This window comes from Gorillibacterium terrae (assembly GCF_051594785.1).
In the GTDB taxonomy this organism is placed as follows: domain Bacteria; phylum Bacillota; class Bacilli; order Paenibacillales; family NBRC-103111; genus Gorillibacterium.
This window is the reverse complement of sequence record NZ_JBPPGI010000006.1, coordinates 173,015-230,685: the sequence shown is the minus strand read 5'-3', so window position 1 is coordinate 230,685 and position 57,671 is coordinate 173,015. Positions and strand designations below refer to the sequence as shown.

At 62.1% G+C, this 57,671-nt stretch carries 46 protein-coding genes (2 of these 46 running past the window's edge); 30 read left to right on the top strand and 16 right to left on the bottom strand.

What is annotated here, in order from left to right:
• From hemW to ACSEXS_RS19535, 8 genes are all read left to right on the top strand, one after another.
• Window positions 1-1,250, top strand: partial view of a radical SAM family heme chaperone HemW gene (hemW, locus tag ACSEXS_RS19570; RefSeq protein WP_438434935.1) — the 3' portion only. Its footprint begins 49 nt before the window's first position; 1,250 of the gene's 1,299 nt are visible here — the last part of the coding sequence; the start codon falls outside the window, past its left edge; its stop codon occupies window positions 1,248-1,250.
• A 13-nt stretch (window positions 1,251-1,263) separates the two neighbouring features.
• A complete protein-coding gene (locus tag ACSEXS_RS19565) occupies window positions 1,264-2,067 on the top strand; it encodes a hypothetical protein (RefSeq protein ID WP_438434934.1) in 804 nt (267 codons plus the stop codon).
• A gap of 288 nt (window positions 2,068-2,355) precedes the next feature.
• Complete coding sequence (gene gdhA / locus ACSEXS_RS19560; RefSeq protein WP_438434933.1) at window positions 2,356-3,726, top strand: NADP-specific glutamate dehydrogenase; 1,371 nt, start codon at window positions 2,356-2,358, stop codon at window positions 3,724-3,726.
• 129 nt (window positions 3,727-3,855) lie between these two features.
• Entirely contained in the window at window positions 3,856-4,317 is a 462-nt protein-coding gene (locus ACSEXS_RS19555; protein ID WP_438434932.1) for a DIP1984 family protein, read from the top strand.
• Between the two features lie 457 nt (window positions 4,318-4,774).
• Window positions 4,775-5,425, top strand: coding sequence for a PspA/IM30 family protein (locus tag ACSEXS_RS19550; protein WP_438434931.1), 651 nt, complete (start codon window positions 4,775-4,777; stop codon window positions 5,423-5,425).
• A 113-nt stretch (window positions 5,426-5,538) separates the two neighbouring features.
• On the top strand, window positions 5,539-6,573 hold the full coding sequence (locus ACSEXS_RS19545) for a TFIIB-type zinc ribbon-containing protein (protein WP_438434930.1): 1,035 nt from the start codon (window positions 5,539-5,541) through the stop codon (window positions 6,571-6,573).
• Complete coding sequence (locus ACSEXS_RS19540) at window positions 6,570-7,367, top strand: TPM domain-containing protein (RefSeq protein WP_438434929.1); 798 nt, start codon at window positions 6,570-6,572, stop codon at window positions 7,365-7,367. The genes ACSEXS_RS19545 and ACSEXS_RS19540 overlap by 4 nt, the downstream gene beginning before the upstream one ends.
• A 60-nt stretch (window positions 7,368-7,427) precedes the next feature.
• Window positions 7,428-8,417, top strand: coding sequence for an SPFH domain-containing protein (locus ACSEXS_RS19535; protein WP_438434928.1), 990 nt, complete (start codon window positions 7,428-7,430; stop codon window positions 8,415-8,417).
• Between the two features lie 198 nt (window positions 8,418-8,615).
• Here ACSEXS_RS19535 and ACSEXS_RS19530 read toward each other — a convergent pair whose 3' ends face one another.
• Window positions 8,616-9,242, bottom strand: coding sequence for a sensor domain-containing protein (locus tag ACSEXS_RS19530; protein WP_438434927.1), 627 nt, complete (start codon window positions 9,240-9,242; stop codon window positions 8,616-8,618).
• 296 nt (window positions 9,243-9,538) lie between these two features.
• On the opposite strand from ACSEXS_RS19530, the gene pnuC reads away from it, so the two are divergent.
• The 7 genes from pnuC (at window position 9,539) to ACSEXS_RS19495 (ending at window position 16,927) form a co-directional block, all read left to right on the top strand.
• Window positions 9,539-10,240, top strand: a complete 702-nt coding sequence (gene pnuC / locus ACSEXS_RS19525; RefSeq protein ID WP_438434926.1) for a nicotinamide riboside transporter PnuC — start codon at window positions 9,539-9,541, stop codon at window positions 10,238-10,240.
• Window positions 10,237-11,244, top strand: a complete 1,008-nt coding sequence (locus tag ACSEXS_RS19520) for an AAA family ATPase (RefSeq protein ID WP_438434925.1) — start codon at window positions 10,237-10,239, stop codon at window positions 11,242-11,244. The genes pnuC and ACSEXS_RS19520 overlap by 4 nt, the downstream gene beginning before the upstream one ends.
• Before the next feature lie 126 nt (window positions 11,245-11,370).
• Window positions 11,371-12,264: an NUDIX hydrolase gene (locus ACSEXS_RS19515; protein ID WP_438434924.1), complete on the top strand. Its 894-nt coding sequence runs from the start codon at window positions 11,371-11,373 to the stop codon at window positions 12,262-12,264.
• A 111-nt stretch (window positions 12,265-12,375) separates the two neighbouring features.
• Entirely contained in the window at window positions 12,376-13,371 is a 996-nt protein-coding gene (locus tag ACSEXS_RS19510) for a LacI family DNA-binding transcriptional regulator (RefSeq protein WP_438434923.1), read from the top strand.
• A 166-nt stretch (window positions 13,372-13,537) separates the two neighbouring features.
• On the top strand, window positions 13,538-15,328 hold the full coding sequence (locus ACSEXS_RS19505; protein ID WP_438434922.1) for an L-fucose isomerase: 1,791 nt from the start codon (window positions 13,538-13,540) through the stop codon (window positions 15,326-15,328).
• Between the two features lie 212 nt (window positions 15,329-15,540).
• Window positions 15,541-16,131 carry an RNA polymerase sigma factor gene (locus ACSEXS_RS19500; protein ID WP_438434921.1) on the top strand — a complete coding sequence of 197 codons (591 nt, stop codon included), beginning with the start codon at window positions 15,541-15,543 and terminating at the stop codon, window positions 16,129-16,131.
• A 79-nt stretch (window positions 16,132-16,210) separates the two neighbouring features.
• Window positions 16,211-16,927 carry a DUF4367 domain-containing protein gene (locus ACSEXS_RS19495; protein ID WP_438434920.1) on the top strand — a complete coding sequence of 239 codons (717 nt, stop codon included), beginning with the start codon at window positions 16,211-16,213 and terminating at the stop codon, window positions 16,925-16,927.
• A 71-nt stretch (window positions 16,928-16,998) separates the two neighbouring features.
• Here ACSEXS_RS19495 and ACSEXS_RS19490 read toward each other — a convergent pair whose 3' ends face one another.
• The 5 genes from ACSEXS_RS19490 to ACSEXS_RS19470 form a co-directional block, all read right to left on the bottom strand.
• On the bottom strand, window positions 16,999-17,463 hold the full coding sequence (locus tag ACSEXS_RS19490; protein ID WP_438434919.1) for an early set domain-containing protein: 465 nt from the start codon (window positions 17,461-17,463) through the stop codon (window positions 16,999-17,001).
• Between the two features lie 267 nt (window positions 17,464-17,730).
• On the bottom strand, window positions 17,731-19,527 hold the full coding sequence (locus ACSEXS_RS19485) for a helix-turn-helix transcriptional regulator (RefSeq protein WP_438434918.1): 1,797 nt from the start codon (window positions 19,525-19,527) through the stop codon (window positions 17,731-17,733).
• A 110-nt stretch (window positions 19,528-19,637) separates the two neighbouring features.
• On the bottom strand, window positions 19,638-20,519 hold the full coding sequence (locus tag ACSEXS_RS19480; protein WP_438434917.1) for a class I SAM-dependent methyltransferase: 882 nt from the start codon (window positions 20,517-20,519) through the stop codon (window positions 19,638-19,640).
• 210 nt (window positions 20,520-20,729) lie between these two features.
• Window positions 20,730-22,031 carry a hemolysin family protein gene (locus ACSEXS_RS19475; RefSeq protein ID WP_438434916.1) on the bottom strand — a complete coding sequence of 434 codons (1,302 nt, stop codon included), beginning with the start codon at window positions 22,029-22,031 and terminating at the stop codon, window positions 20,730-20,732.
• Between the two features lie 347 nt (window positions 22,032-22,378).
• The gene (locus tag ACSEXS_RS19470; RefSeq protein ID WP_438434915.1) at window positions 22,379-22,933 is read right to left on the bottom strand and encodes a hypothetical protein; all 555 of its coding nucleotides are present in this window, start codon (window positions 22,931-22,933) and stop codon (window positions 22,379-22,381) included.
• A 322-nt stretch (window positions 22,934-23,255) separates the two neighbouring features.
• Here ACSEXS_RS19470 and ACSEXS_RS19465 point away from each other — a divergent pair, with 322 nt between their 5' ends.
• From ACSEXS_RS19465 to ACSEXS_RS19440, 6 genes are all read left to right on the top strand, one after another.
• Window positions 23,256-25,958 (top strand): DUF4118 domain-containing protein, encoded by a 2,703-nt coding sequence (locus tag ACSEXS_RS19465; protein WP_438434914.1) that lies wholly within the window; start codon window positions 23,256-23,258, stop codon window positions 25,956-25,958.
• On the top strand, window positions 25,955-26,668 hold the full coding sequence (locus ACSEXS_RS19460) for a response regulator (RefSeq protein WP_438434913.1): 714 nt from the start codon (window positions 25,955-25,957) through the stop codon (window positions 26,666-26,668). The genes ACSEXS_RS19465 and ACSEXS_RS19460 overlap by 4 nt, the downstream gene beginning before the upstream one ends.
• A 260-nt stretch (window positions 26,669-26,928) precedes the next feature.
• The gene (locus tag ACSEXS_RS19455; RefSeq protein ID WP_438434912.1) at window positions 26,929-28,326 is read left to right on the top strand and encodes an MATE family efflux transporter; all 1,398 of its coding nucleotides are present in this window, start codon (window positions 26,929-26,931) and stop codon (window positions 28,324-28,326) included.
• A gap of 37 nt (window positions 28,327-28,363) precedes the next feature.
• Complete coding sequence (locus ACSEXS_RS19450) at window positions 28,364-29,308, top strand: pentapeptide repeat-containing protein (protein WP_438434911.1); 945 nt, start codon at window positions 28,364-28,366, stop codon at window positions 29,306-29,308.
• A 94-nt stretch (window positions 29,309-29,402) separates the two neighbouring features.
• Window positions 29,403-29,798, top strand: coding sequence for an 8-oxo-dGTP diphosphatase MutT (gene mutT / locus ACSEXS_RS19445; RefSeq protein WP_438434910.1), 396 nt, complete (start codon window positions 29,403-29,405; stop codon window positions 29,796-29,798).
• A gap of 282 nt (window positions 29,799-30,080) precedes the next feature.
• Window positions 30,081-31,592 (top strand): FAD-dependent oxidoreductase, encoded by a 1,512-nt coding sequence (locus tag ACSEXS_RS19440; RefSeq protein ID WP_438434909.1) that lies wholly within the window; start codon window positions 30,081-30,083, stop codon window positions 31,590-31,592.
• A gap of 89 nt (window positions 31,593-31,681) precedes the next feature.
• Here ACSEXS_RS19440 and ACSEXS_RS19435 read toward each other — a convergent pair whose 3' ends face one another.
• On the bottom strand, window positions 31,682-32,434 hold the full coding sequence (locus tag ACSEXS_RS19435; protein WP_438434908.1) for an SDR family NAD(P)-dependent oxidoreductase: 753 nt from the start codon (window positions 32,432-32,434) through the stop codon (window positions 31,682-31,684).
• 204 nt (window positions 32,435-32,638) lie between these two features.
• A complete protein-coding gene (locus tag ACSEXS_RS19430) occupies window positions 32,639-33,562 on the bottom strand; it encodes an AEC family transporter (RefSeq protein ID WP_438434907.1) in 924 nt (307 codons plus the stop codon).
• A gap of 321 nt (window positions 33,563-33,883) precedes the next feature.
• Here ACSEXS_RS19430 and ACSEXS_RS19425 point away from each other — a divergent pair, with 321 nt between their 5' ends.
• Window positions 33,884-34,699 (top strand): RNA methyltransferase, encoded by an 816-nt coding sequence (locus ACSEXS_RS19425; RefSeq protein ID WP_438434906.1) that lies wholly within the window; start codon window positions 33,884-33,886, stop codon window positions 34,697-34,699.
• A 184-nt stretch (window positions 34,700-34,883) separates the two neighbouring features.
• Here ACSEXS_RS19425 and ACSEXS_RS19420 read toward each other — a convergent pair whose 3' ends face one another.
• The 3 genes from ACSEXS_RS19420 to ACSEXS_RS19410 form a co-directional block, all read right to left on the bottom strand.
• On the bottom strand, window positions 34,884-35,324 hold the full coding sequence (locus ACSEXS_RS19420; RefSeq protein WP_438434905.1) for a hypothetical protein: 441 nt from the start codon (window positions 35,322-35,324) through the stop codon (window positions 34,884-34,886).
• A 131-nt stretch (window positions 35,325-35,455) separates the two neighbouring features.
• Window positions 35,456-36,667, bottom strand: a complete 1,212-nt coding sequence (locus ACSEXS_RS19415; RefSeq protein WP_438434904.1) for an MFS transporter — start codon at window positions 36,665-36,667, stop codon at window positions 35,456-35,458.
• A 35-nt stretch (window positions 36,668-36,702) separates the two neighbouring features.
• Window positions 36,703-37,692, bottom strand: a complete 990-nt coding sequence (locus tag ACSEXS_RS19410; protein WP_438434903.1) for an ROK family transcriptional regulator — start codon at window positions 37,690-37,692, stop codon at window positions 36,703-36,705.
• Window positions 37,693-37,851: 159 nt separating this feature from the next.
• On the opposite strand from ACSEXS_RS19410, the gene ACSEXS_RS19405 reads away from it, so the two are divergent.
• The 3 genes from ACSEXS_RS19405 (at window position 37,852) to ACSEXS_RS19395 (ending at window position 41,305) form a co-directional block, all read left to right on the top strand.
• A complete protein-coding gene (locus ACSEXS_RS19405; RefSeq protein ID WP_438434902.1) occupies window positions 37,852-39,753 on the top strand; it encodes an amino acid permease in 1,902 nt (633 codons plus the stop codon).
• 217 nt (window positions 39,754-39,970) lie between these two features.
• Window positions 39,971-40,474: a hypothetical protein gene (locus ACSEXS_RS19400; RefSeq protein WP_438434901.1), complete on the top strand. Its 504-nt coding sequence runs from the start codon at window positions 39,971-39,973 to the stop codon at window positions 40,472-40,474.
• Between the two features lie 111 nt (window positions 40,475-40,585).
• The gene (locus tag ACSEXS_RS19395) at window positions 40,586-41,305 is read left to right on the top strand and encodes a YebC/PmpR family DNA-binding transcriptional regulator (RefSeq protein WP_438434900.1); all 720 of its coding nucleotides are present in this window, start codon (window positions 40,586-40,588) and stop codon (window positions 41,303-41,305) included.
• A 251-nt stretch (window positions 41,306-41,556) separates the two neighbouring features.
• Here the strand turns inward: ACSEXS_RS19395 and ACSEXS_RS19390 are convergent, their stop codons facing one another.
• The 3 genes from ACSEXS_RS19390 to ACSEXS_RS19380 form a co-directional block, all read right to left on the bottom strand.
• Entirely contained in the window at window positions 41,557-42,153 is a 597-nt protein-coding gene (locus ACSEXS_RS19390; RefSeq protein WP_438434899.1) for a hypothetical protein, read from the bottom strand.
• 280 nt (window positions 42,154-42,433) lie between these two features.
• On the bottom strand, window positions 42,434-43,345 hold the full coding sequence (locus tag ACSEXS_RS19385) for an RMD1 family protein (RefSeq protein ID WP_438434898.1): 912 nt from the start codon (window positions 43,343-43,345) through the stop codon (window positions 42,434-42,436).
• Window positions 43,346-43,357: 12 nt separating this feature from the next.
• Window positions 43,358-44,185: an RMD1 family protein gene (locus ACSEXS_RS19380; protein ID WP_438434897.1), complete on the bottom strand. Its 828-nt coding sequence runs from the start codon at window positions 44,183-44,185 to the stop codon at window positions 43,358-43,360.
• A gap of 162 nt (window positions 44,186-44,347) precedes the next feature.
• Here ACSEXS_RS19380 and ACSEXS_RS19375 point away from each other — a divergent pair, with 162 nt between their 5' ends.
• From ACSEXS_RS19375 to ACSEXS_RS19355, 5 genes are read left to right on the top strand one after another with little or no spacing between them, the layout of a single operon-like run.
• A complete protein-coding gene (locus tag ACSEXS_RS19375) occupies window positions 44,348-45,433 on the top strand; it encodes an alpha/beta hydrolase (protein WP_438434896.1) in 1,086 nt (361 codons plus the stop codon).
• Window positions 45,430-46,302: a 4-hydroxybenzoate octaprenyltransferase gene (locus ACSEXS_RS19370; RefSeq protein WP_438434895.1), complete on the top strand. Its 873-nt coding sequence runs from the start codon at window positions 45,430-45,432 to the stop codon at window positions 46,300-46,302. The genes ACSEXS_RS19375 and ACSEXS_RS19370 overlap by 4 nt, the downstream gene beginning before the upstream one ends.
• Window positions 46,303-46,337: 35 nt before the next feature.
• Window positions 46,338-47,312 (top strand): ABC transporter substrate-binding protein, encoded by a 975-nt coding sequence (locus ACSEXS_RS19365; protein ID WP_438434894.1) that lies wholly within the window; start codon window positions 46,338-46,340, stop codon window positions 47,310-47,312.
• Between the two features lie 57 nt (window positions 47,313-47,369).
• Window positions 47,370-48,224, top strand: a complete 855-nt coding sequence (locus ACSEXS_RS19360; RefSeq protein WP_438434893.1) for an ABC transporter ATP-binding protein — start codon at window positions 47,370-47,372, stop codon at window positions 48,222-48,224.
• Window positions 48,218-49,051 (top strand): ABC transporter permease, encoded by an 834-nt coding sequence (locus tag ACSEXS_RS19355; RefSeq protein WP_438434892.1) that lies wholly within the window; start codon window positions 48,218-48,220, stop codon window positions 49,049-49,051. Before ACSEXS_RS19360 ends, ACSEXS_RS19355 begins: the two co-directional genes overlap by 7 nt.
• Before the next feature lie 157 nt (window positions 49,052-49,208).
• Here the strand turns inward: ACSEXS_RS19355 and ACSEXS_RS19350 are convergent, their stop codons facing one another.
• The gene (locus ACSEXS_RS19350) at window positions 49,209-53,279 is read right to left on the bottom strand and encodes a S8 family serine peptidase (protein ID WP_438434891.1); all 4,071 of its coding nucleotides are present in this window, start codon (window positions 53,277-53,279) and stop codon (window positions 49,209-49,211) included.
• Window positions 53,280-53,552: 273 nt separating this feature from the next.
• Window positions 53,553-57,671 carry the 3' portion of a S8 family serine peptidase gene (locus ACSEXS_RS19345; protein ID WP_438434890.1) on the bottom strand. The gene runs 21 nt beyond the window's last position, so the window shows 4,119 of its 4,140 coding nt (coding positions 22-4,140); its start codon lies off the right edge, out of view; the stop codon is at window positions 53,553-53,555.

The window sequence follows — 57,671 nt, the reverse complement described above, 5'->3', positions numbered from 1 at the left end:
CGATGGGAACCGTCGAGCTGACGGCGTCCGACCGGGCCCGGCTGCCGGAGACCATGGGGCTTCGCGATCCGAAGCCGCTCGGCAAGCTGGTCTACGTGCATATTCCGTTTTGCCAGTCGATCTGCCCGTTCTGCCCCTACCCGAAGGCTTACAACCAGCCGGAGTTGCGCGGCGAGTACCTGAAGAGCCTGTATGCGGAGATGGAGCTGTATGGCAGACAGCCGCATATCGCTGCGAGTCCGGTCGAAGCCGTTTACTTCGGCGGCGGTACGCCGACGGTGCTGAGCGAGGAGGAAATCTCCGGCTTGTTCACGGCTCTGCGCCGGTTCCTGCCCCTTGACCAGGTGGAGGAAATCACCTTCGAGGGCAACCCCGCATCCTTTGACGCGGCGAAGGCGAAGCTGCTTCATTCGCTCGGCGTGAACCGGATCAGCCTCGGCGTGCAGACCTTCGACGATTGCCTGGCAACCGCCATCGGCCTGATTCATAACCGGGAGCAGTCGCTCGCCGCGCTTGCCGCCGTCCGGGACGCGGGAATTCCGAACCTGAGCATCGACCTGATGTACAACCTGCCCGGACAGACGCCGGAGGGCTTCCGGCGCGATCTGGCGGAGGCGGTGGAGCTCGGCGTCGACCACTTGACGCTGTTTCCGCTGAAGGTGATTCCGGGCTTCGGCCTGTTCAAGCGCATCCAGAGCGGCGAGCTGCCTCCCTGCGGCGGCATCGAGGAAGAGCAGGAGTTGTACCGGATCGCGCTGGAGGTGCTGGAGCAAGCGGGATACGGAGTCGAGACCACCTACGATTGGGCCAAGCCCGGCATGCATCACGTGTACAGCCGCAAGCATTTCGGCGAGCGCAAGGAGCTGCTGGCGCTCGGGATGGGCGTGTTCGGCGAGGTCCACGGCTATGCCTACCAAAATGTCAAAAGCATTCCCGAATACAACCGCCTGCTCGCGGAAGGCGTGCTTCCCGTGGAGAAGGGCTATGCCGTTCAGGAGGAGGACCGTCCCAACCAATACCTGGCGATGGGGCTTCGGCAGACGCGGATCGACCGGGGCGACTTCAAGCGGGCGTTCGGCCGGTACCCGGAGGAGCTGTTCTCCGAGCGGTTCGACCGGTATCAGGCGCAGGGACTCGTGACAATTTTGCAAACAGAGATTTCCTTAAAAAGGGATTTAGGCTTGTTTTGGGGAAACAATGTATGCAAAGATTTTTGCGAGGAGAGCTTCAAGGCGGCTTTCCCCAAATAGGAGGGATTCATTCATGGGTCATGAGGAGTGGAGCGCAGCCGACTGGCGCGGGGGGCTCGGCGACCCGGAGCGGGCCGAGAAAGCGAAGAAGCATCTGCTGGAAGGGTCGCAGCTTCCCGGCCCGCGGGCCAATCTGTCGCTCGCGGAGCGGTTTGCCGACGCCTTCGCGAAGGAGCAGCCGGACGACGGGGCGTGGAAGCGGCTGATCGAATGGGCGCAGCTGCCGGAAGCGGAAGCTCCGGTCAACGATCCGCGCGAATATCTGCCCTTCTGCGCCATCCAGGCGCTCGGGGCGTGCTACGCCGGGGCGAAGGAGGAGCGCCGCCGCGAGATCGAACCGCTCCTCAAGGCGGCGATGAACGATCCCCGCTGGCGCATGCGCGAAGGGGTGGCCATGGCCTTTCAGCGCATCGGCGAAAAGGACTTCGGCCAACTGAAGACCTGGTTCAGGGACTGGATCGGCGAGGCGAACAGCCTGGAGCGGCGGGCCTTCGTGGCCGCGCTGGCCCATCCGCCGCTGTTGAAGAACCGTGAGAACGCGCTCTTCTGCCTGAAGCTGACCGAACGGATTCTCGACGATCTGGCGCACGGCTTGCCCGCATCGAACTCCGAGGACGCCCGCGTGCTGTCCAAGGGACTCGAATACGCGGTCAGCGTGTTCGTCGAGAAGGCGCCCGAGGAAGGCTTTGCCCTGCTGCGCAAATTTGCCGTTCTGGACGATAAGCAGCTGAAGAAGATCATCAAATCGAACCTCGGCAAATCGCGGCTGACCAAGAAATACGCCGACGAGGTAGAGGCGGTCGGAGCCCTGCTGTAGCCGGGAGGCAGGGCGAAGGGCCGCTTCGGCGGGCTGCGGGCAAGGCTGGCGGTCGGAGCCCTGCTGTAGAAGGCTCCTCCGGTTCCGCCAAGCTACGTCCATCGCCAAATCGAGAGGGCTTCAACGGCCCGTCGGCCCGGGCCGAATGGACGGACTGATAACCTTGGGGGATACGTCCTCCAAGGTTTTTTGATTTGCTCCGCTAAAGCAAATCAGGTAAAACTATAAGGGATGATAGAATTTTGCCAACGTTTTGTTCCAAAAAATCGGGAAAAGGTGGTTAGGCCCATGGCGCTAGATACCCAGACACTTACACAGGCAACCGAGTATACGGACGCGGTCTTCGAGACCGTGCGGCAGCGCAATCCCCACGAGAGCGAGTTCCAGCAAGCGGTGAAGGAAATCTTGGGCTCGCTTGCCCCGATCCTGGCGAAGGAGCCGAAATACCGGGAGCACGGTATCCTGGAACGGCTGGTGGAGCCGGAGCGGATGGTCGTCTTTCGGGTGCCCTGGATCGACGACGCAGGGCAGGTTCAGGTCAACCGCGGCTTCCGCGTTCAATTCAGCAGCGCCATCGGCCCCTATAAAGGCGGGCTGCGCTTTCACCCGTCGGTGAATGCCAGCATCGTCAAATTCCTCGGCTTCGAGCAGATCTTCAAGAACGCGCTGACCGGCCAGCCCATCGGCGGCGGCAAGGGCGGCTCGGACTTTGATCCGAAGGGCAAATCGGACCGCGAGATCATGCGGTTCTGTCAGAGCTTCATGACCGAGCTTGCCGCCCATATCGGCCCGGACACGGACGTGCCGGCCGGCGACATCGGCGTAGGCGGCCGGGAGATCGGCTATTTGTTCGGGCAGTACAAGCGGATGCGCGGCGGCTTCGAGGCCGGCGTGCTGACGGGCAAGGGCATCGGCTACGGCGGCAGCGAGGGCCGTACCGAGGCGACGGGCTACGGCTGCGTGTACTTCGTCCAGGAGATGCTGGCGGATCGCGGCCTCTCCTTCGAGGGCAGCCGGGTCGTCGTCTCCGGCTCCGGCAACGTGGCGATCTACGCCATCGAGAAGGCGGCGCAGCTCGGGGCGAAGGTCGTGGCCTGCAGCGACTCGAACGGGTATATCTACGACCCCGACGGCATCTGTCTGGAGACGGTGCGCCGCCTGAAGGAGCAGGAGCGCAAGCGGATCAGCGAATACGTGCAGGAGCGGCCGCAAGCGACTTACCACGAAGGCTGCGCCGGCATTTGGACGCTGCCCTGCGACATTGCGCTCCCGTGCGCCACGCAGAACGAAATCGACGAAGCGTCGGCGCGGCTGCTGATCAAGAACGGCGTGAAGGCGGTCGGCGAGGGGGCGAACATGCCGTCTACGCTGCCGGCGATCGACGCCTTCCTGGAAGCGGGCGTTCTGTTCGCCCCGGCCAAGGCGGCGAATGCCGGAGGAGTTGCCGTCTCGGCGCTGGAGATGGCCCAGAACAGCATGCGGCAGGCCTGGACGTTCCAAGAGGTGGACGAGCGGCTCAAAGGCATCATGCGGAATATTTACGTGAGCTCGGTGCAGGCGGCCGAGGAGTACGGACGCCCCGGCAACCTGGTCGTCGGCGCCAACATCGCCGGCTTCCGCAAGGTAGCCGACGCCATGATCGCGCAAGGGCTCGTGTAACACCCGTTTTCCCATTCAAGCACCCGAGAGGGTGCTTTTTTCACAAGATACGGCCGCTCTCTTGCTGTTTCAATCCGGGTTCTTACGTTTATCTGCAAGGAGAACCCTTTTCATAGGAGGAAACGGCGGATGAAAGTAGCGGAAGCGCTCGTTCTGCGGGCAGACCATCAGCGAAAGGTGGCGCAGCTCAAGCAGAGGCTGGAACGGGTTGTCAAGGTTCAGGAAGGCGAAACGCCTGCGGAGGACCCGCAGGTCCTTCTCGCCGAGCTGGAGCAGACCTTAACCGAGTTAACCGGCTTGATCCGGAAAATCAACAAAACGAACACGCGGACTCCCTTTGCAGGAGATCTCACGATCTCGGATGCTTTGGCGGAACGTGACCGCATGATGCAGCACCGCAAGCTGTTAACCGATCTGCTGGAGGAGGCGTCCATTAAACAGGACCGGTTCAGCCGTTCGGAAGTGAAGTATGAGCGAACCATTGATGTCGGGAAGCTGCAAGCGCAGATCGACGAGCTGTCCAAAGCTTATCGGGAGTTGGATTTTCGCATCCAGGAGATGAACTGGACCACCGACTTATTGGAATCCTAGCCGCGAGCGAAGGTAGACCCTATCGGCAGAGGCGAGCACAACCCGCCAACGGGATTGTTGGACCTCCTGATTAGATGCCGGGCCATGTCTAAGTCGATGATAGATTAGCCCCGTACCGTTACAAACGTGCGTCTAGCATGGAAGGAATGCGTACCGTTTACTGTGACAACCGCGTGCTGATCGGCGGATAGGGGCGAGGGCGGGGATGGGGAACTCGCGGGCAGAAAGTGAAGGTTATATAAGCGGAAGCGTCCTTACCATTGCGATGAAAAGAGGATCGTTATCGTATCCGCCTGCAGGTGCGCCCGGTTCCGACGGAACCGGGTTTGGCTTGTATCGGAAGAAAGGCTGTTCCGCGGCGATGCGCCGCGATTTTTGTCCATAATGAATCTTTTCCCCCCGTTTTCAAGTATTATAAGAATATCGGCCCAAGATCACAGCGGAAGAGGTGCGAGGCATGGGAATCCTGGCGAGGTTTCGAACCATCATGGCAAGCAACGTGAATGCCGTCTTAGAGAAGGCCAACGATCCGGAAAAAGAAGTAACCGCTTATCTGCGCGAGCTGGCTTCCGACCTCGGTCAAGTGAAGGCGGAGACCGCTTCGGTGCAGGCGAATGAGCAGCGGGCCCGCCGGGCGCTGGACGACGCCCGTGCGGAGACGGCCAAGCTGAGACGCTATGCGGAGAGATCGGCCGCCGAAGGGCGCGACGGGGAAGCGCAGAGCTTCCGCGAGCGGGAGAGCGCGGCTGCGGCCCGCGAGCGCGACCTCGAGGCGGCATACGATAAGGCGGCCGAAGACGCCGCCGCGATGAAGCAGCTGCACGACAAGCTGTCCGCCGATATCGGCGAGGTGACCGACCGGCTGGAGCGGCTGAAGGGAAAGGCGACCGCCGCCAAGGCCCAGCGGGAGCTGAACGCTCTGGGCTCGCCGGTGGGAGGAGCGGATTCCCGCCTGAAGCGGCTGGAGGAGAAGGTCGGCCTCGACTACGACGAGGCGATGGCGATCGCCGAGCTTCGCGCCGGGCGCAAGGACGACCTGGACGAGGAGCTGGAGCGGCTTACCCGGCAGACGCCGGAGGAGCGGAACGGACGGGACGAGCGGGAATAACCGTTTAACGGGATTAACGAGATGATCCGACCGGGAGACGGCAGCGGGAGAGAACGGGCCCGGGAAGCGCCGGGCTGCCCATGGCAATGGACTTAAAACGACGGGGTGGGGAAATGCCGGTAATTGAATTTAAATGCCCTAACTGCGGCAGCGGCATGCTCTTTGACGGCAAGACGGGCAAGCTGGCTTGTCCGGGCTGCGGACGCATGGATGAGATCGAGGCGATGCCCGATCCGCTGGACGGCCGCGAGCTGACCAAGCCCGAGACGGAGCCGGAGTATCACTGCACGAGCTGCGGCGGGGTGATCGAAGCGGACGGCTTGACCACGGCGACGACCTGCAGCTTTTGCGGCGCGGCGGTGGTGCTGGGCGACCGGCTCGCCGGAGAGCGGAAGCCGGCGCTGGTCATCCCTTTCCGCATCGGCAAGGACGAGGCGGCGGCCGCCTTCAAGAAGTGGTGCCGCAACGGACGGCTGACGCCTGCGGGCTTCATGACGGCCGATCGAATTAAATCGATCACCGGGGTTTATGTGCCCTTTTGGCTGTATGACCTGGACAACCGGATCGAAGTGCAGGCGCATGCCACCAAGGTCCGCAGCTATGTGCGAGGCGATTACCAGATCACGGAGACCGAGCATTACGAGCTCTACCGGAGAATTCGGCTCGACTACGAGCGCGTTCCGGTGGACGCGGCCGAGAAGATGAGCGACCGGCTGATGGACCTGCTGGAGCCCTATCCGTACGAGCAGCTTAAGGGATTTCGCTCGCCTTACCTGGCGGGCTTTCACGCCGATCAGTACAGCTATACCGACCAGGAGCTCGTCCCCCGGGTAAAAGAAAAGATCGCCCCTTACATCGACTCCTACATCAATTCCACGGTCGGCGGCTACACCACCGTGCAGATCACGGGCAAGCAGGTGAACACCGACGTTCAGCATGCCCACTACGCCCTGATCCCGGTGTGGATGGTCCAGTACGACTACGACAAGCTGGAGCATACCTTCGCCATGAACGGCCAGACCGGCAAGGTGGTCGGCAAGCCGCCGATCAGTGCGGCCAAGGTGGCGGCCTGGTTCGGCGGAGTGGCGGCGGCCTCGTTCGTTCTCCTGAAGACGGCGGCCTGGCTGATGGGAGGGGGATTCTGGTGAGAAGACTTCGGCTATGGCTTCCCGCCCTGCTGCTCCTGCTCGCCGTCACGGCGGTGCTTCCTTACGGAACAGCGGCGGCCGCGGCGGAACCGAAACAGCTCGTCTACGACGAGGCGGGGCTGCTCAGCGGCGAAGAGGTTAACGAGATCAACGAGCTGGCCAATCGGCTGGGGGCGAAGCGCAACACCGACATTCTGATCGTGACGTCCGCCAATGCGGAGAACCGGGACGTCGTCAAGCTGACGGAGGACTTCTACGACACCAATGCCCCCGGCTACGACAAGCGCTTCGGCAATACGGTCATGCTGGTGATGGACATGCGGAACCGGGATGTGTACGTGGCGGGATTCGGCAAAGGGGAAACCTACGTGGACGACAACCGGGCCACGCGCATCCGCGAGAAGATCACACCCGATCTGACCGCAGGCAACTATGCGGAGGCTTTTCGAACCTACGTGAAGACCTCCTACAAGTATCTGGGCATTCGTCCGGGCGTGAACCCGGACAATCCGCTGTTTTCCCTCTGGGTGCAGCTGATCGCCTCCCTCGCCATCGGCGGCATCGTCGTCGGCGTCATGGCCTACCGTTCCGGCGGGCGGGTAACCGTCAGCGGCCGGACCTACGAGAACTCCGGCGAATCGGGCGTTCTGGACCACCAGGACCGCTACATCCGGACCACCGTGACCCGGACCAAGATTCAGCGCAACAACGGCGGGGGCGGCGGTTCGGGCGGCGGAGGCGGCGGAGTGAGCGCCGGCGGCCATTCGCACAGCGGCAGCAGAGGCTCGTTCTAAGCGGCGGGAATCGCGCGAACGGACCGGGAACGCAATCTAATCGGGAAAGGACGAATGAACATGGCATTTTTCAAAAACCAGTTCTCCAACGTCGTCGAATGGGAAGAGTTCCGGGAGGACATGATCTTCTGGAAATGGAGCAACCGCGAGATCAAGAAGGGCAGCAAGCTGATCATCCGCCCGGGCCAGGACGCCATCTTCGTGAACAACGGCAAGATCGAGGGGATTTTCCAGGACGATGGCGTCTACAACATCGAATCGGAGATCATTCCGTTTCTCTCGACGCTGAAGGGCTTCAAGTTCGGCTTCAACAGCGGCATGCGGGTGGAGGTGCTGTTCGTCAACACCAAGGAATTCACCGTCCGCTGGGGAACCCAAAGCCCGATTCTGATTCCGTCGCCGGAGCTTCCCGGCGGCATGCCCATCCGCGCCAACGGCACGCTTACCTTCAAGGTGAACGACTACGTGACGCTGATCGACAAGATCGCGGGCATGAAGGACAGCTATCTGGTCGAGGACGTCAAGCTCCGCATCACCTCCGTGCTCGATCAGCTGCTGATGAAGTGGATCAGCAAAGAGGGCAAGGACATGTTCAACCTTCAGGCGAACGCCTATGACATCGCCAAGGGGATTCAGGAAGACCTGGACATGCAGGTGATGAACAACGGCATGACGATCACCGGCTTCCAGGTGATGAGCTTCAACTACCCGCAGGAAATCCAGGACATGATCACGAAGACCGCCTCGCACGGCATGATCGGCAATATGCAAAAGTACCAGCAGGTGTCGCTCACCGACGGCATCGCCTCCGGCAACGTCAAGGGCGGCGGCGCGGCGGCGGACATGGCCGGGATGATGATGGGCATGAACATCGCCAAGGAAATGATGAACAACGTGAACGCCCCGAATCCGGGGCAAACGCCGGGAGCGGGAACGGGAACGGGAGCCGGGGCGAATGCGGGCGGGAAGAAGCCGAACTTCTGTCCCAACTGCGGCGCCAAGACCGAAGGAGCCAATTTCTGCCCGAACTGCGGACAGAAGCTGAACTAAGCCTAGAAGGCAGGCAGATCGGGACATCCCTGCATGAATTGAATAAACCCGGCACCGGACGGACAGCATCCGTCGGCAGCCGAAACAAAAGCGACCGAGGTTCGGTCGCTTTTTTGGGTTGCCGTTCGGAGCCGGGTTGCTGTTCCGAGGGGGGGCTATTCGGAGTTGGGGGTATCCGGTGTGGTCGATACCCGTGGATCAGGCATACGCCCGTGCCGCCCATTGCACCCAAGCGGCATACAGGCGGCCGAGGGCCCGCAAGAGGATGGGCAGCAGAAGCACCAAGACCAAACCGATGCCGCCGGATATCCAGGAGCGTTCATAGGAGGTCAGGTCCGGCAACAGATAATAGAGGAAGGAATTGGTCGAGAACAGATCGAACGAAAAGAACCGGTCGCTCACCCAATACGCGGCGGGAGAGAGCAGAACTCCGAAGGCCGTCGCGGGCAGGACGATCGCAAATGTAAATCCGGCGATGCCGATGGGAAGTTGGGCCAGGCTGAACAGGATTCCGCGATAGGTTTGGCCTTGGCCCAGAAGCGAGAGGAGCGACCGCCATCCGCTCCATTGCAGAGGCGGGATAACGTCGATAGGCCCGGTCGGCGGCTTCTCGCCCCGCATCCAGAGTCCCACGGCAGCAGCTTCCTGCTTCATCATCCACGAGCACGCCGTAAGGGTTGCGGCCAGCAGGGGGATCCCAACTCCCACCAGGATAAGCGGCAAACCCGCGCTGATCCCCACAACGGCAAGCACAAAAGCCAGGATGCCTTTGGGTAAAGCCAGCAAAAGAACAAGCCAAGCTTGCAGGACGTTTTGCTTTTTCATGGTTTTTCCCCTTTGGACGAAGCGTTTCTTTAAGCATATCCGCTAAAGGACCCGAAGGAAAGCCCCCGGGGATGGGGGACGCTTCCCGACTTTGGTCGGGGTTGGAACCGAACGGCGACGGCTCTCCCCGCGAGAAAGGAAGGGGACGAAAACGACCGGTCTGCTTTTTCAGATTTGGGCGGCGGTTTCAGGAGCAAGGGCTTGCAAAGAGGTTGTTGATATGTTAATTTAGATAATATCATATTGTTAATAACATAAATTCTCACCATGACAACAAGAAACCGGAGGGATGCGACATGAAAAAGGCGAGTAACGGATGGAGCCGGTACGAACTGCTGTGGCTTGGGCTGTTTTCCGCTGTGGCGGTGGTGCTGACTCTGCTCATGAAGGACAGCTTCTTCGGCTTTACGGTGTTTCTGACCGGTGTCCTCTGTGTCGTCCTGGCGGCCAAAGGCAAGCTGATGACCTATGCCTTCGGCATGTACAACACGTTCGGGTACGCTTATCTGGCTTATACCAACGGTCTGTACGGAGAGATGCTGCTGAACCTGCTGTTCTTCGTGCCGATGAACGCGGTCGGTTTCTTCCTGTGGAAAAAGCATCAGTCGGACGGCGAGCTGGAAATGCTGAGCATGAGCGCAAGGGGGCTTGCCGCGGTAGCAGCGATCTGCGCGGCGGCCAGCCTCGGGCTCGGCTTCGGGCTGTCGTTCGTTCCGACGCAAAATTCGCCCTACATCGACGCGATTACGACTGTGCTGTCCATCGCCGCGACGCTGCTGATGGTGAAGCGGTTCCGGGAGCAGTGGCTGCTCTACATCGTGCTGAACCTGTTTACCGTGGTGCTGTGGATCATCCGGACGGCGGAGGGAAGCCCCGACGGAATGCTCATGATCGTGATGTGGAGCGCTTATCTGGTCAACGCGATCTACGGGTACCGGATTTGGAGCCGGGGAGCCCGGCAGGCTCAGGCGCAGCAAGCGAAGGGGGTAGCGGGATGAAGAAGCTGGGGCTCACCTTGGGCAAATTTGCACCTCTGCACAAAGGCCATCAGTACATGATCGAGACGGCGCTCGCGGAGGTCGACGAGCTGATCGTCGTGATCTATGAGACCGACGTGACGCCGATTCCGCTGCACATTCGGGCGGGTTGGATAAGGAAGCTGTATCCGGACGTTCGGGTGATCGAGGCCTGGGACGGACCGGACGGTTATTCGGACGACCGCGAGCATGAAATCCGCGAGGAGACGTATATTCTCGGCCTCCTGAACGGAGAGCAAGTGACGCACTTTTACTCCAGCGAGTTCTACGGCGGCCATATGAGCCGCGCCCTCGGCGCCGTGGACCGCCGGGTGGACGAACCGCGCAGCCGGGTGCCTATCTCGGCCACGATGATCCGCTCCGATCCTTTCCGCTATCGGGAGTATGTGAGCGACCTCGTCTACCGCGACTTGATTGTGAAGGTCGTGTTCGTCGGGGCCATGTCGACGGGCAAATCGACGCTGACCGAGGCGCTCGCCCGTCGCTACGGCACGACGTTCGCCAGCGAGTACGGCCGGGATTATTGGACCGAGCATCAGGTGGACCGGCGAATCGGCCTCGCCGCCTTCGATGAGATCGCCGACGGGCATCTGGAGCGGGAAGAGCAGGCGCTGCTCGAAGCGAACCGGTACCTGTTCGTGGATACCAACGCGATCACCACCCGCATGTACGCGCTCGATTACCACGGCCGGTCGCCGGAGCGGCTGACCCGGATCGCGCTGGAGAATGCTCAGCGCTATGATCTGTTCTTCCTGTGCGAGGACGATATTCCTTACGACGACACCTGGGATCGAAGCGGCGACCAGAAGCGGCAGGTCTTCCAGAGGCAGATCGTGGCCGATCTGCTGGAGCGCCGGATTCCCTATATTCCGCTGCGGGGAAGCCTGGAGGAGCGGATGCGCCGGGTGGACGAGGTGCTGGCCGGCTTCGTGCCTTACCGCAATTATTTCGGAGCGCGGGTGTAAGGGCTATAGACGGATTGAAACGCTGACCGATTTCAAGCGGGGAATCGGACGATCAAAGGAAAGGGGACGGCCTCATCCGGGTCGGGAGGCGATGGTCCCCTTCATAAAAAGAAAGGCGGTGCAGCAATGGACCTGCGGGACGAGAACGGCTGGACGGAGCAGGAGTTTCTGGAGCGTTACCGACCGGCGGAGTATGAGCGGCCCTCCGTGGCGGCGGATATGGCGATTTTCACGGTGAGCGCCGCGGCGGAGGATAATTATCGCAAGCTGCCCGAGAAGGAGCTGCGGGTGCTGCTGATTCAGCGGGGCGGTCACCCCGATCTGGGAAAATGGGCGCTGCCCGGCGGCTTCGTCCGCCCCGATGAGACGGTGGAGCAGGCCGCTCTCCGGGAGCTGAAGGAGGAGACCGGGGTGGACCGCGTCTACTTGGAGCAGTTGGGGGTGTTCAGCGAGGTGGGACGCGATCCCCGCACCTGGGTCATGAGCTGCGCCTTCCTGGCGCTCGCCGACAGCAGCCGCCTGCGGCTCCAGGCAGGCGACGATGCCGCCCATGCGGCCTGGTTCCGCGTCGGCTATCGGCTGCGCCGCGAAGGCAAGGAATACACCCCGGGCGGCCTGGTCAAAAAACAACAGTACGAGCTGTCCCTGACCTCGGAGCTCGCGGAGCTGAACGCCACGGTCGAACGGACCGTGACGCTGACGGAAGCCTCCGCGGAGGTCGGCTACGCCATTGTGGCCGACGGCGGTCTCGCCTTCGACCACGCGAAGATTCTCGCCTGCGCCGTGGAATGGCTGCGCAGCCGGGTGAACGACTCGGCGCTGGCCTTCCCGCTGCTGCCGAGCGAGTTTACGCTGACCGAGCTCCAGCAGGTGTACGAGGTGATTCTCGACAAGGAGCTGCTCAAGGCCGCGTTTCGCCGCAAGGTGGCCGACCTCGTGGAAGAGACGGACCGCTATACGGAGAATGCCGGACACCGGCCTTCCCGGCTGTATCGGCGCAAGCTGGAGGCGCTGGGGTAACGGGGAGCCCTGAAGCATTCAAACGATTTACTTGAGAGCGGTAGCGTTTTTCCGGGCTTTCTTTTACAATAGAGCGTGGAACTTGCGTACAGGCAGGAAGGAGCAAGACGGATGCCCGTAACTCTCAAGGATGTGGCCAAGCGGGCCGGCGTCTCGCCGTCCACGGTATCGCTCGTGATGAGCGGCGACGAACGGATCAGCCGGGAAACCCGGGAGAAGGTGCTGGCTTGCGTGGAAGAGCTGGGTTACCGGATCAACAACCTGGCCCGGGGTCTCAAGACCAGCAAAACCTTCACCGTGGGCTTTCTCGCCCCCGATATCACCAATATCTTCTTCATGAACGTGGCCAAGGGCGTGGAGGACGAATTCCGCCGGCTCGGCTACAGCGTCATCATCTGCAATTCGAACGACAGCGCCGACGAGGAGCGGGAGCGGCTGCGGCTGCTCGCCGACCGGGCCGTGGACGGCGTTGTGCTCATCCCGGCATCCCATCGCGGCGAGGAGCTGGCCGAGCTCATCCCGTCCGACCTGCCCGTCGTGCTGGTCGACCGGCTGCTCGAGGGCTACAGCACCGATACGGTGCTGGTCGACAACGTCAACGGCACTTACGCCGCCATGGAGCAGCTGATCCGCCGAGGCTTGACCCGCATCGGGTTCATCGGCGGGGACCAACACGTCACCTCGGCCAAGGAACGGCATGAGGGCTACCTGCGCGCGCTGCGCGACTATGCGCTGCCGGAGGCGCCCGAGCTGATTCTGTTCGGCGATTACCGCGACCAGAGCGGCTACGACCTGACCCGGCAGCTGATGAGCCTGGAGAAGCCGCCGGACGCGATCTTCGTCGCCAACTACTTCATGCACCTGGGAACCATCCGGTACTTCCTGGAGCAGCGGGAAGCGGGCGGCGACGGACCGGCTCCGCTGATCGCGTCGTTCGACGACCTCGATTACAACCGGATCATCGGCGTTGACAGCATTCGCGTCCGCCAGCCGATGGCCGAGATCGGCAGCACGGCGGCGAGGCTGCTGCACCGGCGGATGCAGGGCGACCGGGAACGGTTCCCCGAGGTGTGGCGGCTGAAGACCGAACTGGTCGCCAAGCGGTAACGAGCGCCCCTTCCGGCATGGGAAGGGGCGTTTTTGTGTCGGTTATTCAAACGATTAAATAAAATTTCACCCGGTTTATTGAAAAATTGAATAAAAGGGTTTACCCTAGGGAGGAAGCCTCGCTGCAAGCGTTTACGATTTTGTATCCATAAAGGAGTGTTAGAGAATGAATGCTGCCTACAACCCCTGGAACGGCCGATACCCCAAGATCGGCATCCGCCCCGCCATCGACGGCCGGAGAAGGGGAGTGCGCGAATCCCTCGAAGAGAAGACGATGAATATGGCTCGGGAGGTCGCCCGGTACTTAAGCGCCGAGCTGCGCTACCCGAACGGCGAGCCGGTGGAATGCATCGTGGCCGATACCTGCATCGGCGGGGTAGCGGAAGCCGCCCAGACGGCCGATAAATTCGCCCGCGCGGGCGTCGGCCTCAGCATCACGGTGACACCGTGCTGGTGCTACGGCTCCGAGACGATGGACATGGACCCGCTGATTCCGAAGGCGGTCTGGGGCTTCAACGGCACGGAACGGCCGGGAGCGGTCTACCTGGCGGCGGTGCTGGCCGCCCACGCCCAGAAGGGGCTGCCCGCGTTCGGCATCTACGGCCGCGACGTTCAGGACCTGTCGGATTCGGAGATACCCGAAGACGTGAAGGAAAAGCTGCTGAAGTTCGCCAAAGCCGGGATGGCGGCGGCTCTCATGCGGGGCATGTCTTATCTGTCGATCGGCTCCGTCTCCATGGGGATCGCCGGCTCGATCGTGGACGCCGACTTTTTCCAGGAATACCTAGGCATGCGCAACGAATACGTCGACATGAGCGAGCTGACGCGCCGGATCGAGGAGGGCATCTACGATCCCGAGGAATTCACACGGGCTCTCGCCTGGGTGAAGGAAACCTGCAAGGAAGGCGCCGACAACAACCCGGTGGAGCTTCAGGCGAGCCGCGAGCAAAAGGACCGCGAATGGGAGACGGTCGTCAAGATGACGCTCATCATCCGCGACCTGATGGTCGGCAATCCGCGCCTTGCGGAGCTCGGCTTCGAGGAGGAGGCCCTCGGCCATCACGCCATCGTCTCGGGCTTCCAGGGCCAGCGGCAGTGGACCGACCATTTTCCGAACGGGGACTTCTCGGAGACGATCCTGAACTCGTCCTTCGACTGGAACGGCATCCGCGCTCCGTATCTCGTCGCCACCGAGAACGACTGCCTGAACGGCGTCTCCATGTTGTTCGGGTACCTGCTCACCCAGACGGCGCAGATCTTCTCCGACGTGCGCACCTACTGGAGTCCGGAGGCTGTCAAACGGGTCACCGGCCACGAGCTGACGGGACTCGCCGCGAACGGAATCATTCACCTCATTAACTCCGGGTCGACGACGATGGACGGCACCGGCCAACAATCCCGCGACGGAAAGCCGGCGATGAAGCCGTTCTGGGAAATCTCGTCCGAAGAAGCCGACGCTTGCCTCGCAGCTACCTCCTGGCGTCCGGCGTCCAAGGGATATTTCCGCGGCGGCGGCTTCTCTTCCGACTTCCTGACGAAGGGCGGCATGCCGCTGACGATGACCCGGCTTAACCTGGTGAAGGGCCTCGGCCCGGTGCTGCAAATCGCCGAGGGCTATTCGGTCGATCTGCCGGAAGAGGTGCACGACAAGCTCGACGAGCGGACGGACCCCACCTGGCCGACGACCTGGTTCGTGCCGAACCTGACCGGCGAAGGGGCCTTCACCGACGTCTACTCCGTGATGAATCACTGGGGAGCGAACCACGGAGCGATTTCGTACGGCCATATCGGCGCCGAGCTGCTGACGCTCGCCTCCATCCTGCGGATTCCGGTGCATATGCACAATGTGGCGAAGGAAGACATTTACCGGCCGAAGGTATGGAGCTCCTACGGGACGGAGGACAGCGAAGGCGCCGACTTCCGGGCCTGCGCGGCGTTCGGACCGCTGTACCGTTAATTCACGGCCAACGCACTTCTGCGGGGTCGAACCTGCACAGAACCTTGAGGACCTTCGGGTCTTCAAGGTTTTTTATTTGATCGGTCGAGAAAGTATGGAAAATCGGCCAAATATCACCGTTCGAGGGGGTCTGTTTTTGCTATAATGCTAGAGGGGATGGGCAATTCTGTATCTCCAGTGAATGTTTTTCCAGAGGAGGGCTTTCCCTGCAGATGGACAGCAAGCTGGCGCTCTTGATGCATACCAAGTTCGGCGTGTTATCCTCCGCCGCGCAAAAGGAAATCTACCAGGAATTTTACCGGACGTTCTATCGGACGGTTGTTTATATGGTGAACGATCACGCAGCGGCCGAGGACGTGCTGCAGGATGCCTTCCTGAAGGTGGTCGAACATATTCCCGGGGTGGAGGACGAGGGACGGCTGTGGGCGTGGACCCGCGTAGTGGTGAAGAATATGACTTATAATTATTTGCGGAAAGTGAAAAAACGGCGCAACGAAGTCGATCCGGAAAGTGTTTATATGAGTGACAGCGAAGCGTATGCGACCGAACGGCAATCGACCGAGCGGCAGATTGAAATCAAAGCGATGGCGGAGACCTTGGAGCATTGCCTGTCCCAGCTGAAGCCGGAGTATCAGGCCTTGATCGAGCTGCGCTGGAAGAAGGAGCTCAGCTACAAGGAAATGGCAGCGGAGCTGGACACGACGGAGGAGACGGTGAAATACAAGCTTTACCGCGCGAGGGAAGCGGTGAAGAAACGATTTAAGAGCGAATGGGAGGATAGCGATGAACGAAGATCCATTTGACAAGGAATTCGAGGCGGCGTTTGAAGAAGCGGCCCGGAATCGGGAGTGGATTCCGAATTCGGACGCTTCCTGGGCTCGGGTGGAGGCCAAGCTGAACCGCCGCCGCAAGCGCCGGGCGAGGCTGCAGGTGCTGCCGTATCTGGCCGCGTCCTTCGTCCTGGGCGCACTGATATTCAGCTCTCCCGCGGTATCGAATGCATTACAGCCGCTGTTCCGGACTTTTGTTACCGTACAAGAGGGTGTAACGCATGTCGTATTCGGCACCCAAGCGGAAGATCCATCATTAAAGGGTTCGGGCGCCCCGCCTCCTTCTTGGAACGGTTCGGAGCCGGCGGCAACCCTTGAGCCCGGAGCCGATCTTCCGGTCGATGAGGTGCAAACCACCTTTTCCACCTGGGAAGAGGCAGCCTCCTCTATTCCTTTTCTGCAACCGTTCGAACCAAGAATTCCACCCGGTTTTAAACTCCTCAAAGTCATGGTTGATACCGTGACCGTCACGGAGTCGGTTACGAGTGCCGTTTTGGTATATACCAACGCCGAGGGACAAGGAATCTGCGTAACCTTCCGTCAGATGCGCGAAGGCGAAATGATGTCCTCGGATTATCGAGAGAGAGACGGAAAACTGGAAATGATCCGGGTAGGAGGCTATGACGCTTATTTGTTTTCCACGAAAGATGGCTCCAGCAGCTTAGAGTGGATGATCGGGCAGATCTACATTTCCCTGATCGGACCGGTGGGCAAGGAGGTCATTCTCGGGATGCTGCCAGAGGGTCTTAAAGTCAGCGGACTGGAGTGAAGAAATTTAAAGAGCGGCGTTCCTTAGGGAGCGCCGCCTTTTCGCTAGGGGGAAGAGCTATGTAAGACCGATCAGGTGGCCATCAAGAGGTTGGTATATTCCTGAACTTGCTCCATCATTCCGGCTTGAATGACGTAATGAACGACGCTTGCCCGGTAATAGCTTCCGCTTTGAACACTTTTCACGACGCTCTTTTGAGCAAGAAAATCATTGGTTGCATAAAGGTCAGCTTGTGCATCGACATTCACCCAAGTCGATCCGTTCCACCTTTGCAGCTGGATACGTGCACCGATTTGATTGACAAGGGTCTTGGCTTGCGTCGTGAAGGCTATGCTGAAGGTTTGGTTTTTATTGTCGATCATGGACCGTGTCGCGCTCATGAGGTACGTATAACCGTTGTAGTTGGAATAAGGCTGGATGACCTGCGGCGGAGCTTTGACCAGACCGTCGGCGTGGGCGACCGGAGCATAGCTGGCGGCACCGAGGACGAGAGCGGCGGAGAGCAGCGAATAAGCAATCGGTTTGGTGGGTTTCATGTATAATTCCTCCCAGTATATAGTAGAGACACCTATAATACGAGGGAACACGGCCAAAAGTGGCAAACCTATACAATTCTCGACATGGAAGAGAATAAGCGGATGCGCCGACCTGAGAAAATTCATCCGGGAGCCATTGCATCGGGATTTGTATCATGAAGCGTCCTCCTCCGCAAAACGGAAAGCCGATTCCAACCTGGCGATGGCTCGCCAGGCGGAATCGGCTTGGACCTAACAGTGGCTTAGCATAGAGGAGAGGAGACCGTTTCAGCCCTCCAGCAGGACGGCAATCTCGGCGGCGAGCCGGTCGCCCTCCTGCTCCAGGCGGATCGCCTCCGTCAGCTCCTCCGCTTGGGCCGTCCGGAGCTCCGGGGTCCACAGCGCGTGCGGCGGAACCGAAGCGGCCTTGACGGCTGCTTCGTCGGGCTGGACGGCGAACCGGGCGGCGAGCGTCGCATGCATCCGCTCGTACAAGTCGGCCATCCGGGACAAGAGGTCGGCTGCCGGAGCCGCCTCGCTCCAGGCGGCCGCTTGGCGCAGATAAGCGGCGGCGCAGCGGCGGGCGTCCGTCAGGGCGCGCAGGAGGAAGTGGTTGACGTCGAGCCGTCGGACGAGGTCCGCATCCGCTGCTGTGCGGTACCAGCCTTCGTCGAGGAGGGCATCCCGCCAGCTTTCCAGAGCCAGGTAGCCCATCCGGTAGCCTCGGTTCTCGCTCAGGCCCATCGACTCCCGTTTGATCCGCAGGGAGCGCAGCAGGCTCTGCAGCCGGGAAGGCACCGGTTCCCGTTCATCCCAGCGCACCAAGGCAAACGGCCATTGGTCCACATAAAGGTAACCCTTGGTTAAGTCCATCTCCGCTTGGAAATCCGGATCGTCCTTATGCTCGTCGAACGTCTCCCGGTCGAAGTACGTGCGGCAGAGGAGAGCGTTGCCGCCGTCCAGGAAGCCGGTGATGACCCCCCATTCCGGGGCCACGCGCAGGTTGATGCCGACCGGAAGCTGGCCGGCTCGGAGGCTATCGACCACGAGCGCTTTATCCCGCTTGCGCTCCTCCGGTCCCGGCCGGTCCGACCAGATCGGCCGGATTCCGTAGGCGGCGAAGCCCGGCGCCGCATAATCGTAAGCGACGAGAGCGTCCGCGGCGCTGTAGTCCCAGACGGGAGTAAAGGCTACCCGCCAGCAGGCGCCGGAGACGCCCATCAGCTCCTCGTAGGTGGTCTCAATGCCGCTGTAGGTCAGAGAAGCGAGCAGAGCGCCGCCCCAGGAGCAATCCTGCCCTTGGCCGAATGCCAAGGGGGCGACGCCATGGGCGATAAAGCGATCCGCCGGCGGCTCGCTCCGAAACAGCCGCGTCCGTTCCTCGTTATAACGAATCTCCTCGCCTTCCCGGCAGCTGACGGCATGGAGGCCGTCGGCGTTGCGGTAGAGCAGCAGCAGGTAATCGTTCCCCTCGTTCTCGATGAGGCTCGGGAACAGCTCCTGATTGGCCGGATAGGCGTTCCAGCGGAAGTAAGCCAGATGGCGGAACTTGTTCATCACGTTCCGGCTCGCCCGGGCGTTGCCGTACACGGCGTCCACCAGGGTCAGCTCGGCATCCTCCGGGAGAAGAGAGGCGGCCGGTTCATCCGGACCGAGCCGAAGGGACGTTCCCGGCCAGGCGTAAGCGACCGAACAGCCTGCGGACGTCTGATATTTCACCAGCAGCACCTTGGTCCGGTCGCCCGCCAGGGCAACGGGGAGCGTCTCGTCGCTCACCGGGAAGGTAAGCCGATCTCCGACTGCAAAGGATTGGAGGAAGGCCGTCAGGTCACGGCTGTCCAGACCGTCCGTATAGACGGCCGAGAGAATGACCAGCTCCTGCGGCACGAGGATGCTGTCAATGGTGTGCCCGAGCGAGCGGGCCAAGAGGGGGAGGGTGGCGGTATCCGGCAGGGCCTTGCCGGTTTCCCACTTGGAGACCGCCTGGGCGCTGACTTGAAGCTGCTCCGCCAGTTGCTCCTGGGATAGGTTCTTTTCCTTGCGCAGCATGGCAATGCGTTTGCCGACCGAATGGGCAGCGATCATGGGTATGAACTCCTTTGACGGGAAGATGGGAACGGCGCCGTTGCATTCAGTATAGCGGGTATGCCGGGCCGCGCCCACCTATGAAAGGAGGGAGGAAGTGCACGGTTCCCTCAACCGCGGGTTGATGTTCCGGTAGAATCGGGCTTGCACGCAACGGCGCAGAGGGTGTCGGAGTTCTCGTTCAGGGCCAGCCCCGCGGTATCCCCATAAAAGCGGACATCGGAGAACCCGGAACGGACAAGTTCTGCCGTAAGCTCATCCGGCGTGAACGTCTGGTCCCAATTCAGGTAGGTGGTCAGGCCCTCCTGCTCATCCAACACCCGATAGGAGGTCACATGGGTCCGGGTCTCCGGATACCAGAACTCCGATTCCAGGCAGAGGTAGGGCCGGCTGCGCCAAAAGCCGCTGTCCGCGGCGTGCCAGCCGGAAGAGTCGGGCCGGCCTTCGTAGAATGCCGGCTGAAACACATCCAACAGGAACAGCCCCCCCGGCTTCAGCGCCGCGAACACCCGGGCGAGCAAGGTTTCCCGATTCGCGGGGGAGAGCACTCCGAAATCGCAGTAAATCAGCAGGATCACATCGTAGGGGCCGCCAATCTCGCCGGTCAAATAATCTCCTTGAAGGTAAGTGACGGGGAGGCCGGCCTTCTCCGCATGCGACCGGGCATACTCGATCGAGCGGAGCGAGAAATCGACGCCGGTCACCGGGTGGCCGAGGCGGGCGAGCGATTCGGCATACAGCCCGGGTCCGCAGCCGAGGTCGAGGATGGACCGGCTGGAATCTCCTTCACAGAGCTTGGTGTGAATCCAATCGGCGGTGCAGGCGATCGTATCGGGCCGGCGGCTCGCGGCGTCGGTCCCGGGGTCGAGGTGGGCAGCCAGCATCTGCTCGGACAGATGGGCTTCGGTCCACAAGGCGCCGGTGCCCTGTTCGAACAGAGCGGGTCTTTTGGCAGAAGCGAGCAAGCGGGCAATTAGGGAACTGGACGGCATAAGCGTCTCCTTTCGGGTTTGCATCTGCTTCTAGCTTAGGCGGAAGCGGAGGCGGGAAGAAGGGAAAAGTTGGTTATACGCAAAAAAGGCAGCCCAAAAAGCCGCTCCCGGCAGGCGGAACCTCACCTGCGGGAACGGCTTTCGCTATGGGGCGGACGGATCGAGCCGGATCAAGAAGGAAAAGGCTCCGGCAAGCGGAACGCCGCTTCGTTATTCGGCTCTCGCCGCCTTCACCCGGGAAATGCGGTTGCCGGACACGGCTTCCACGCGGAAGACGTAGCCGTGAACATCGATCACCGGCTGCTCGCCCGGATTCGGAATGCGGCCGAGCTGTCCGATCAGGAAGCCGCTCAACGTCTCGTACTCGTCGTACGGAAGCGGAACGCCGAGCACATCCTTCAACTGACGGAGACTGGCCAGTCCGCTGATGAGGTAAGTCGCCTCGTCGAGCTTCTCGATCTCCGGCTCCTCCTCGTCGTCGTGCTCGTCGAAGATGTTGCCGACGATTTCCTCCAAAAGGTCCTCCATGGTGATGATCCCGGCCGTGCCGCCGTATTCGTCGATGGCGATCGCCATGTGGTTCTTGCTTTTCGTCAGGTCGCGGTACAGGTAGTCGATCTGCCGCGAGGTCGGGACGAAATAAGGAACGCGCATGAGCGACCGGATCGAGAAGCCGCTCTCCGTCATGCCGCTCAGGTACTGGATCAGATCCTTCGTGTGCAGCACGCCGATGACTTGGTCGATCGTCCCCTCATAGACGGGAAAACGCGAATACTTTTCCGCATTGGCGAGCTCCGCCACCTCCGCGAGCGTTAGGTCGGCCGGCAGCCCGACGACGCGGCTGCGGTGCGTCATGATATCGGAGACGGTCTTGTTGTTGAACTCGAAGATGTTGTTGATCATCGTCTTCTCGCTCTCCTGGATCGCTCCGCTTTCCTTGCCGACGTCGACCATCATGCGGATTTCCTCCTCGGTCACCTGCTCCTGGTTGGCGTTCGGATCGACCCCGAAGAGCCGCACGAGCAGATTGGACGAGAGGGTGAGCAGCTTGACGACGGGAGACGCGATCTTCGACAGGAAGGACAGCGGGCCGACCGTCATCATGGCGATGGCCTCCGGCTTTTGCATGCCGAGCTGCTTGGGCACGAGTTCCCCGAACACGAGGGTGAAGTAGGACATGATCAAGGTGATGAGAATCAGCGACAGGGTCTGCAGCACGCTCTGCGAAATCGGCAGGCCAAGCTGGGACAACGCCGACGACAGTCTCGTGGAAAAGGTATCCGCCGCGAACGCGCTGGCGAGGAACCCGGCCAGGGTGATGCCGACCTGGATGGTCGCGAGAAACCGGCTGGGCACGCTGAGCAGCTTCTGCAGGGCGATGGCCTTCTTGTGGCCCCCGTCCGCCATCGCTCGGATTTTGTTGTCGTTGATCGAGATCAGGGCAATTTCCGAAGCGGCAAAATAAGCATTCAACACGAGCAATAAGATCAAAATGACAATTTCCGTAAACACGAGCGTTCATCCTCCGTCGGATTGGATTGGTTTAGCATTCCAAAAGACGGGACGCTCAATTCCGGGGGTAAAACCAAGGCTTCGGGCAAAGCTTCCGGTGCTTGCCGGTTCCATGCCAAATGAGTCGCATGGCCGCACTCTCCGGGTCGTCGTCCACCTCAGCCGCCACCTCCGTTTCTTCTCGCGGGTACCGCGGGTACTGTCTCCAGTATATACGGTTCCGGGCCTGCGGGCAAAAGCCCGGGACGGACGGGGAACCGCTGTGGCCCAATCGACTCGGCTAAACCGGCGGAAGATGTGGACGGGAGAAGGCGAATACGCAGACTGCGCTCCCGGTACAATTCCGGTCAGAGCGGCATGGACAGAGAAGCGGGCGTAAGCTCGCGCAGCCGGTGGGCCTTCTTCGCTTGATCGAGGCAGGCCGCAAGCTCCGCTTCGTTCTCGCAGACGGCGGCATGCTCCAGCCACAGGAACCAGGCGGACTTGCGAACGATCGTCAGGTGCATGGGGAAATTCGGCTGCGAGCGCAGCGCGTACCAGCCTTCGCCTAGCGTTTTCCACGGATTCCGGAAGGGCGTGCGAAGCGGAAACCGCATGCGGGTGGTCCAGTCCTGCTCCTGCTGCCGACGGCGGATGTCCCGGTAAATCTGCTCGACCGCTTGAGGGTCGGGCGAACGCCGGAACGCATGGCCGGCCTGGTTGAGCAGGGAGGCGATCCCCCGGTCGCCGAAGGCGTACCCCGAGACGATCCGTTCTCCGTCTGTTTCGTGCCAGACGGCGGCGAACCGCGTATAAGCGAGGCTGACCGGGTCCAGAGCTTCCTTCAGCTCTCCCCAATAAGCGGAAATCGCCACCCTTCGATCTGTCCCATTCTCTACGATCTCGCTTCCCCGGCTGCTCATGGCCGGCACCTCCCGCGTGCAAATTCTCCCTTCATTCTCCCACGCAGCCGATTAAGATGGTGTTAAAAGAAAGCCCTTTGCCGTTAAGATCGTCACGGTATCATCCCGCCCTATCGCGGCCTTAACGCAATCTTTATCTTCCTGCCCGATTTCTTAACACCGGCTTAATCCCGGTTGCCGCTATGATGGAGCCATCCTCTGCCCATCGAAAGAGTCCCAAAAAGACACCGGCTCCAAGGGCCGCCTAAGCGGTTTATCCGAATGGGGCAAATGGGAGTATAATGAAGACAGTCGTCCATAGACAACAAAAGGAGCGCGGGGCATGGATAGGGGAGAAGAGCAGCGGGCGAACCGCATGCCGGATCGCACTTGGGCGGAGGAGCCGCGCCGGCTCGGCCGGCTGAAGATTTTTTTCGGCTACGCGGCGGGAGTGGGCAAGACCTACGCCATGCTCGATGAAGCGCAGGAGCAGCTCCGGCGCGGCGTGGACGTCGTCGCCGGCTACATCGAGCCGCATACGCGGCCGGAGACGGCTCAGCTCCTGAGCGGCCTGCCCGCCCTTCCGCCGAAGACGGTCCGGCACAAGGGGACCGAGCTGAAGGAGTTCGACCTCGACCTGGCGCTTTCGCGCAAGCCGCAGCTGATCCTCGTCGACGAGCTGGCCCATGCCAACGCCGAGGGCGTGCGCAACCGCAAGCGATATCAAGACATCGAGGAGCTGCTGCAGGCCGGGATCGATGTCTACACGACCGTCAACGTCCAGCACCTGGAAAGCCTGAACGACGTGGTTCAGGGCATCACGCAGGTCTATGTGCGGGAGACGGTTCCCGATTACCTGTTCGACCAGGCCGATAAGGTCAAGCTGATCGACATGGAGCCGGAGGAACTGCTCAAGCGGCTGAACGAGGGCAAGGTGTACCGGCCGGACCGGGCGGCCGCGGCGATCGAGCCCTTCTTCACCGCGCAGAACCTGCGGGTCCTGCGCGAAATTGCCATGCGCAAGGCGGCGGACCGGGTCAGCCACGAGCATCAGCCGGAACGGCGCCACACCGACAAGACGGCGGGTGTGAAGCTGCTCGTCTGCATCAGCGCCTCGCCCTCCTCGGCCAAGAGCATCCGCTGGGCCGCGCGGACGGCCGATGCCTTCCGCGCTCCTTGGACGGTGCTGTACGTAGAGACGAAGGAGAGCGAGCTGGTCGACGAGGAGGCGCGCCGGCAGCTGCGGCTGCACATGGAGCTGGCCGAGCGGCTCGGCGCCGATACCGTCACCCTGAACGGGCATGAGGTTGCGCCGGTGGTCGCCGAATATGCGCTGCATGCGGGCATTACCAACATCGTCATCGGCAAGAGCCGCAACCCGAGAACCCTGCGCGGCCTGTTCGAGAGCGACTTTGCCGATCAGCTGATTGCGCTGCTCGGCAGCATCGAGCTGCATATCATCGCCGATACGGCGGCTCCGGCGGCCAAGGCCAGGCGGCTTCCGGCAGGCATCGGACGCCTGCTGGACTTGTCTTGGCGACATGCGTTCGCCCTGGCCGCCATGCTTGCGGCGGCCACGCTCGTCTCCTTCGGGCTGCGGTCGGCCCAGCTCGGCGAGCGCAACGTCATGATGATCTACATCCTCTCCGTGCTCGTCATCTCCCGCATCACGCCGGGCTACCTGTACGGCATCGCTGGGTCGGTGCTCAGCGTGCTGCTCTACAACTTTTTCTTCACCGAGCCGTACTACACGTTCAACGCGATCCAGTCCGGGTACCCGATCACCTTCATTATCATGCTGATTGTAGCGCTGATCACGAGCGCCCTGACGGTGCGGATCAAGACGCAGGCGCGGCTTGCGGCCGAACGGGAGCGGCGCACGGAGGTGCTTTACGAGATTAACAAGCGGCTGCTCGTTACCCGCGGGCTTGCGCCGATCGTCGAGCTGACCCTGGATTACCTGGTCCGGCTGTTCCGCCGGTCCGCCGTCGTCTATACCCAGGACCCGGTGGACGGCTGGGCCGGAGCTTCCTTCCGCCAGTCCGACGAAGAGCCGGACGCCTCCTACCTGATGACTTCCGAGGAGCGGGCGGTCGCCCATTGGGTGTTCGTCAACCAGAAGCGGGCCGGCGCCGGAACGGACACGCTGCACGGGGCGGGCGGCTTCTACGCTCCGATCATGGCGCAGGGCAAGGTACTCGGCGTGATCGGGCTGTCCTGCCGGGACGGCCGCCTGCTCGATCAGAACAACCGCATCTTCCTGCGGATGATCTCCTCCCAGGTGGCGATGGCGCTGGAGCGGCAAGCCCTGTCCGACGAGCAGCGGAGCATTCTGATCGAGTCGGAGAAGGAGAAGATGCGCAGCAACCTCCTGCGGGCCATCTCCCATGACCTGCGCACGCCGCTCACCGGGATTCTCGGCGCCAGCTCGGCGCTCTTGGAGAACGAGGAACGGCTGCAGGCGGAGATGAGGCGCAAGCTGGTTGCCGACATCCGGGAGGATTCCCAATGGCTCATCCGGCTCGTGGAAAACCTGCTGTCGGTGACCCGGATCGGCGAGAGCGGGGCAAGCGTGGCGAAGACGCCGGAAGCGGCGGAGGAGATCGTCGCCGAGGCGATCAGCCGCATCCGCAAGCGGTTCCCCGAGCGGAAGATCCAGGTCGTCGTTCCCGACGAGCTGCTGCTCGTCCCGATGGACGGCACGCTGATCGAGCAGGTATTGATCAACCTGGTGGAAAATGCCGTCAAGCATTCCGGCACCGATTCGCTGATTCAGGTGACGGTCGGCCGGCAGGACGACACGGCGGTGTTCGAGGTCTGCGACAACGGGGAGGGCATCCCGGCCGACGAGCTGCCGCATCTGTTCGAAAGCTACGTCTCCGCGGCCCGGAAGAGCGCCGATTCTTCCCGGGGAATGGGCATCGGGCTGTCGATCTGCATGTCGATAATCAAAGCGCACGGCGGCCGGATGGAAGCGGCCAACAGACCGGAGGGGGGAGCGGCGCTCCGCTTCACCCTTCCGCTGAAGGAGGAGGAAGCCCTATGAACAACCGGCGTTTGATCCTCATTGTCGAGGACGAGGACGGCATCAGCAATTTCATCTCGGCCATCCTCGGCTCGAACGATTATCAGACCGTTCGGGCCCGGACGGGAAAGGAGGCGATCTCGCTGACCGCTTCCCGCAGCCCCGACCTGGTGCTGCTCGATTTGGGGCTGCCGGACATGGACGGCATCGCCGTGCTGCAGGCGCTCCGGGCCTGGAGCCGGGTGCCGGTGATCGTAGTGTCGGCGCGCGGCCACGAGCGCGAGAAGGTGGAGGCGCTCGATCTCGGCGCGGACGATTATATCACCAAGCCGTTCGGCACCTCCGAGCTGCTCGCCCGCATCCGCACGGCGCTCCGGCACAACCAGCCGGTCGGACCGGAAGAGTCGGGCAAGGCCGGCGGGGTGTTCACCATCGGCGACCTGATCATCGACGATGAACGGCGGCGGGTGAGCCGGGCCGGGGCCGAGGTGCACCTGACGCCGATCGAATACCGCATCGTCCTGCTGCTGGCCCGCCATGCGGGCAAGGTGCTGACGCACGCCTTCATCTGCAAGGAAATCTGGGGCCCTTACACCAACGAGAATCAGGCCCTGCGGGTCAACATGGCCAACATCCGCCGCAAGCTGGAAGAGAACCCGGCGGAGCCGCGCTATATCGTCACGGAGGTCGGCGTCGGCTACCGGATGGTGGACGCGCCGGGTCCCGCCTGAAGCCACCGCTTTCATTGACAGAAGCGGACATCGGTGGTATTCTCGAGCAGACAGCGACCCGGCTTGTCCGGCCTCCGGCCGGCCGTGCGAATCGGCTCCGGCCGCGGTTCGCGCCTGTCCCATACCGAACATTTCAAAGGAAAGCTCTTCGGTAGAAGGGCCTTTTTTTATTTAACGGGTTCGGGGGCTACCGCTTAGGTTTGGCGGGGACAAGGCAGGGGGACGAGCTGTCAGAACTCATAAGAAAAGAATGTGATGACTTGGGACAGCTTCCGTTAAAACTTCGGCAGAAGGGCTGGCTGGAGAAGCTCGCGGGGTATTTTACCGGGGAATCGATGGATTACCGGCAGATGATCGCCCTGTTCCTGCCGATCCTGATCGACCAGGCGTTCATCGTCGGGCTCAATCTGGTCAATACCGCCATGATCAGCTCGTCCGGGATGGCGGCGGTCAGCGCGGTCAATATGGTGGATTCGCTGAATATTTTTCTTATCAACGTATTCGTGGCGGTAGCGACCGGCGGAACGGTCGTCGTCGCCCAGTACAAGGGCAGCGGCAACAATGAGATGGTCGGCAAGGCGGCGGCGGGCTCGGTGACCTCGGTCGCGCTGCTGTCGCTTGCGATCGGCCTGCTGTTCGCCGGCTTCCACAACCCGATCCTGAACGTGCTGTTCGGCTCGGCCGATCCGGAGGTGCTGGGGCATGCCCGGACGTACCTGATCGGCAGCTGCGTTTCCTATGCGGGAATCGGAATCGTGCAGGCGGTGTGCGGAGCGCTGCGCGGCATCGGCAAGACGCGGGCGTCGCTCATGCTGTCGCTGATCACCAACGTGACGTATGTGCTGCTCAACGTGGTCTTCATCACCATGCTGCATAAGGGCGTATACGGCATGACGCTGGCCGTCAACATCGCCCGCTACGCGGGGGCCGTCTGCTCGCTTATTTATCTGTTCAAGTTCGAAACAACGCTGCGGCTGAAGCTGGGGAACCTGCTGCATTTTCCGATCTCGATGCTCAAAAAGATCATGTTCATCGGTCTGCCGTTCGCGGCGGAGCAGATGTTCTTCAACGGCGGCAAGATTCTGACCCAGACCTTCATCGTCAGCCTGGGAACGAACGCCATCGCCGTCAATGCGATCAGCTCGTCGCTCGCGGGGTTCTTCCAGATTCCGGCGAGCGCGCTGTCGCTGACCATTGTCACGATCGTCGGCCAGTGCATCGGCAGCGGCAACGTCGGCGACGCGCGCAAGTTCATCAAGTCGATCCTGTGGCTGGGCTCGTCGCTCTTGCTCGTCACGGCGGTGATCCTGATGCCGTTCTTCCACCCGCTGGTCGGCCTGTTCTCGCCTCCGCAGGAGATTGTCGGCGAAATCTTCAAGATTGTCCTGATCTGCAACCTCTTCTCCATCGTGCTGTGGCCGGTGAGCTTCATCACCCCTTCGGCGCTCCGGGCGGCGGGCGATTCCAAGTTCACCTCGATCACCTCCATGCTCAGCATGTGGCTGTTCCGGGTGGTGCTCGGTTACCTGCTCGGCATCGAGCTCGGCTACGGCATCCTCGGCGTGTGGCTGGCGATGAACTGCGAGTGGGGCGTACGCGGCTTGATCTTCCTGTGGCGCTACCGGGGAACGAAGTGGTATGCGCATAAGCTGATCTGATCGTCGATTTGCTTTAGAAAAAAGGAGGAGCATTCCCATGAATCTATCTCGGGAAGGCGCCGCAGCGGAAAGCGGCCGGCATCCCTACCGCTCCGATTGCGAAGCTTGCTTCGGTTTATGCTGTACGGCGCTCGCGTTCGCCCGGTCGGCGGACTTCGCCTTTGACAAGGAGGCCGGAGCGCCCTGCCGCAACCTGCGCCGGGATTACCGCTGCTCGATTCATGCGGAGCTGCGGGCATCGGGCTGCCCCGGCTGCGTCAGCTACGAATGCTTCGGCGCCGGGCAGAAGGTCTCGCAGCTTGTCTTCGGCGGCCGGGACTGGCGGGAGCATCCCGAGCTGGCTGCCGGGATGTTCGCCGTCTACCCGGTTATGCAGCAGCTGCACGAGATGCTGGCTTACCTCTGGGAAGCCGGGCAGCGGGTCGAAGCGGCTCCGCTGCACGGAAAGCTCGGCGAGCTGCGGCAAGAGACGGAAGCGCTCACCCGGCTTGCGCCGGAGCGGATTGCTGTGCTCGACGTGGCCGCTCACCGGGCCCGGGTGCGCGAGCCGCTGCTGGAGGCCGGCGCCCTGGTGCGGGCAGCGGTTCAGCGGCAGCGGGCGGCCGAAGCGGCAGCCGGCCCGCGAGCCGCTGCGCATCTAGCGGCCCGACCGGGGCTTCGCGGGCCTCGCGCAGCCGCCCAGCCGCCGAAGGCCCATCCCGGCGTCGACTGGGCGGGCGCGAAGCTTCGCGGCGCGGATCTGCGGGGCGCGGAGCTCAGGGGCGCGCTCCTGCTGGCGGCCGACCTGCGGGGAGCCGACCTCGCGGGCGCGGAGCTGCTCGGCGCCGACCTTCGCGCCGCCGAGCTCGGCGGAGCCAACCTGCTCGGCAGCCTCTACCTGACGCAGGCTCAGGTCAATTCGGCCTCAGGCGACGAGACGACCCGGCTCCCGGTCTGGCTGGACCGGCCGGAGCATTGGCGGCGGGGTAGCGGCAAAGGCTAAGGCTAAGACTAAGGCTTAACGTTGGCAATCCGCGTCGGATGCGAAAGACGTATCCGGTACCCGGGATGCGGGGCCAATCCGCGAGAAGGAAGGGATGACGGTGATCGAGGTGGCGGCGGCCATTATCGCGAATGACCGCGGGCAGATTCTGATCGCCCGGCGCAAGGCCGGCAAGGCCCAGGGCGGCCTGTGGGAGTTCCCCGGCGGCAAGCTGGAGCCGGGCGAGTCGGCGGCGGAATGCCTCAAGCGGGAGCTGATGGAGGAGATGGGCATCGGGATTCGGCCGACGGCCCTTTTTGGCGTGAACGAGCACGACTACGGCAGCCACCGCATCCGCTTGACGGCCTACGAGGCCGAGTACGAGGGGGGGCCCATCGTGCTCGTCGACCATGACGAGTATCGCTGGGCTGATCTGGCGGAGCTGGGGCAGTTTGCGTTTGCCCCGGCGGATGTGCCTTTTATCGAGCGGCTGAGGAGATTTGCGAAGTGAGTTGCGGGCGGCGGGATCGACTCGGACGGACACCGGAGCATTCGTCTCGCCGTGCTGCCGATTGCGGGCCTGTTGCTCATGCGGACGATCGGGCTTTTCGCTTGTTGCTCGAGCGAGTCGATGACCGGGCCGGAATTGTCGTCCGGTCGGTTTGCGTATCCGGAACGCCGGGAGCCTGTTTGCAGACTGACTTTGCCGGAAGCGTATCGTTTGTTCATTTTCTGGAAGACTGGTTAAAAGAGGGTAGCGGAAGCACTCCCCATAACGGTCAGGAGGATGAACATGAGCTTGTCGCCATTTCCCGAATCGTACTGGCTTTCGTCCGTGGATATTCCGGAGTTTCCGGCCTTGGAAAACACGATCGAGACGGATATCGCCGTCATCGGCGGCGGGATAACCGGCATCACCACCGCGTATTTGCTGGCCAAGGAAGGCCGCAAGGTCACGCTGGCTACCGCCGGACGGTTGATCGGCGGGACCACGGGCTACACCACCGCCAAGGTGACGGCCCAGCATGACCTGATTTACGACGAATATCTAGCGCATTTTGGCGAAGAGAAGGCCCGGCTGTATTACCGCGCCAATCAAGAAGCGGTCGAATTTATCGCCCGCCTCGTGGAGCGGGAAGGCATCGACTGCGATTTTGTGCGCGAGGACGCCTACGTCTATGGAACCTCCGACTCGTCGGTGGACAAGATCCGCAAGGAATACGAGGCATACGAGCGTCTGGGCATTCCCGGAGCGGTCGTCACGGAGCTGCCGATTCCGGTTCCCGTCCGGGCGGCCATCGGTATGCGCAATCAGGCGCGGTTTCACCCGGTTCCCTACCTCGTTCACCTGATTAAGGAATTTGTCCGGATGGGCGGCGTGGTTTACGAGCACACGACCGTGAAAACGGTGGAGGAAAGTGAACCGATTCGCGCGAATGTGCGCGACGGCGTAAGCATCCTCTGCCGCGATTTGGTGTCGGCGGCGCATTTCCCCGTGTTCGAGAGCGGGCTGTTCTTTGCCCGGCTGCATGCGGGCAGCTCCTATGTGCTCGCTGCGCGGGTACCGGGCGAGCTGCCCGCCGGCATGTACATCAGTGCGGACAGCCCCACGCGGTCGGTGCGTACGGTCGAATACGGCGGCGAGCGCCTGCTGCTCGTCGGCGGCGAATCGCACAAGACGGGCGAGAGCGCCTGCACGATCCGCCATTACGAGGCGCTGGAGCAGTGGGCGCGCGAGGTGTTCGGAGCGGTGGAATTTCCGTACCGCTGGTCGAGCAACGATTTTATCACCACGGACAACCTGCCCTACATCGGCCGGATCAACGAGAAGAAGCCGCACAGCTATGTCGCCACCGGTTACCGCAAGTGGGGCATGACCACCGGGACGGTCGCAGCGCTGCTGTTGACCGACCTCTTGATGGGCCGCGCCAATCCCTATGAGGAGCTCTACAGCCCGAGCCGACTCAAGCTGGACCCCGACGTGAAGACTCTGGTAAAGCAGAACGCCGATGTGGCCGGCCATTTCATCGGCGGCAAGCTGGAATGGCTGAGCCGGAAGACGGAGGAGTTGAAGCCGGACGAGGGGGCGCTCGTACGCATCGACGGCAAAAAAACCGGAGCCTACCGCGATCCGGAGGGCGAGCTGCATCTGGTCGATGCGACCTGCACCCACATGGGCTGCGAGGTGAAGTGGAACAACGCCGACCGCACTTGGGATTGCCCCTGCCACGGCTCCCGGTTCGATTACCGCGGAGAGGTCATAGAGGGCCCGGCCGCAAAGCCGCTGGCCAAGGTGAAAGAGTAACCGCCGTACGGATGTCAAAAGGACGCTTTTCCCGTGTTCGATACGGGGAAAGCGTCCTTTTTAAGGATAGCGGCGCTGGTGCAAACCGGTCAGATGGTGTAGGGAGTGGCTTCCATCCCGGCGGCGGCTTCGACGGCTTCCTCCAGGGTCATGCCGGTAAAGCTCTGGGCGCCCAGGAATCGGCCGCTCTTGCCGTCGTCGACGAACGCGCCGACCGCGATGCCGGGGATCACGCTGTCCACGTCGTTCGGGGCGTGCGGGCCGCCGAGGTCGGTGCGGCACCAGCCCGGGTCGGTCAGGTTGATCAGCACGCCGGTGCCGTCGAGCCGCGAGGCCAGGTCCTTGGTGAACTTGTCCAGCGCGGCCTTGCTTGCCGCATAACCGGCCTGCTCCGGCTCGTTCTTGATGCCGCTCGTCGTGTTGATGACCCGGCCGAAGCCGCGCTCCAGCATCTTCGGAATCAGCCGGTTGCAGATGGTCACGGCGGAGATGAAATTGATGCGGAAGCTCAGGTCGAAGTCCTCGACCGGCGTCTGCCAGTAATCCGTGCGGTAGGCGATCTGCACCGCTGCGTTGTTGAAGACGATGTCGACGGCGGTGCCCCGCGCTTCGATCTCATCCAGCATGGCCGCCACTTCGTCATGGTTGGCCAGCTCGGCTTGAACGCTGTAGGCCTCTACGCCCAGCGCCTTCACTTCCTCCTCCAGTGCGCGGGTATGCTCCAGGCTGCGGCTGTGCAGGATCAGATTGGCGCCCTGCTCGGCCATGAAGCGGGCCGTTTTGAGCCCGACTCCCCGGCTCGCTCCCGTGATCAGCGTCCACTTGCCTCTAACCTCGATCATGTCGTGGAGTTCCTCCTTGATAGCGAACGGCGAAGCATCGCCGTTTTCGCTGCTTTCCTCATCCTTCGAAGATTATACTCGTCCCACCCCTCGAAGGTTTCTCCGAAACGGGCCGCTTGCAGGAAGTTTTCTCCGGCAGAATCGCACGTAACCGAAAATTCCGCGGGGCTGTGGGTACGGACGGCTGCAGAACAACCCGCCGGGTCAGCTCGCCCAGGAAATCAACACGGGCAGCCATACGAACGAGGCCAGCGTCGTCCAGACGATGCACTTGGAGACAAAGTCCGGGCTGGCGCCGAAGCGGTCGGCCAGCACGACGGCGTTGACGGCGACGGGCATGGAGGCGAGGATGAACAGCACCGCGAACAGGGTGCCGTGTATGCCGAGCAAGGCGAGGACGAGCAGGGCGGTGAGCGGAGCGAGCAAGAGCCGTATACCGAGGCCGGTCCAGAACAGGCGCGGAGGAACGCTCCGCGATTCCGGCGAGCCGATGCGGACGATCTGCGCGCCGAGAATAGTCAGCACGACAGGCGAATAAGCGTCGGCTACCATGGCGATGCCGCGGGTCATGTCGGCCGGCAGCGACAGGTCCGTTCCGCGCAGCAGCAGGGCGAAGAGGGAGGCGTAGACCGCCGGCAGCGAGAAGACCGACCGAAGCCCACCGCGTACGGTGAACTGGGAGCGGGCCGCGAAGTAGATGCCGACCGTGTTGACGATGACCATCTGCGAGACGACATAGACGGAGGCCTTGTCGAGCCCCGCCTGGCCGAAGGCGAGCAGGACAAGCGGCAGCCCGTAATTGACGCTGTTGGTAAACGTGCTGACGAGCGTGAGCCCCGCCGTCTCGTCCCTCCCCGCGCGCAGCAGCCGGGCAAGGCCAACGGCCAGAAGCCGCAGAAGGGCCAGATTGGCCAGCGCGAAGCCGATCGAGCGGGCGACATCGGCGGCGGAAATCTCGGCCTCCCGCAACGTGGTAAAGAGGATGGCCGGGCTCAGCACGTAGAGGTAGAGCGTGAGCAGCGGCTTGGTGTCGAGTCCCCGGAAGCGGGCGACCAGCGCTCCGGCGGCGACGGGAATCATCAGCGGCACAATCACGTGCAGCAGGGTGGACAGAACGGTGGGCAGCACGGCGGAAGCTCCTTTCGGCGGCGGTTGCCGGATTCCGCTTTCACTATACCGTCCGGACCGCTGGAGCGTCCAAGACCGGTTAACTATGCGAATGATAGGCAAAGACTATCAAGTTTCGGAGAATGCTTCTCCAGGTCGCTTGAAGGCTGCGGAAACAGTCATCGCTGCGCATACGGATCATCCTACCAATGGCTGTTGCCCCCGGATTTCCTCGATTAGAATCGCCTTCAACGGTCGAAATCCGTGGGCAAAGGCTTGCAGTCCTTCCCTGGTAGGGTAGAATGGAAGATGAACCTTTAAGACAGGAAGCAGGAGACCGCCATGGCCAAACTCATTCCCATTTACTCGGAAAACAACGATTTTCAGAAGTTCGAGGTGCTGAAGCGCAACCGCAACAAGCGGCACAAATACCAGGAGTTCTTTGTCGAGGGCGTCCGCAACATCAACGGCGCGATCCGGCAGCGCTGGACGATCCAGGCGTTCCTGTACGCCAAGGACAAGAAGCTCTCCCAATGGGGAACGGATATCCTCGCTTCTTCGACGGCCAAGTTCCATTACGAGCTGCACGGAGACCTGATGGACAAGCTGAGCGACAAGGAGGAGACCTCCGAACTGATCGCCGTCGTCTCGATGCCCCCCGACGATCCGTCGCGGATTCAGGCGAACGGGCCGTTGCTGGCCGTGGTCTTCGACCGCCCCTCGAACCGGGGCAACCTCGGCACCATCCTCCGGTCCTGCGACGCTTTGGGCGCCCACGGGCTCATCCTGACCGGACATGCGGTCGATCTGTACGATCCGGAGACGATCCGGGCGACGATGGGGTCGTTTTTCCATGTGCCCTCGATCCGCATGGATTCGCCGCAGCAGGTGGAAGCGTGGGTCAACCGAATGCGGGAGGAGCATCCCCGCTTGCAGGTGGTCGGCACCAGCGCGCACGGCAGCGTCAACGTGCAGGAGGCCGATTTGACGCGGCCGACGGTGCTGCTGATCGGCAACGAGACGGAGGGCCTCAGCTTCAAGTACAAGGAGATGTGCGATGTGCTGGTGCAGATCCCCATGACCGGCTCGGCGTCTTCCTTGAATGTCGCGAGCGCGGCGTCGATTTTGCTCTATGAGGTCAGCCGGCAGCGAAGCTAGCTATTGATCTGCGGTTAGCTTGGCATAAAGCTTCGACGCATGGGCGCAAGCGCGAGAACGACTTCCAAAAAAGAGACGGCTCCCCTCACCGGGGAGCCGTTTTTTTGCGTTTTTTACCGGGTGAATCCGACACCTCGGCCGCCGACCGGCACCGGATCGCGGTCGACCTCGGCGCAGGAAGCCATTAATCGGAGTAAGCCGTAACGTTAAAGCTCTCCGGTCCGACCCGTACCGGACCGAGGACCGTGGTGCTGACAAATGCGGAATAAATCAATTCATCACCCGCAGGAGCCGGAACATTGAAGTCAGAGCCTACAATCGTGATGGGGGTAACTTGTTCATCCGTCTCAGAGGGAGTAAGCGTGTTGAGTGCGGAATAAACGATGGGGTCGTTTGTCGTGGTTCCCCGTACGATGATCACGAAGATTCCGGCAAACGGGCTCTCGATAGGCTGGAAGATGGATACGGTAGCAAAAAATTCCACCCGGATCACCCCGCTTGGATTATCCACGTTTAATCCGACCTGGCCGAACAATTGGGGGGTTAAGATCGCGGGGAAAGGGTCGCCAATGGAAAAGGCAAAGCTTGCATTTTGCGATGTGCGCGAGTCCAGCAGTTGAGTCATAAATCTCCTCCACTCCATAAGTTCCTATAGCATATGCCGGACCCGCGCGAATTTTCCACAGTCTTCAAAAGGTCGCTTTCCCGGAACGACAGCATACGGAGATTTAGGAGAGTCAAGCCGGCCGCTCCCGCTCAGCGTCCGGACGGGGCAGGCTTGCCCAGCCGGGCGTTCAGCCGTTCCGCGCAGACGAGCATGGCCGCCGCAGACAGGAGAACGTAGGGCGGGAAGACGGCGATGCCGAACCGCGAGGCGAGCAGGCCCAGGAGCGGCGGCATGAACGTACTGCCGGTGTAGGCGACGGCCATCTGAAAGCCCATGATGGTCTGGGCGTTGCGTTTGCCGAAGCGGACCGGGGTTTCATGCAGCATGCAGGGATAGATCGGCGCAAGCCCCAGGCCGATGGCGAGCAAGCCAACAAGCGAGCAGACCGAGGGCAGCGGCAGGGCGAGCAGGGCCGTTCCGGCCAACGCCAACAACTGGCCGGTGCGAATCAGCGCGCGGTTCGACACCTTGAAGGTGACGAAGCCGGTGATCAATCGGCCGACGGTGATGCCTCCGTAGTAGAGCGATATCCAAGTGGCGGCGTCCGCTGCGCTTAAGCCCCGGACCTGGACCAGGAAGCTGCTGCCCCACAGCCCGACGGTGGACTCGACCCCGCAATAAAATAGAAACGCGGCGAGCGCCGGTTTGACCCCGGGCATCCTGAGCGGCGAGACGGAGGCGCTTGCCCCCTTCTCCGACGGAATGTCTTCTTCCTCGGCGGCCAGGGTCTCCCCGCCGCCCGTGCGGCTGGCGGCTACCTTCTCCCAGAGGGGCAGGCTGAATAACAGGATCACCACCAGAACGAACTGGATGGCGGAAACGGCCAAATAGCCGTGCCGCCAAGAGCCGTCCGCCGCGATGAACCGGGACATGATGACCGGGCCGAGCGTGGCCCCTACGCCCCAGAAGCAGTGCAGCCAGCTCATGTGGCGGGCCTTGTAGTGGGCGGCGACGTAATGGTTCAGCCCGGCGTCGACCGAGCCGGCCCCGAGGCCGAGCGGGATGGCGCAGAGGATCAGCCACAGCAGCGAGGGCGAAGCCGAGAAGCCGAGCAAAGCGGCTGCGGTCATCAGGCAGCTAATGAGTGTCGTCTTGCCGGTGCCGAACCGCTTCAGGACGGTTCCGCTGGCGAGACTCGAGACGATGGTGCCGGCGGCAACCACCATGAACAGCATCCCGGCGGCTCCGAGCGGGGCATGCAGATCGGGCTGCATCACCGGCCAGGCCGAGCCGAGCAGCGAATCGGGCAGGCCCAGGCTGATGAAGGCCAGATAGATGATAACGAGAAAGAATGTAGCCATGAGGGAATCTCCTGTCTCTCGTCCGTTAGGACGTATTAATCGGCGGCTGCCAGCATGCGGGCGAGCGCCAGGTGATGCAAGCCGTGCAGATAGTCGTCCTCCCAGCCGCTGAGCAGGAGCTCGGGCAGGTGGGCGGCCGGAACGTAGCGCGCGGCTGTCTCGGCGAACCCGGCCAGCTCGGCCTCGGTCGTCTCGCCGCGGCAAAAGACGACGGTGCGCGGATTGAACAGCGCCGCAGAGGCGGCGATCAGCCGGGCAACCGCGTCGGTCCGGTCTCCGGCGAGGGCCTCCTGGAAGTTCCGCTTGTCGTACAGCGGAAGGAAAGAGATTTCGCCGGAGAAGAAGCTATGGCCTCGAACGACCTCGCCGCCTACCAACAGCCCCGCTCCCGGACCGTTCTGGCCAAAGTACAGGTAGAGCAGGGAGTCGCCGGTTTGTCCCCGGCGGGCTTGGTAGCCGAGCGCCGCCGCGTTCATGTCGTTCTCCACGGCTGCAGGAAGCGCAAACCGCTCTTCCAGGTATTCCTGGAGATGAAAATCCCGGTAGCCCGCATACCCGGGAATATGGATAATGCGGCCTGCGCGCACCGCGCCGGGGACGCCGACGGCGATGGCGCGGATGCGGGGATGGGAGGCGACGAGCGCCGCAATCTGATCGGCCAGCCCGTTCCGGTCATCCGGGAGGAAGCTTGCGGCCGCTCCCGTTTCGAGCGTTTCCCCCTTGCCGGTACAGACGGCATAGCGGGTCCCGGTCTTCTCCAGAAATAGGGACAAGCTGAGCATCGACTCCGGAAGATAGGCGTACCGGAGCGCCCGCCGGCCTCCGCTCGATTCATCCCTGCCGAGTGCAAGCACCTCGCCTTGCCGCTCCAAACGGGTCAGCACCTTGCTCACGGTCGGAAAGCTGATTCCGAGCCGCTCGCTGAGCTCGGCCTTCGTCGCGCTGCCGAGCTCCAACAAAGCTCCGCGGACGCCGCCGACAATCGCCTGCGTCCGCTCCTTGGGGATAGAAGGCTGCTCTTTCATGACCCTGGCCTCCTTGGACAAACTTTTTAAAGAACTTTAATAAGTTCAACGCCATCATACCCGAATCGGCTTCCTGTGAAAAGGGCGATTTTTTTACGGGGTGGTTACTTTGCGCTTCCCATGCAAATACTGACGGAAAAAACCGGGGTGGGATTTCGGATGCGAAGGTCGCGCAAGGAGAAGGGCCTGTCCGTGTGGCAGCTCGCGATGCTGGCCTTGGGAACGGTGGTGGGCGGCTCGTTTTTTCTCGGGTCGGCGGTGGCGATTCGGGCGGCCGGTCCGTCGGTATTGATCGCTTATATCGTCGGCGGGGTGCTGGTGTACTGGATCTTGTCGGCGCTGTCGGAGATGACCGTCGCCAAGCCGGCCACCGGCTCCTTTCGGACCTATGCCGAGCAGGCGTACGGGAGGGGAGCCGGGTTCACCGTCGGCTGGGTGTATTGGACGGGCCTTGTGCTCTCCATGTCCAGCGAAGCGATCGCCGCCTCGACGCTGCTTCGCGGCTGGCTGCCCGGCCTGTCGGTGGGGCTGTCCGGAGCGGTCATCATCATCGGCGTGACGCTGCTGAACCTGCTCGGAGCGGACCGCATCGGCAAGCTGGAAAGCGGGCTTGCGGCGGTTAAGCTCGTCGCCATCGGCGCTTTCATCCTGCTCGCCGCCGATCTTGCCATCGGCTTATGGGCGAAGAACATGGGCGGGCTCACGGCTCCCGCCCCGATGTGGGAAGGGCTCGGCCAGTTGTCCAGCGGCAACTGGTTTGCCGGCGGAATCCGCGGCATCGCCGGCAGCATGCTGATGGTGATGTTTACCTATGCCGGCTTCGAGGTGTTGGGGCTCGCCGCATCGGAGACGGCGAATCCGCAGCGGACGGTTCCCCGGGCGATCCGCCTGACCATCCTGCTGCTCGTCTTCCTGTACATCGGGGCGATGGCGGGACTGTTCCTGCTGATTCCGTCGTTTCGGGTGACGGAATCGGTCAGTCCGTTCGTCTCGGCCCTCGCCTTGCACGGCTTCGCTTGGGCCGGAACGGTGATGAACCTCGTGCTCGTGACCGCGATCCTCTCGACGATGCTCGCCTCGCTGTTTGGGCTCGGCCGCATGCTCCGCTCCTTGGCGGAGGAGCGGCTTGCCCCCGAATGGATGCAGGAGAAGACCGAGGTGCCGCGCCGGGGCATCCTGTTCTCGGGTGCGGCCATGCTGGCTGCACTCGGTCTGGGTCTCCTGCTGCCACAGAACGTCTATCTGTTCCTCGTCAGCTCGGGCGGGTTCACGCTGCTGTTCTCCTACGCCATGATCATGCTGAGCCACTACCGGCTGCGGCAGAGGAACAGAGGCCCGCTTACGGCGATGTCGGGCCTGAAGGGCTTTCCTTACACCTCGTGGGTCGCCTCCGTCAGCCTGATCGCGATCATGGCCAGCATGCCGCTCATTCCCGGCCAGGGCAGCGGGCTGGCCGCCGGCGTCCTGTTCGTTGCCCTGTATGCGGGCGGCTATGCGCTCGCGTCGCCGCGGCGGGCGGGCTCCCGCGCCGGGGGAGAGGTGCGCGGCGCCGTGGACCGGCCGGTTTACAGCGCTCTCGGCCCGCTGCGCACCTTTGCCGGACGCCCCGGCTACTCGCTCGAGCTGTCCGAGGAGCTGACGGAGGCGAAGCCTCGCCGTGAACCGGCGGCGCTCCGTCCGTCGGCAGCGGCCGCGGCGGGCGAGACCGGGGAAGCGGAAGCGGCGCAGACGTATGCCGCTCCCGGCCCGGCCGTGCTGCCTCCGTTCGCCGCCGAGGATTCCTCCGGCCTCGAGGGAGTGCCGCCCGCGTACCCGGCGGAAATTCCGGCGCTGTTCCCGCCTCCGGTCTACGGAGACGGGGCGCAGCCCGGCCCGGGCCGCAACAGCGGTGAGCGCCTTTCCGTCGGCGAGCGCCTTTCCGTCGGCGCCGACGCTACCGCTTCCGCCGATCCTGCTCCCTCGCCGTCTGAGCCGGAGCCGAACCCTCCCGCCTCCGGGCCGTCCGCTTCCTTTCCCCCGGTTACGGGAGGGAGAAGGCGTCGGCGGGGCAGGCCCTATTGAAAAGCCGCGCGGCAGTTTGCCGCCCGCTATAGAGTCCTTCCAGTCCCGCGCCTCCTCAGACGCGGGGCTGTTTCCGCTTAGGCCGCGGCAAAGGCCGACTCTGCGCGAAACCTTGTGCTGAAATTCACGTAGCATGCTGCAGGGAGACTCCTTGAATACAGTGGCCGGTTTCTTCCAGACAAAGGAGATACCCGTACCTTGAACAGGGGGAACGATAGTGGGAAATAGGGCATGGAGGTGCGCTGCGGCGGCTCTGGTCTTGAGCCTTGCGCTCGGGGGATGCCGAAGCGGGGCGGCGGAGGAGAAGGGGAAGATCTACAGCGATCCGGCTAAGATCGCCGAGGCGGGAGACAGCTTTACGTTTGCCCACAAAGAAGGGAAGCCGGACGACAAGGGAGGAAAGCTGACCTACCGGGGCTTCAACGGCGCGATCACCTTGTGGACCGTCGAGGGTCGCGAGGATTCAGCGGGAGCGGGAGCCAAGCTGAAGCTGGTCAGCAAGCTTCAAACCCCGAAGGGCCACGCCAAGCTGGTTTATATTCATCCGGATGGAACGGTCCAGCTGCTGCTGGAAGATCAGATCGAGTCGGAGGTCACGGTCCCCGCGGAGAAGGGGACGGGCCGGATCAAGCTGGTCGGTCAAGGGGCAAGAGGCAGCGCCGAAGTGACGTTCACGGCAGACGACGGCATCGCGGTCCACGCCGTGGAGGAAATGGAATAGCCGAAGGCGGACTAGTGCACCAAACAAATAGGGACGAGAGTTGGCGAAGCTGCCAGGAAAAGCTATAATAGAAAGCGATTGTGTATCTTGAGGAAAGCGAGCGATTAACCGATGGGTCGTAAGTGGAATAACATCAAGGAAAAGAAAGCGTCCAAAGATGCCAACAACAGCCGGATCTATGCCAAGTTCGGCTTGGAGATTTATGTAGCCGCCAAGCGGGGGGAACCCAACCCGGAATCCAACCAGGCGTTAAAATTTGTGCTTGAACGCGCCAAGACCTACAACGTGCCGAGGGCGATCATCGACCGTGCGATCGACAAAGCCAAGGGCTCCGGCGACGAGACGTACGACGAGCTTCGCTACGAGGGCTTCGGCCCGAACGGGGCGATGGTCATCGTCGACGCGCTGACCAACAACGTCAACCGCACCGCCTCCGAAGTGCGCGCCGCCTTCAACAAGAACGGCGGCAACCTGGGCGTCAGCGGCTCGGTCAGCTACATGTTCGACCAGACCGCCGTCATCGGCCTGGAAGGCAAGACGGCTGAAGAAGTGCTCGAGCTGCTCATGGAAGCGGACGTCGAAGTCCGCGACATCCTCGAGGAAGAGGACGCGGTCATTGTCTACGCCGAGCCGGATCAGTTCAATGCGGTTCAGACCGCTCTGCGGAACGCCGGCGTGAAGGACTTCACGGTGGCGGAGCTCACCATGCTGCCGCAGAATTATGTCACGCTGCCGCCGGAATCGGTGGCGCAGTTCGAGAAGCTGATCGACGTTCTGGAAGACTTGGACGACGTTCAGCAGGTCTACCACAACGTCGAATTCGAAGACTAATTCGCGGAAGGACCGCAGGCGGCCCTTTCCGTTGCAGAAAAATGGAGAGCAGACGGGCGGAAACGGTCATCCCTGGAGGACCGGGACCGGCTGATCGAAGCACCTTCAAGTTACGCAGCCCTTCTTAGCAGGTTGCGTAATTGAAGGTGTCTTTTTTTCTGGGCATACCTTCTTATTTGGCCTGGCAGGGCGGCAGAGGAGAAGCGAGGGCTACGGGGAGAAAGGCCAATCTTTGCTTCGGAGATTTTACCTTATCTCAAATCATACTTTTTCATAAAGTCGGCTTTCAGCTTCTCGCCAATATCCGAGTGGCTCTTATTTGCCATTATTTCCGGTTGATCGAGATCAAATTTTCCGTTATTCATGTTGATCACCCCGTAGATACCTGGGGAACCCGCTTTTAGAAAAAGAAGGTAATGATGATTTTCTTTCATTTCGGAATAATCTTCAAGGGTTAGCTTCGTTTTGCCGGTAAGTCCTTGATCCATGACAATAGGTTCAATGGCTACAAATGTCTTTCCCGCTCGGATGTTTTCCGATGTCGTATTCTTCAGCACCTTCTCGACTTCCAGCTCGGTTAGGGTATAAAAATCTTGCAGAGTTCCATCGGAATAGGCAGTCTCGACTTTTTGCCGGTCTTCTAGTTTTTTTAGGGGACGGCCTACTAGAATGATCTCTGCCGATTTCTCCAAATCAGCGCTGTTCGTGTATCCCATATAGTTAGCCTGGACAGACACCGTCTTCACGGAAGAAAAAACATAGAAATCGTACAACACCCCGGCTGCGAGGAGAATCGCAAAGGCAGACAAACCAACATACGCCGTTCTTTTGTTGATTAATTTAGCCATAGTCCCCTTCCTTTCGTTATTTGCCCCACTGGTTACGAGTATAGCCATATGAAGAAACCGAGCTGCCGTAGTGGGCAGTTACCGCTAATCCGCTGCTTCTACCGCTTGCTCCTTGCTTCTTCTTGTATAAACACCCTTCCCATGCAGAATGTTGAATAAGTCGGATTGATCGATGAATTGAATCGGTTGGTCAAGGAAAAGGACTCTTCTCCGGCATGGGGCGGGAGAAAAGTCCTTTGTTGGCATGGAGTCGAGGGTAGGCGAGGCCGGCCAAGGCAGCCTAATGATGCAGCAGCAGCCGGGCCAAGGCCCCGAGCGGGAAGAGCAGCAGCAGGAAAATCTCCCAGACGTACAGGCGGTTCTCGTTGGATTCAAAGCTGAGCGAGTTGTGCGTCTTCATGGCGGTGCGCAGGCTGCTCATCTTGCTCTCCAGTACCTCATACCGGTCATTGAGCTCATAATGCTCGGCGAGGGTGTCGTGCAGGCTGCGGCTGTTCCAGCTGTCGGTGTCGGCCGTCGTCCGCTCGAAGATGCGGATGGTCAGGATGCTGTCGAACTCGAATTTCAGGAACTTGGCCAGTACGGCCGAGGAGGTGCGCTTATTGAAGCGCAGCCGCCCCCGCTGGAGGTTCACGATCAGCTGCTCGGACTGGTCGAGGTGGGTGTCCACGTCCGCCTCGATCTTGGTCAGAGCAGCGGATTTGGCGAGCAGGCTCGCCACGAGCGGCAGGACCGGCGGTTCGAGCCGGAAACGGGATGCGGAGCCCTCGAAAGGGGCGAATTCCCCCTCCTCGTTCACGTTCAGCACATGGCTCTCCGAGTAGCGGGCGACCATCGCATAATCGATCTCTTCGACGAGGCCGGAGAGAAATTCGAGGAAGATCTGCTGCTCCCCTTCGTCGAGGTTCAGGAAGGCGGCGCAGCCATACTCAAATAGAAAGACCCGCTTGCCGGGACTGGGCTTTTGCAGGATTCGCTCCAGATGCGATTCGTTCAGCTCCAGGTATTCCTTCCAGCTTGCGGTCCGTTCGATGCGAAAAAACGCAGCCGGCTTCTCCAGGTCGATGGCGGGGCCGATGACGCAGCTTTTGAAGCGGAGAAGACGGGCGGAGTGGGCAGGCGCAGAAGCCATATCCGGTCCGGGGGCCGGGAAGGGAGGCCGAGAAAAGCGGACGGGCTCGGTACCGTGCATGGTTGTCCCTCCTTAGCGGATCACTTCGATGATCATTAGCACGACCTCGGCCACGATCAGGAGCACGATGACCCATTCGACGAAGATCCCCCGGGTGGAGTGGCTGATCGTCGAGAAGCCTTCCATGATGTTGGAGAGGATGGCGGTCTTGCTTTTCAGAATCTCGTAGCGGTCGGTGAGCTCGAAGAATTCGGACATCTGGTGGTAAAATTCGCCCGCCTCGCTGTTGGTCCAAGTGATGTCGGGCTTATCGAGAATCATGATGTAGGCGATGGTGTTGTATTCGTGGCGGACGATGCGGGCCGTAGTCTTGGCGAGCTCCTTGTCGCTGATGCGCAGGTTGGCCTTTTCCAGGCGGTCGATCATCGTCTCGGTCCGGTCAAGGATCTTGCCGAGCTGCTCCTCCGTCTTCTCCAGGGCGACCGACTTGGCGAGCACGGTGGAGATCAGCTCTGGGTAAAAGAGTTCAAATTGCGGCACGGTCACGTATTCGTCGGTGAGGTGAAGCGTCTCGGTGCCGCCGATGTGCAGGCGGTAATCGTCGGTGTAGCGTTCGAAGTCGGCAATGTTGATTTCGGGCTCGAACGATTTCATGTATCGCAGGAACCGGGTCACTTCGGAAGGCCCGGCATGATTGATAAAGACCACGCTGCCGAAGGAGAAGACCAGCACCTTTTGCTCGGGCGCGGCGGGGCCCGCAAGGATCGTCTCGAGAATTTCATCCTGAAGCACGAGCGGCTCTTCCCAGGTGTATTTCTTGGGAATCCCGCAGTCGAGCGCGAGCTTATTCAGGTCGATCTCATGGGTGATGGCGTAAGCCTTGAAGGTCATCGTATTCATCGGGGTCAGCCTCCTATCCCCAAGAGTATACCAAGCCCGGGCACCGTGGCAAATGCGCATTGCCGCAAGCGCTTGCGCGAATTTTCGTTTGATATCCGGGCGGTCAGTACCTATACTGGTTTTATGCATGTGTGAGAAGATTCACAGAAAAGAGATGAGAGTGTGCCTAGCGCGGAAAGCATAGCGATCAAAGAACAACTGACAAAAGAAGGCTTCTGCGACAAGTGGCGGAGCAAGGAAGCGATCCGGGCGTACGTGGCGGAGCTGCCGCCGTACCCGGCCCTGCCCCCTCGCCGGGAAGGCTGGCAAGCCGCTGCCTTTACCGATGAAGACGGGGAGCGGATGGACTATTTTGCGAGCGCCGCCCTGAAGCCCGGGGACCCGGCGGTCGTCTATTTTCACGGCGGCGCGTATATCGAGGAGATCCTGCCGCCGCATTTTGCCTTCGGCCGGGCGCTTGCCGCGGGAACCGGACTGAACGTCGTCCTGCCCAACTACCCGGTGATCCGCTTCAAGGGCAGCCCTGAGGATGCGAATGCGATCACGGTGGGAGCCGAAGCGCTGAACCGGCTCGCCGCGGGCTTCTGCCGATTCGTGCAGGACGCGGCTTGCGGAGGACCGCTGCACCTGATCGGCGATTCGGCGGGAGCGGCGCTCGCCCTGAACGCCGCGCGGGCACTCGCCGAGGCGGGCCGGCCGGCGGCGAGCCTCACGCTGCTGTCGCCGTGGGCCGACGCCGCCACGGACAACCCGTTCATCGCCCGGCTCGGCCTGCCCGGGCGGGACGTGTTCCTGCAGCCGCCGGGACTCGGCGAGATCGGGCGGCTGTTCGCGGAGGCGGATGCGCCCGCGGCGGAGCGTGCGGCCGCACTTAAGCGCCCGCCCGCGAGCCCGCTGTTCGGGCCGCTCGGCGGCCTGCCGCGGACGCTCCTGCTCATCGGCACCGCGGACTGCCTGCTGCCCGATGCGCGGCTCCTGCGGGACAAGCTGGCGGAGGCCGGCGTACCGCTTGCGTACCGGGAGTTTCCCGAGATGATGCACGCCTGGCCGCTCTTTCCCATGCCCGAAGCGGAGGAGGCGCGGACGGTCATTGGCTCGTTCCTCGCGGCGGAGCGGCCATTGGATGGACCGGGCGATGCGGATTCGGCCGGAGCGGACGGTGCGGGCGGAACGGATGGATCGGGACCGGGCGGAATCGGCTTGGCGTCCGATGAACCCTCAATTGCGGAACCGGGAGGAACGCCATGACGCTGCTCCGCCGCTTCTACGGCAAGCTCCACGATTACGGGGTGCTGGTGATGTTCCAGCACACGATCTTTTCCTTCGCCTTCGCCTTCGTGTCGCTGCTGCTCGCGTCGCACGGCCTTCCCGGCTGGCGGCTGCTCGCCGTCATCCTCGTCGCGCTGCTCGCGGCGCGGACCGGGGCGAATGCGCTCAACCGGGTGATCGATGCCGAGTTCGACAAGCGCAATCCGCGCACGGCGAACCGGCAGATTCCCCAGGGCAAGATGAGCAAGCGGGAAGCGCTCGTCCTGTCCGTCGTCTGCTTTGCGGTAACGCTCGCCGCGGCCTTTACGCTTAACCCGCTCTGCGCCGTCTTGGCTCCTCCGGCGATTTTTTTTATGGTGATCTACTCGTATACGAAGCGGTTCACGCCGCTGTGCCACCTGGTGCTCGGCTTCACCTGTTCGATCGCGCCGGTCGGCGCCTGGCTTGCGGTCACCGGCCACTTCGGCTGGACGCCGATCTTCCTCGCCGGAGCCAACATGCTCTGGGTGGCGGGCTTCGACATCATTTACGGGGCGCAGGACGCGCAGTTTGACCACGCCAACGGGCTCTATTCGATGGTGACGGAGTTCGGCGTCCCGTTCGGGCTGGTCATCTCGACGATTTTCCATGCCGTCGCCCTGGCGTGTCTGATCGTGGTCGGACTCCTCCGTCCCGAGTTCGGATGGATCTATTACGCCGGTGTGGCGGCCGTCTTCGTGCTGCTCGTGATCGAGCACCGGGTGGTCCGGCCCGATCATTTGCAGCATGCGACCTTCGCTTCCTATAACATCAACGAGCTGGTGAGCGTGGTTTTTCTCGCCTGCGGCGTGCTCGATGTCTTTCTGTAAAACCCTATGATCTTATTCAAGAGAGGATTCCTGCTATGAAACCGGTAAAATCGCTTATGCAACTCACTTTGCTCCTGTCGGCCGTATCCCTCGCGGCGGCGGGCTGCGGCAAATCCGATTCGGCAAGCCCGTCCGCTTCGCCGGTCGCCACCGGCAAAGCCCCGGTAACGCTGTCCCTTGGCATGCTGCCCGCCACCGACGAAATTCCGTTCATCCTGGCCCATCAGCAGGGCTTTGACGCGAAGCACGGCGTCACGATCGACGTGCAGACGTTCAAGAGCGCCAAGGACCGCGACGCCGCCTTCCAGGCCGGCAAGCTGGACGGCGTCAGCGCCGACCTCGTCGCCATTGCCATCTACAACCAGGGCGGCCTGGATGTGAAGATCACCAGCACCACCGTCGGCGAATTCAGCCTGCTTACCGGTAACGATGCGATCCAGCAGGTGGCGGACCTGAAGGGAAAATCCTTGATTTTCTCGAAGAACACGGCGACCGAATATACCGTCGCCCGCATGCTGGAGAAAGCGGGCCTCAAGGAAGCGGACATTCGGGCCACCGAGGTGCCGCAGATTCCGACGCGCCTGGAGCTGCTCAAGAACGGCAAGGCCGACGCGGCGATTCTGCCGGAGCCGTTCGTGACGATGGGCAAGGCGGCGGGCCTGCGCGTGCTGTCCACCTCGACGGAGGCGGGACTGGAACCGTTTGTCATCGGCATCCCGCAGAAGGTGCTGAGCGAGAAGGCCGACGCGATCAAGGGCCTGTACGCCGCTTATAACGAAGCGGTCGATTACATGAAGTCCCACGATCAGGCCGAGTACCTGGATCTGCTGATCAAGACGGTCGGCTATCCGGAAACGCTGAAGACGGAGATCCGGGTGCCCGAGTACCCGCACGCCGGGCAGGCCGATCCGGCGCAGGTGGATGCGGCGTTTGCCTGGGCAAAGACGAAGGGACTCTTGAAGAAGGACCTCGCGGCCAAAGACGTGCTGTCGGACGCCGGTATCCAGTAACCGTCGCAGGCTGTTCGCGGCGTGCGGCGCACGGTTCGGGGAAGGAAGGAGACGGGCATGGAACGCACAGACAAGGATACCGATGAACGGAGCCTGAGCCCCGGCGCGGCGAGGGAGGCTTACGCCTCCGAAATGGACGCGGCGGGCGGCGAGCCCGAGGCAGGCCTGACCCTCACAGGGCTGACGGTCGGATACCCCGGCGGAGGACGGCCGCTGGAGGATTTCTCGCTCGCGCTGCCGGAGGGGAGCCTCACCTGCATCATCGGCCCCTCCGGCTGCGGCAAGTCGACGCTGCTCCGCGCCGTCGCCGGACTCGTCCGCCCCGAGGCGGGCAGCATCCGACTGGGCGGCCGGGCGGTGGAGCCGCGCGGCACGCGCATCGGCTTCGTGCCGCAGAGCTTCGGCCTCCTGCCGTGGAAGACGGCGGAGGCGAATATCGCCGCGGCGATGAAGCTGTCGCTGCCGCGGCAGGACAAGCGGACCCGCAGCGGCGAGATCCGCCGCTGGCTGGATGCCATGGGCATCGCCGGGCTGGCCGGCCGCTATCCGCTCTCCCTGAGCGGCGGCCAGCAGCAGCGGGTGGCGATCGCCCGCGCCTTCGCGCTGCGTCCGGAGCTGCTGCTCCTGGACGAGCCCTTCTCCGCGCTCGACGCGATGACCCGCGAGAGCATGCAGCGGCTGTTGTGGCGGAGCTGGCGGGAGCATCCCGCCACCGCCCTGTTCGTGACGCACGACGTGGAGGAGGCGGTTCTCCTCGGCGAGCGCATCCTGGTCATGCCGAAGGAGCGGGGAGCGGGAATGCAGCTCCTGGACAACCCGGCGAGCCGGGTGGAGTGGGAGGCGCGGCGGGAGAGCGACGCGTTCTTCGAGCAGGTCAAACGGGTGCGGAGGGTGATTCAGGACCAATGGTAACGGAATCGAATCGGAATTCTCCTGCCGCTCCGTCGTCTTCTTCTTCGGCGGAAGCAGCCGCCTGCGTCGCACGATCCCGACCTGGACGGTGGAAGCGCGCTCTGACGCTGCTCGGCGTTCTGGCCGGGCTGCACCTGCTCTGGTATCTCGCCGCGCTGGCGATGAACAATGCCATCCTGCCGACGCCCGGTCCCGTGTATGCGGCGCTGGACGACCTCGCCCGTGCCAACATCGGCCGCCATGTGGCGTACAGCCTGTACCGGATTGCGGCCGGCATCGCCTGGTCGCTCGCCGTCGGCCTGGCCGTCGGGCTCACCATGGGGCGCTCTCCGCTGTGGAACAAGCTGCTCGATCCGGTCGTCTATCTGACCTACCCGATTCCGAAGATTGCGCTCTTGCCGGTGGCGATGCTGCTGCTGGGCTTGGGCGAGGCCTCCAAGATCGTATTGATCGGCCTCATCCTCGTCTTCCCGATCATCATCGCCGTCCGCGACGCCGTCAAGGCGATTCCCGAGGAGAGCTACGACATCTTCACCACGCTCGGAGCCGGCAGCCCGGCTAAATTCCGCCATGTCACTCTGCCGGGCGCCCTGTCGGTCATCCTGAGCACGGTGCGGATCTCGCTCGGCACCGCCATATCGGTGCTGTTCTTTACCGAAATCTACGGCACGCAGTACGGGATGGGCTTCTTTATCATGGACGCCTGGCTGCGGATGGACTACGCCCAGATGTACGCCGGTATTCTCGTGCTGAGCGCGGTGGGCTTCCTGCTGTTCTGGATTGTCGACCTGCTGGACGCCGTCTGGATGAAATGGCGGCGGAGGTAGCGATTGAAGAGGAAAGCTGGGCAACCGGACAACAGCAGCCTAACGCATCCCGGCCTTCTGGCGCCTGTGCGGAATGGCATCCGAATTGGAAAATGAAACGCCTGCCTCTCATTCCGCTTGGCGGAGAGAGGCAGGCGTTTTGTTGCGGAATGAGATTCTACTCGATCAGGCCTATCCCGTTCAACAGCCGATACAGCGAACGGGCGGCGAACTCGCGGGAAGCCGCATTCTTCGGGCGATAGAAGCGGCTGCTTCCCAGGGTGTAGCCTTCCAGCACACCGGACGCCGTCAAGGCGTTCACACTGTCCTTGGCGAACGCGGACAAGGCCGGTTCGTCCTTATACGCGGATGCTGAGGCCTGCCCGGCGGGCAGCTTCATTCCGGTAAGCCGGAGCGCCCGTTCCAGGAGAACCGCGAGCTCCTCGCGGGTCAGCTTGGCGTTGGGAGCGAAGCGGCCGCCGCCGACCCCTTGGACGAGGCCGGCTTCGGTTGCCGCCGCTACCTCGGAGGCGAACCAGTCCGTGCTGCGTACGTCGCGGAAGGCAGCGGCTCCGGATGCGCTCAGCCCGAGCGCCCGCACGAGCATGGCGGTGAACTCGGCGCGGGTGAGGCTGCCCTGCGGCGAGAAGGTCGTGGCCGAGGTGCCGTCAAGGATCCATTTGGCGGCCAGGGTTTGGATCTCGCTTGCCGCGTAGGAGGAAGCCAGGTCGGTAAAGGCCGTCTGGCGGGAGGCCGCCGCATAGACGGAGAAGCCGGGGCGGCTCACGGTCACGAGCGTCGTCCCGTCCGGCTGCTTGGCAAATACCGAGGCAACGGGCGTCACGGCGCCGTTTTGTTCGACGAGCACGCCCGCCTTGCCCGGCTCGACCGAACCCGGCACGGTGAAGGAGCGTTTGATGAAGACGCCGCTCGGCACCGTGAGCGGGACTTCGCCTGCGGGTGTCCGCCAGACGGCTTCAAACGACACCGGCGTTCCGATGCCTTTGCCTTGCTCCGCTGTGATCCGGGCCGTCATCGCTTCGTTGGCGGCGGAGGAACCGATCGTAAGCTCCAATTGTCCGGCCGCGGCGGGAGCTTTTTTCAGCAAGCCGGTCGGCAGGGCAAAGGCGGCGTTTCCGGCTCTGAAGACCAGCGTGCTTCCGTCGGCCAGGGCTGCGAGGCGCGCGCTTTGGTCTGCCGTTAGCGACAGGCGGACGGAGCCGCCTGCTTCCTTGCCGGACACGAGGATCGCCGCGTTCGCCGATCCGGCCGTTTGGACTGCCCGAGCAAAGTCGGCTTCGGACAGCGTCAGCACCGTTCCGGCTTCGGTCTTGGCCGCTGTGGGCACCACCGACACCGCGCGCTGATCCGGTGCGATCACGGCCTTGGCTCCGCTGTCCGGAACCGGAGCGGGATCGGACGATGTTCCGGATGTTGGAGCCGGAGCGTTGTCGATTTTGAACGACGTCATCCAGCTGAACGGAGTTTGCGATCCGTCGGAACCGATTGCGACCGCTGCCACATAGAACTTGTAATACCCGTCCGGCAGCGAAATGTACACCGGTTTGCCGCTGCCGTCGACGATCGGCGTTCCGTCCGGTTTTGCGCTCACGCAGGTCCCGTTAAAGGTGTAGGTATACGGCCCCCTTCCCAGGGGAGCGGTGGTGGCCATCTTCAGATCGAGGAATCCGACCGCATTGTTGTTTTTGTCCGCCACCAATACCTGCAGCAGGGCAAATGCGTAGTTCGGCGCCAGCGAGAAGGTCAGCTTCGTGCTGTTCCCGGTTTCCCGCTTCGGATAAATCAGCTTGTCCGAGACGGCCAGGTCGCGAATGCCGATCCAGGGATAGGAGGGCATCTGGGTTCCGATGTAGGCGATGAAGGGGAGCCTGAGCTCCGGCTGGCCGGGAGAAGCGACGATGACGACACCCTCGGACTGGGCATTCAGGGCGGCGGACTCGCTTGCCTGAAGGGTCAGGCTGAAGGCGGCCGTTCCGTTCGCGGAAAGCCGGACATCGGATTGGCTGAGCTCGGCGGTTACCCCTGCCGAGGGACCGCCGGCCTTCCACTCGATGCGGGCGGAGTAGGCGAGCGGCTCTGCGCTCTTGTTCGTGAGTCGAAGGGTCTGGAGCTGCGGACCGCTTCCCGGACGGACGAGGCCGAAGCTGGCGGATGGATTGGGGTTGTCAAAGTTCAGCGGTTGATACCGTTCGTCCAGAATGCGGATGGGCTGAACGGCCGTCAGCAGGACCGGCGTCTCGATGGCCTTTTGCACGTCGGCCCGTCCGGCTCCCTGCGCGTTGGCCGTCTGCCCGATGTCGTGAGCGGTGTTGGCCAAAGCCGCTCGAATATCGAACGGCGTATAGCCGGGATGGGCTTGCTTGATCAGCAGCGCAAGGCCGGATACATGCGCCGCCGCCATACTGGTGCCGGACTGCCGGTCGTAGGCATCGGCGTAGGAGGAGCCGGAAGCGGCCGGGACGGTGGACAGGATCGACTGGCCGGGCGCGATCAGGTCGGGCTTGATGCTGAGCGCGGCATCCACGTTCGGTCCCTGGGAGCCGACGCGCGAGAGCTGATCGCCCGGCATGAATGTGGCCGTGAGATCCGGATTAAAAGAAAAATTCAAGTGCGTCTTGGGATTGTCGTGAAGTGCCCGGGCGAGCGCCCGTCCATCCGTTCCTTTAAGGTCGAACACAGGCAGGTATTGGGGGCTGTCCTCCAGGTAGACTTGGCTGTATCCGTCATATCCCGCGACGGATGGGCTGAGATTGATCAGGCCCTTCTGTGAATAGGCGGCGTTGTTGAAGTGAACGACCGCCAGCGCGTGGTGGGCCTTGGCCGTCTTGATCTTGGTCTCGAACGGCAGGTCGCCGCGCGAGATCAGCACCACCTTGCCGGCGACATCCGCTTGCGCGTAATCGGCTTCCCGGCCGAGGCCGACATAGACGATTTCCCGGGGGGTACCGTCGAGCAGCTTCTGAAAGTCCAGCGGCTTGCTTCCCTGCGCCATGATCTGGTACTGATAGGTGCTGTAGGTGACCGACGTGACCGATTCAGCCGCCGAGGATTCGGGCTCGGGATCGGTTGCCGTGTCGGGGTCAACCGCGGCGGCGGGATTCGCCGAGAGCACAGGAGTGAGACTCCCCGTGTACTGGTTGGCCGGCAGCGTGCTGGCGCCTACGGCGATGCCGAGCTGGGCCACGGCGAGCGAGCCGAGCGAGCCCGGCAGCCCGCTGTTGCCGGAGGCGGTGATGACGGTGATGCCCTGCCGGACGGCATTGTTGATGGCGACGACCTCGGGTGAGTTGAGATCCTGCTCCACGGAGCCTCCAAGGGAGAGGTTCAGCACATCCACCTTGTCGCGGATCGCATGCTCGATTCCGTCGAGAATGAGCGCGGAGGTGGCCACGTAGGAATCGGGATTAGAGGGGTCCTGCAGAAAGAAGGATTTGTATACGTAGAGCTCGGCATCGGGTGCGACGCCCCGATGATGCAGAGCGCCGTCCGCCTGGGAGTCTCCCCGGCCGACCAGAATGCCGGCGACATGCGTGCCGTGGGCGCCGGGGTTGTCCGTGGGGTCGTTATCCCGGTTGACGCTGTCATACCCGCCCCGGTACGCGGCGGCGATATCCGGATGATGGATATCCACGCCCGTGTCGACCATGCCGACCTTCAGCCCTTTTCCGGTATAGCCCGCCGCTTGGGCGAGATCGGCATTCGTCTGCTTCAAAGGAGCCGTATCCGCATAGAGCGCGGCAGGGTCCGGGCTCGCGGCAATCTCCGTATCCGCATAGGGCGAGACGGTGTCTGTCACGGTAATCTCCGTATCCGCCAAGGGAAGCAAGGCGGTGTTCGGGTAGATGGAAGCCACGCCGGGCAGCGCGGCCAGGTTGGGAATCCGGTTGGCGGGCAGCGTGGCGGCAAAGCCGTTCAGCGCGTTATGGTAGCGCACCTCGACCGCCAACGGGATGCCCGCGGCTTCGGCGGCGTCCAATACGGCCTGCTGACCGGCATTCGCGTCCTCGCCTCCGCCTGCCGAAGTTCCCTTCAATTGAACGATGACACTGATGTTCCCGGGCGATGCGGTGTCCAGGTTCGCCGACAGGATCGCTCCGGAAGAAGCGGGAAGCGCCCCCTGAACGGACGACTGAGCCGACGGCGCCGCGCCGGCGGTGCCGAATGCTCCGTTTATCACAAGAGCAGCGGCGATGGCAAGAGTGGATAGAGTGCGGAATCCCTTCTTCAAGATAAAAGTCCCCTCCGTCAGAATGTAATGGCTTGCAGCATTTCCGGAAGAGGGTGACAGACAGGGCTGCGGACCGTAGCTCATACTCTTCAGGAAAAATTTCCAAACTTTACTAGCAAACCGATTCTATCATATTCTTTTTGCAGAAATCTATAAATTCCTGTCGACGAAGCGCAGATTAGCAGAAGATTTGAGAGAAAAATGAAAAAGCCCTCTTCCCCGGAAGTCCGGAAAAGAGGGCTTGAAGCTTCGAAACCTTGCGGCCGGGCGAAATCAGTCGCTCAGGCCGGCCTTGACGAGCAGTTCGTGCAGGGCGGCTGCGGCAAATTCACGGGTGGCCGATACGGCCGGGCGGTAGAAGGAGCCGCCGGCTTGATCGTACCCGCCGAGAACGCCCGCTTTCGAAAGGGATGTCACGCTGTCCTTGGCGTAAGCCGCGACACTGGCGTCATCCTTGTACGGTACGTACGGAGAGGAACCGATCGGCTTCAGCTCGATGCCGGTCAGCTTGAGCGCGCGGTCGAGAATGACCGCGAGGTCCTGCCGGGTGACCTTGGCGTTCGGATCGAACTTGCCGCCTCCGATGCCCTTCACCAGGCCCGCATCCGTAGCGGCTGCGATATCGGCCGCAAACCAGTCGCTCTTCTTCACGTCCTTGAACTGGGTGGTTGCCGTCGCATTCAACCCAAGCGCCCGGACGAGCAACGCGGTAAATTCGGCTCGCGTCAGGTTGGCTTTCGGCGAGAAGGCGGTGGCGGTTGTGCCGTTGATGATCCACTTGTTGGCAAGCGCCTGGATGTGCGAGGCTTGCGCCGATGCCGCAATATCGGTGAAAGCAACGGTGCGGATCGCCGCGGCGTAGACGGAGAAGCCCGGCCGGTTGACCGTGACGACGGTCGTGCCGTCTGATTGCTTGGCGAAGACGGACGATACCGCGGTCACCACGCCGTCTTCTTCAAACAGGACGCCGGCCGTGTTCGGCTCGATGCTGCCCGGTACCGTGAAGGAACGCTTGATGAAGATATTGCTCGGCGTTCCGACCGGTTTGCTGTCGGTTGCCGTTACCCACTTGGCTTCGAAGGAAGCCGGCGTTCCAACCAGCTTGCCGTCGCCGAGCTTGGCGGTGAAGGCGCTCTTGGCGTCGTCGGCCGCTTTGACGGTAACTTCCAGGGCTGCGCCTGCGGGCGCGCCGGTGACAAGAGCGATCGGCAACGCGACGGCGGAACCGCCTGCACTGAAGACCACGGTGCTCTTGGCCGGCAGCGAGGCGATCAGCTTCACTTGATCGGCGGTGAGGCTCAGCTTGGCGTTCGTATCCTTGCCTCCGTCGATCAAGACGGCGGCTGCGGAGGTCCCGGCCGACGAGATGGCCGATTTCAGGCCGTCGTCCGTAACCGTAACCGTGGTCACGCCATCCTTGCTGGCGGCGGCAGGCGTTACGGTAACTTGCTTCAAGCCTTGATCCACCACGGCGGATGCGGCTTGGTTAGCGGCGGGAGCGGTCGGAACCCCAATGGGGCCGGTGTAGCTGGCGGTGGAATTGTCGACATAGAAGGAAGTGACGTTCTGGTAAGCCAGACTGTTCCCCTTCTTGTCTTTGGCGACCTTGCCGTCCGCCGTGAGCTGGGCGGCGATCACGACGAATTTGTAGGTGCCGTCTTTGAGATTGGCGCGGATCGGCTCTCCGTTTTCGTCGAAGATCAGATTGCCCTTGCTGTCGACCGTATAATACGATCCGTCGAACCCGGTCCATTCGTACGTATCGGCCGCGAAGCGATCCGTGATCTTATCCTTTCTATCGATGTCCCAGATGCCGATCGTTTCATCGTCGAGATTGACGACATCCACCTCGATGTAGTTGGTCACGCTAGTGTTAAGCCGGAACGACAGGTCGGTGGTCTTTTGGTAGTTGCGGTTCGGATAGAGCTGCTTGTTCGTCAAGCTCAACTGATCGAGCTCCGTGAACGCGGAGGGAGTGTCGCCGACATGGACCACGAACGGAAGGCGAAGCGTCGGCACTCCATCCGCCGTCAAGACGACGGAGCCTTCATACCAAGCGTCAGCCGGGACATCGCTGCCGACGGTCAAAGTGAGATTGAAGTCGGACTTTTCGTTGGAAGCCACGCTGACGGTAGCCGGTACCGCCGCCGTCAAGCCTTCGGCTCCCATTTCAGGCAGCCATTCCACGTGGGCGGCATAGGTCAGGGCTTGTTCCGATGTATTCTTCAATTCCAATTGCTTAATGGAGGAATCACCGGCCGCAACGAGTCCGAAGCTGGCTGTCGGGTTGTAGTTCGTCACGGATATGGGATTGAAATACTTGCTCAGAATGGTAATCGGCTCAACCGCCGTAAGAAGCGCCGGTGTCAGGATGGCGTTCTTGACGTTGGCGCGGCCGGGACCGGAGAAGTAATAATCATGGTATCCATACTGATCGGTCGCATCCAGAGGATCGGCCGTGTTGGCCAGCGCCGCCCGGATATCAAACGGCGTATAGCTCCGGTGGGCATCCTTGATCAGGAGGGAGAGCCCGGCCACATGCGGCGTAGCCATGCTGGTGCCGCTAATCCGGTTGTAGGCCTTGTCGTAAGAGGCATCGGGGTACTTCTTCTTATAGGCGGGCCAGGTCGACATGATATTGACACCCGGAGCGCTGATGTCCGGCTTGATGCTCATACTGGCATCAAAGTTCGGTCCGAACGAAGTGAAGTCGGCGAGCTGGTCGCCGGGTGTAATCCAGGACTCATACTTCGTCGGGTTGAATTGGATGCTGACGGTTTGGCCTTTATTGGCAATCAAATCGGCCAGTCGGCGTCCTTCCGCACCCTTCATGTTGATGGTAGGGATATAATCGTACGAGTCTCCCAACACATACGGCGTAAAGTTCACCGGGTCTGTGGAAATATAGTCATCGAGCTCGGGAGAGATACTGGCCGTAAAGTCGGGAGCGGTTCCGTTGGCGCGGCCGTTATACAAGATGATGGCTTTGGCATTATGCTCCTTGGCAATCGCGATCTTATCGACGAAGGCGAGCGAGCCGCGTGAAACGAATACGATCTTATCCGTTACATCGAGACCCTTGTAGTCCGCATCGGCGCCGAGTCCGGCATAGACCAACTGATAGACGGTGTCCCCGAAAATGGAGTTGAAATCCTCATGGGTGGGCTCCCAGCCCATCATATGGAATTCCCCGTACGTAGCGTAGGTAGCGTCCGCTACGGAGTTTCCGGTTGCCGTAGTCGGATTAAATTTACCCTTGAAGTTCTTGGAGTTGCTGGTGACCGCACCAACCGATATGCCGAGCTGGGCAGCAGCCGGCGAACCCATGGTACTATAACCGGGGCCATTATTGCCGTTGGCAATAACGGCGGTGACTCCGGCCAGAACGGCATTGTTAATGGCGATCGAGTCCGGAGAATTGACGTCCTTCTCGGAGTCGGAGCCGAGGGACAGGTTGATGACATCCATGCCGTCCTGCACGGCACGCTCGATGCCGTCGATCACTTGCGCGGAGGAACCGCTGGACTTCGTCGGTTCTTCCGGATTTCGGCCGAGAACCTTATAGGCGTAGAGCTCAGCTCCGTAAGCGATGCCCTTCTGGACAATTTCGCTGGTCGGGTTCTTGAACTGGCCGATGATCGTACCGGCCACGTGAGTACCGTGATAAGTGCCTTCATAGCCCGTGCCCAGCGGATCGTCTTCCTTGGTCAAAGGGGGCTCTTCATAAGGATCGTTATCGTTCTGGAAGGAATCATAGCCGCCTTTATAGGCGTCCTTGATATCGGGATGCAGATAATCGACGCCCGTGTCGATGACGCCGATTTTGAGGCCTTTGCCCGTATAGCCGTGAGCCCAAGCCCAGTCGGCTTCCACCTGGTGGACCGGAACGGCGTCGTAAGTGGCGTCTGTCACGCCCGCTTCCTCGTTCGGCAGCACGTACCACGTGCTGTTCTCGTGAATCGAGACGACGCCGGGGATCTTCGCGAGGTCGGGAATCTCGTTGGCGGGAACGGTAACCTCAAAGCCGTTCAGCACCGTGTCGTACCGATAGTTGACCGCGAGGTCAATTCCCTTGGCCTCCGCCTTCTTGAGCACGGTGGACTGCTGCGTGTTCACGGAAGCCTTCAACGAGTCGGCGGAAAGGGAAGCCGAGGCGATTCCCTGGCGTGCGGCTGCGATCCCGGTGGCCGCCGGTTGATTGCTGAGCTGAACGATGACGCGGACCTTTTCGTTCGAAGACGTATTGATCTTCGAAGAGATGACGGGTTGGGCCGTGCCCGCCAAGGCTTGCCGGTTGAGTACGCCGTCTGCCGAAGTAAGTCCGGATGCCGCGGAAGCGAACCCGGGAATGCCGCTGACCGTGACGCCGAGCGCCAATGTCAAAATGGACAG

Coding starts and splice junctions, on each gene's coding strand:
- ACSEXS_RS19565 (WP_438434934.1), top strand. CDS start 1,264: ATGGGTCATGAGGAGTGGAGCGCAGCCGACTGGCGCGGGGGGCTCGGC.
- gdhA (WP_438434933.1), top strand. CDS start 2,356: ATGGCGCTAGATACCCAGACACTTACACAGGCAACCGAGTATACGGAC.
- ACSEXS_RS19555 (WP_438434932.1), top strand. CDS start 3,856: ATGAAAGTAGCGGAAGCGCTCGTTCTGCGGGCAGACCATCAGCGAAAG.
- ACSEXS_RS19550 (WP_438434931.1), top strand. CDS start 4,775: ATGGGAATCCTGGCGAGGTTTCGAACCATCATGGCAAGCAACGTGAAT.
- ACSEXS_RS19545 (WP_438434930.1), top strand. CDS start 5,539: ATGCCGGTAATTGAATTTAAATGCCCTAACTGCGGCAGCGGCATGCTC.
- ACSEXS_RS19535 (WP_438434928.1), top strand. CDS start 7,428: ATGGCATTTTTCAAAAACCAGTTCTCCAACGTCGTCGAATGGGAAGAG.
- ACSEXS_RS19530 (WP_438434927.1), bottom strand. CDS start 9,242: ATGAAAAAGCAAAACGTCCTGCAAGCTTGGCTTGTTCTTTTGCTGGCT.
- pnuC (WP_438434926.1), top strand. CDS start 9,539: ATGAAAAAGGCGAGTAACGGATGGAGCCGGTACGAACTGCTGTGGCTT.
- ACSEXS_RS19520 (WP_438434925.1), top strand. CDS start 10,237: ATGAAGAAGCTGGGGCTCACCTTGGGCAAATTTGCACCTCTGCACAAA.
- ACSEXS_RS19515 (WP_438434924.1), top strand. CDS start 11,371: ATGGACCTGCGGGACGAGAACGGCTGGACGGAGCAGGAGTTTCTGGAG.
- ACSEXS_RS19510 (WP_438434923.1), top strand. CDS start 12,376: ATGCCCGTAACTCTCAAGGATGTGGCCAAGCGGGCCGGCGTCTCGCCG.
- ACSEXS_RS19505 (WP_438434922.1), top strand. CDS start 13,538: ATGAATGCTGCCTACAACCCCTGGAACGGCCGATACCCCAAGATCGGC.
- ACSEXS_RS19500 (WP_438434921.1), top strand. CDS start 15,541: ATGGACAGCAAGCTGGCGCTCTTGATGCATACCAAGTTCGGCGTGTTA.
- ACSEXS_RS19490 (WP_438434919.1), bottom strand. CDS start 17,463: ATGAAACCCACCAAACCGATTGCTTATTCGCTGCTCTCCGCCGCTCTC.
- ACSEXS_RS19485 (WP_438434918.1), bottom strand. CDS start 19,527: ATGATCGCTGCCCATTCGGTCGGCAAACGCATTGCCATGCTGCGCAAG.
- ACSEXS_RS19480 (WP_438434917.1), bottom strand. CDS start 20,519: ATGCCGTCCAGTTCCCTAATTGCCCGCTTGCTCGCTTCTGCCAAAAGA.
- ACSEXS_RS19470 (WP_438434915.1), bottom strand. CDS start 22,933: ATGAGCAGCCGGGGAAGCGAGATCGTAGAGAATGGGACAGATCGAAGG.
- ACSEXS_RS19465 (WP_438434914.1), top strand. CDS start 23,256: ATGGATAGGGGAGAAGAGCAGCGGGCGAACCGCATGCCGGATCGCACT.
- ACSEXS_RS19460 (WP_438434913.1), top strand. CDS start 25,955: ATGAACAACCGGCGTTTGATCCTCATTGTCGAGGACGAGGACGGCATC.
- ACSEXS_RS19450 (WP_438434911.1), top strand. CDS start 28,364: ATGAATCTATCTCGGGAAGGCGCCGCAGCGGAAAGCGGCCGGCATCCC.
- mutT (WP_438434910.1), top strand. CDS start 29,403: ATGACGGTGATCGAGGTGGCGGCGGCCATTATCGCGAATGACCGCGGG.
- ACSEXS_RS19440 (WP_438434909.1), top strand. CDS start 30,081: ATGAGCTTGTCGCCATTTCCCGAATCGTACTGGCTTTCGTCCGTGGAT.
- ACSEXS_RS19435 (WP_438434908.1), bottom strand. CDS start 32,434: ATGATCGAGGTTAGAGGCAAGTGGACGCTGATCACGGGAGCGAGCCGG.
- ACSEXS_RS19425 (WP_438434906.1), top strand. CDS start 33,884: ATGGCCAAACTCATTCCCATTTACTCGGAAAACAACGATTTTCAGAAG.
- ACSEXS_RS19420 (WP_438434905.1), bottom strand. CDS start 35,324: ATGACTCAACTGCTGGACTCGCGCACATCGCAAAATGCAAGCTTTGCC.
- ACSEXS_RS19415 (WP_438434904.1), bottom strand. CDS start 36,667: ATGGCTACATTCTTTCTCGTTATCATCTATCTGGCCTTCATCAGCCTG.
- ACSEXS_RS19410 (WP_438434903.1), bottom strand. CDS start 37,692: ATGAAAGAGCAGCCTTCTATCCCCAAGGAGCGGACGCAGGCGATTGTC.
- ACSEXS_RS19405 (WP_438434902.1), top strand. CDS start 37,852: ATGCGAAGGTCGCGCAAGGAGAAGGGCCTGTCCGTGTGGCAGCTCGCG.
- ACSEXS_RS19395 (WP_438434900.1), top strand. CDS start 40,586: ATGGGTCGTAAGTGGAATAACATCAAGGAAAAGAAAGCGTCCAAAGAT.
- ACSEXS_RS19390 (WP_438434899.1), bottom strand. CDS start 42,153: ATGGCTAAATTAATCAACAAAAGAACGGCGTATGTTGGTTTGTCTGCC.
- ACSEXS_RS19385 (WP_438434898.1), bottom strand. CDS start 43,345: ATGCACGGTACCGAGCCCGTCCGCTTTTCTCGGCCTCCCTTCCCGGCC.
- ACSEXS_RS19380 (WP_438434897.1), bottom strand. CDS start 44,185: ATGAATACGATGACCTTCAAGGCTTACGCCATCACCCATGAGATCGAC.
- ACSEXS_RS19370 (WP_438434895.1), top strand. CDS start 45,430: ATGACGCTGCTCCGCCGCTTCTACGGCAAGCTCCACGATTACGGGGTG.
- ACSEXS_RS19365 (WP_438434894.1), top strand. CDS start 46,338: ATGAAACCGGTAAAATCGCTTATGCAACTCACTTTGCTCCTGTCGGCC.
- ACSEXS_RS19360 (WP_438434893.1), top strand. CDS start 47,370: ATGGAACGCACAGACAAGGATACCGATGAACGGAGCCTGAGCCCCGGC.
- ACSEXS_RS19355 (WP_438434892.1), top strand. CDS start 48,218: ATGGTAACGGAATCGAATCGGAATTCTCCTGCCGCTCCGTCGTCTTCT.